Genomic DNA, 53,457 nt, shown 5'->3' with positions numbered 1-53,457 from the left:
CGCACGTGATGGGGATGCCGGTCAGCCTGGCCCTTCGCGGCCGGCACGCCGGGGACCTCGAGTCGGAGTCCGCGTGGGCGGAGGCGATGGCCACGCTGCGCGACGTCGACCGCGTGTTCAGCACCTATCGCCGCGACTCCTTCGTCTCCCGCCTCGACCGCGGCGAGCTCGACCTGCTCGACTGCCCGCACGAGGTGGCCGAGGTCCTCGCGCTGGGAGAGGGGGCGCGGCGGGAGAGCGGTGGCGCCTTCGACGTACGCCGGGCCGGGCGGCTCGACCCCAGCGGTGTGGTGAAGGGCTGGGCGGTCGAGCGGGCGGCCCGCCCGCTGCGGCACCTGGCCGACACCGACTTCTGCCTGTCGGCGGGCGGCGACATGGTCTGCCACGTCGCCGACCCGGCCCGGGCGCCCTGGCGCGTCGGCATCGAGGACCCGCACGACCCGACCCGGACGGTCGCGGTGGTGCCGGTCCGCGACGGTGCCGTCGCCACGTCGGGGCTGGCGCACCGCGGCGGCCACGTCGTCGACGCCCGCAGCGGTGAGGTGCCCCGTGAGGTCGCCTCGGTGACGGTCGTCGCCGCTGACCTGACCACGGCCGACATCGACGCCACCGCTGCCTTCGCGCTCGGTGCGGCGGGGGTGTCGTGGCTGGCGGGTCGCCCCGGCCGGACCGGCATCGTCGTCCACGCGGACGGCCGACTGCAGGTCGCCGGGGAGTGACTACAGCTCGCCGACCGCCTCGAGCGCCCGGCGTACGGACCCGAGCGGTGCCGGGTCGGTCGTCGACGTCGCCCAGTACAGGTAGCCGGTGAAGGCGGCGGCCGTGATCGCGGCTGCCTGCGCCTGGCTGGTGAGGTCGTCGACGCCGCGGTTGCGCAGGTAGGCGGCGCAGATCGCGACCTGCTCGTCGAGCCGCCCGAGCCCGATCGACATCAGCTCGCGATGCTCGGCGAGGATCCGCAGCCGGGTGCGGGTGAGCTCGAGCGCCGGCGTGCGCTCGACCATCGCGATCATCGCGGCGGCGACCGCGTCGGCCGGCGGGAGGTCCCCGCTGTCGAGGAGCGCCACGGAGAGCATCTCGAGCCCCTCGCGGAACCCGTGCCAGACCAGGTCGGCCTTGCTGGGGAAGTAGCGGAAGAGGCTGCGCCGGCTCACGCCCGCGGTCGCCGCCACCTCGGCCGCGCTGACCTCGTCGTACCCTCGCTCGGCGAAGAGCTCGACGGCGATCCGGGAGAGCCGGGCTGAGTCGATCTCGACGGGGCGCCCTCGGGTGCGTGGTCCGGCCATGGGCCGATTATCCGGACCACGCGGTCGCCAGGGGCGGAAAGCGGCAAGTCGGGCGAAGGTCGCGTCTCACCGCCGATGCCCCGAGGCATCACGCGGCGCCCCCGGCAGGACTCGAACCTGCAACCCACGGATTAGAAGGCCGTTGCGCTATCCGTTGCGCCACGGGGGCCGGAGACGATTGCGTCCCGGGAAAGTATGGCCCACTCGCTCCCGCGGCCGATCGGACCTCCCTCGCCGTCTCTCATACTGGTGCCGTGACTGCGTTCTCGGTCGTGCTGCTCGCCGTGGCTGTCCTCGTGCTGCTGCTGACCGCGACGCCCGTGCCGTTCCCCCGCTCGCCGGGCGATGCGGCGGGCCGCGCCGAAGCCGAGGCAAGGGGTGTCCCACTGATCTACTGGCGAACGGGATGCACCTTCTGCATCCGGTTGCGGCTGGCGCTCGGCCGGTCCGGACGTCGAGCGGTGTGGGTGAACGTGAGCCGAGACCCGGCCGCGTCCGCTCGGGTGCGCTCGGTCAACGACGGCAACGAGACGGTGCCGACCGTCTTCGTGGGCGAGGCGCATCGCACCAACCCCGCGCCGGCGTGGGTGCGGCAGCAGCTCGGTCACTAGTCGGTTCAGGCAGCGGAGGCCCTGGCGAACGGTGCGTCGCCGGCCAAGGCGACAAGCACGTAGACCCGAAGAGGGATCCGTCGGCTGGTGTACACCGCGCACGTCATCCCCGCCGTCGCCTGCCAGGCTTCCGAACGGTGACGTCAGGTTCACCAGGCGGCAGTGAGACCCGTGAGCGCATCGGTTTGAGCGCGGGTACTCATGCCGTCACCCACGCCTCCCGACACGATCAGGTCCCATGGACATCGAGAGCGACCCTGCCCCCGAACCGGACACGCGGAAGACCGCCCTCAGGGTGGCTTCCTGGGTGGTCCCGGTGCTCGTCGCGGTGCTGCACGGACTCGCTATCGCCGTCGGCGCCGGGCTCGCGAGCTGGGCCACGTCGGGCACGTGCGACGGCCCGGCATCCGTGAGCCAGCTCGCCGTGGGCCGTCGGGACCTCGCCGTCCTCACGGTCCTCGCGTTCGGTCCCTGGGTGGTCGCCGCCGTCGCGGCGGGGCTGATGCACCGTGGATGGGTCCGCTACCTCGTCCTCGGAGCGCTGGTGTCTGTCGTGCCCGCCGCCATCCTGGTCGACGCGCTCACGTCGGGACCGGCGGACTGGACCACGAGCTTCTGCTTCTGAGCGATCACGTCCGGGGCGAAGATGGGCCTATGAACGACGCGGCCCTCCCGCATCCTGCGACCGGTGAGCTGTTCCCCTCACCGGTCCCGCCGGGCACCGGCTGGCCGGGCGACCCGGCCACGGTGCAGACGCCCGTGGCGTGGACAGCGGAGGACGTACGCCGCCTCGCCGACCGGGCCGACCTCGACGAGCTCGATGCGCGGATCAGTGTCTGCCGGGCATGCCCGCGTCTGCTGCGCTGGCGGGAAGATGTCGCGCACGTCAAGCGGGCGGCGTACGCCGACCAGCCCTACTGGGGCCGGCCAATCCCGGGCTTCGGGTCGCCGACGCCGAGCATCCTCGTGGTCGGGCTGGCTCCGGCCGCGAACGGCGGGAACCGCACGGGCCGGGTGTTCACCGGCGATCGCAGTGGTGACTGGCTCTTCGCGTCGCTGCACCGTGTCGGCCTGGCGACGCAGGGTACGAGCGTGCACGCCGCCGACGGCCTGGAGCTGATCGACACCCGGATGGTCGCGACCGTCCGGTGCGCGCCGCCGCAGAACCGACCGACGACGGCCGAGCGCGACACCTGCTCGCCGTGGATCGAGGCTGAGCTGAGCCTGCTCGCCGAGCACGTCCGTGTCGTGGTGGCACTCGGCGGCTACGGCTGGGACGCGACCCTTCGGTCGTACGCCGCCCTCGGCTGGCAGGTCGCCCGGCCCAAGCCGCGCTTCGGCCACGGCGTCGAGGCGACGCTGGTGGGGGAGGGACGCTCGGTCACGCTGATCGGCTGCTACCACCCGAGCCAGCAGAACACCTTCACCGGCCGGCTCACCGAGCCGATGACCGACGACGTGTTCGCCCGGGCCGCTGCGCTCGGCAGGCTGACCGCCGACTGACCGCCGCCCGCAAGAGGCGCGCTGCTCAGGCGACGGCGGGCATCTCCAGCGTGTCGCCGGAGCCGTACCCGGCAGCGAGCCACTCGTCAGGCACGAACGACGGCGCCGGCTCGACCGACTCCACCGTCTGCTCGACCTGCGCGTCGCGACGTCCCCGCAGCGACCAGATCGCGAGGAGCGCGCCGCAGGGGATCGTGACGAGGCCGGGCGCGGCCACCAGCAGGTCGCCCGACGCGACGCCGTAGACGAGCCAGATGGTCGAGCCGGTCACGCCCATGACCCAGGCGACCGGCGAGCCGCCCGGCTGCTTGGTCCGCGTGGCGTGGCGGACATGAGGGAGGATGGTGATGGTCGAGACGAGGGTTCCCAGGGCTCCGAGAACGACGAGGGGCGACACGAGGACGAGCTGCTTTCCGGGGGTTGAGGGAGGGAGACCGCTTCCCATCGGACGGAGCCGCGCGAGCCTGAGCACAGCTGCTCGATCGTCGGTGTGACCTGCGCGTCAGCGCCGCAGCCGGTGGGGGCTCGACCGCCGGTGCGACAAGATGGCCGGCATGCGTCCGATGCTGGCCACCACCGGCGACCACGTGCCGACCGCTGACGGGTGGACCCACGAGGTGAAGTGGGACGGCGTACGGATCTTGGCTGACGTCGCGGCGGGCTCGACCGCGCTGACCACGCGCAACGAGAACGTAGCCACCACCGGCTGGCCCGACGTCACCGCCGTGGGGCCCGACCGCGACCTGCTGGTCGACGGCGAGATCATCGGGCTCAACGCGGAGGGGCTGCCGGACTTCCGGACCTTGGGGGAGCGCATCCACGTCCGCGGTGCCGCGGCCGCCCGGCTCGCGCAGCGGGTGCCCGCGACCTACATGGTCTTCGACCTGCTCCGGCTCGATGGGCGGACGCTGCTCGACCGGCCCCTCGCCGAGCGTCGCGAGCTGCTGGAGAAGGTCGACCTCGGCGGCTGGCAGCTGCCGGCGACGTACGACGACGGGCGGATGCTCTTCGACGCGACGCTCGAGCAGGGGCTCGAGGGGATCGTCAGCAAGCGGCTCGACTCGACCTACCGCCCCGGCGAGCGGACCAGCGCCTGGCGCAAGTTCGCGCACCGCTTCCGCGGCTCCTTCGTGGTCGGCGGCTGGCGGCCGCAGACGGGGACGACCGACCGGCTCGGGTCACTGCTGGTCGGCGAGGTGACCGCCGAGGGGCTCCTCTTCCGGGGGCGCGTCGGCAGCGGCATCGGCCCGCGGGAGAGCGCGCCGCTGAAGGCCCTTCTCACGTCTCGGAGCAGGAGCCCATTCGTCGACGAGGTGCCGCGCGCCGACGCGGTGGGTACCCACTGGGTCGAGCCGCTCGTGGTGGTCGACATCAACACGCACGGACGACCGCCGCGACCGGGCAGGGACGGGCGGCTCCGGCAGCCCTCCTACCAGGGCGTCCGCACCGACCTGAGCCCGGAGGACCTGTCCCCGTCCGCGGAGGAGCACTGATGCGCCGTCTCGTCGGCCTGCTGAGGGACCTGATGCCGGCCCTGCTCATCGGGCCGCTGCTCGCGCTGGTGCCGACGTCCGCCGACGCCGCGACCGTCCGGCTCGGTGGGATCACGGTCCGGCTCCGGCCGGGCACCAGCCAGGTCGTGACGGCCGACCGCACGACCGGCCACCATGCCCGGGTGCGGCTGTGGAGCCTGCGCGACGGCCGCTGGACCGTGGTGGCCGCGACCGCCGACGGCCGGATCGGCTACGGCGGGCTGAGCCGTCCTGCGCAGCGGCACCAGGGTGACGGCACGACGCCGACGGGGACGTTCGACCTGACCTTCGCGTTCGGGACGCATGCGCGCAAGCCCGGCTGGCGGATGCCCTTCCACCGGATCCGCACGGGTGACTACTGGGTCGGCGACAACTCCTCGGCCCACTACAACCGGCTGCGCACCAAGGCGCAGGGCGGGTTCCGATGGTGGCTGCCGCAGAGCGACGACGACGCCTCCGAGCACCTGATCCACTACCGCTCGCAGTACGAGTACGCGTTCGCGACGAGCTTCAACGCCCGCCAGGTGCGCGAGCGGGGCTTCGCGATCTTCCTCCACGTCAACGGGCGCGGTGCGACGGCCGGGTGCGTCAGCGCGCCCCGCTCGTTCCTGCGGCTCCTCTACCGCCGGCTCTCCGCCCAGCGCCGCCCCGTGATCGCGATCGGGTCATGAGCGAGCCGGAGAGCATGGACAGCGCCGAGGTCAGGGTCGCGGTCGACGGGCGCACCCTCAAGATCAGCAACCTCGGCAAGGTGCTCTACCCGCGCACGGGGACGACGAAGGGAGAGGTGCTCGACTACTACGCCCGCATCTCACCGCTGCTCCTGCCGCACCTGCACGGCCGCGCGGTGACCCGGATCCGCTGGCCGCACGGCGTCTCCGACGGCAGCTTCTTCGAGAAGAACACGCCGTCCGGCACCCCGGCCTGGGTCCGCACCGTGACCGTCCCGACGACCGGCTCGCGCACCGCGACGAAGCAGGAGGGCACCCTGACGTTCCCGGTCGTCGAGGACCTCGCCACGCTCACCTGGCTGGTCAACCTCGCCGCGCTCGAGCTGCACGTCCACCAGTGGACGGTCGACGACAGCGGCCGGCCGCAGGGCGCCAACAGAGTCGTGATCGACCTCGACCCCGGCGAGCCGGCCGGCCTGCACGAGTGCTGCACGGTCGCCCTGATGGTGCGTGAGCGGCTCGACGCACGTGGCCTGTCGTCGTACGCGGTGACGAGCGGGAGCAAGGGGCTGCACCTGTACGCCGGCCTGCCCGAGCCGCTGTCGAGCGACGAGACGACGGCGCTGGCCAAGGAGGTCGCCGAGGAGCTGCAGGCCGAGCACCCCCAGCTCGTGACCGCCACGATGACGAAGGCGCGCCGCGGCGGGAAGGTCTTCCTCGACTGGTCGCAGAACGCCGGCAGCAAGACGACCATCTCGCCCTACTCCCTGCGCGGCAAGGAGCGCCCGTACGCCGCCACGCCGGTCACCTGGGACGAGGTGGAGGAGGGCGCCGACGACCCGCTGGGCCTGGAGCAGATGACCTTCACCGAGGTGCTCGACCGCGTGGAGCGCCTCGGCGACGTCTTCGGGGTGCGATAGGCTCGCGCATTTTGCCGCGTGTGTCGGCACCCTCACTTACCATCCCTCCCATGGGGCATCGCGTACTGGTCATCGAGGACGAGGAGGACATCGCTCTTCCACTCGTCCGCACGCTGGAGCGTGAGGGGTACGAGGTGCACCACGTGGAGTCCGGCCAGGGTGCCCTCGAGCACCTCGCCGGCAACGAGGCCGACGTCGTGATCCTCGACCTCGGCCTGCCCGACATGGACGGCCTCGACGTGTGCCGCCGGGCCCGGGAGTCCGGCTACGAGGGAGCGATCCTCATCGTCACCGGCCGCGCCGGTGAGCTCGACCGCGTCGTGGGGCTCGACTACGGCGCCGACGACTACCTCGTCAAGCCGTTCGGCCTGGCCGAGCTGCAGGCGCGCGTCCGGGCGCTGCTGCGCCGCACCGTCGCCACGGCTCACGCGGCGGCGCTGCCGGACGACGCGCTGCGCATCGACCCGGCCGCCCGCCGGGTCTTCGCCGGCGACGTCGAGGTGGTGCTGACGGGCAAGGAGTTCGAGGTCCTCAGCGTCCTCGCCGCCCACCGCGACAAGGTCGTGCCGCGCGAGCGGCTGATGGCCGAGGCGTGGAACCAGAACTGGTACGGCTCGACCAAGACGCTCGACGTCACGATCGGCCGGCTCCGGCAGAAGCTCAAGGCCGCCGGCGTCACCGACAAGGTCGTCGCGGTCCGTGGTGTCGGCTTCCGGCTCGAGGGCGGCGACGGCGGCAGCTGAGCGCCGACGGGTACGGCAGGATGTGGCCATGACGCTGCGACCCGTGGAGACCTGGATGACCGACATGGACGGCGTCCTGGTCCACGAGGAGGTGCCGATCCCCGGCGCCACGGAGTTCATCGACAGGCTCAAGGCGTCCGGCCGGCGGTTCCTCGTGCTCACCAACAACTCGATCTTCACCCCCCGCGACCTGCGCGCCCGGTTGCTGGGGAGCGGCATCGACGTGCCCGAGAGCGCGATCTGGACGTCGGCGCTGGCCACCGCGCAGTTCCTCGGCGACCAGCGCCCGGGCGGCACGGCGTACGTCGTCGGAGAGGCGGGGCTGACCACCGCGCTGCACGACGTCGGCTACGTGATGACCGACCGCGACCCGGACTACGTCGTGCTTGGTGAGACCCGGACCTACTCGTTCGAGGCGATCACGAAGGCGATCCGGCTGGTCGCCGCCGGCGCCCGGTTCATCGCCACGAACCCCGACCCGTCGGGGCCGTCGCAGCAGGGGATGCTGCCCGCGACCGGCTCGGTGGCCGCGCTCATCTCGACGGCAACCGGGCGGTCGCCGTACTTCATCGGCAAGCCCAACCCGCTGATGATGCGCTCGGCGCTCAACCGCATCGAGGCGCACTCCGAGACCACCGCGATGGTCGGGGACCGGATGGACACCGACGTCGTGAGCGGTCTGGAGGCCGGGCTGCAGACGTGCCTGGTCCTCACCGGGTCGACCCGGCGCGAGGACGTCGAGCGGTTCCCCTACCGGCCGACGCGCGTCTTCGACTCGGTCGCCGACCTGGTCGACCTGGTCTGAGTCGCATCCCATCGCGGCAGTTCGGCCGCGTGACGCACGAGACCGGTGTGACCGGTGGTGCGGATGGGTGTGAGTCCGCCCACGGGTGGGCTGGTTTCCGGGCCGCCGACTTGGGACGACTGATCAAGTTTTCTACCGTCGAAGGGCATTGCAGCAAGCGAACCGGCCCCGGCACACGCCGAGTCCTGCCCCTGTCGGAGGGCCGGTCAACCCGAGACGAGTGACACCAAGCACCGAGGGGCAGGAGCGGGGGAACCACATCTTCACGCGGAGGCAGACGCCGCCGCTCGGGGTGAAGCCAGTGCGCTGACAGTCCATGTCGGCACGCGGCCGGGCACCTTCTCGCCCGAACCCGACAGCTCACCTCGCAGGCGTGGGAAGGAAACCCACGCATGTCCAACCTCAGTTCGCTGCGCCCTGCCCTCAGAGCGCTCCTGACCGTCCTGACCGTGTCGGTCGCAACCCTCTCGCTGCCCGCCGCGGCGGCGCCCGCGACCGTACCCGTGTCGTCGACCGTGGCCCCGGCCGCCGCCGAGACCGCGCCGCTCACCCCTGAGGCCGCCGCCCGGGCGGCCCGCCTCGAGCGGCGTCGAGCCGCCCGCGAGCGTCGCCACGCGGTGCGCGAGCGTCGCCACCAGCGCCGTCTGCACCGCGCCGCCGTGGTCGGCCGCAAGGAGCTGCGCGCCTTCGCTGTCGCCGTCGACCAGAAGGGCGACCCCTACGTCTGGGGCGCCACCGGTCCCGACGCGTTCGACTGCTCCGGCCTGACGTCCTACGCCTACAAGCGGGCAGGTCTGTCGCTGCCGCGGACGGCTGCGGCGCAGTCGGGGGCGGTTCGCCACATCCCACGCTCGCAGCTGCGCCGGGGCGACCTGGTCTTCTTCAGCGACGGCGGGCACGTCTACCACGTCGGGCTCTACGCCGGCCGGCACGGCGGCACCGACTACGTGCTGCACGCACCCCGGCCGGGCCAGGGTGTCCAGACCGTGCCGATCTGGACCGGCTCCTGGTTCGGCGGCACCCTGCGCTGAACAGCTTCTCCACAGGCCTCGTCCGGCTCTTCCGGACGCGGCCTGCGGCCTCTAGGTTCTCCCCCAGGACTCCAACTCGGGATCGGGGACCAGCATGGGCGTATTCGCCTCCGACGAGGCCGCGACGGTCGAGCGGCTCGACGGGCACGTGCGCGAGCGGGTACGCCGGGAGGGCGTCGACCCGCAGCGTGACGCGGCGCTGGTCAGACGCATCGCGGAGTCCGTCGTACGCGAGCACGACGAGCGCAGCCTGACCGGTGCCGTGCTCGCCGTGGCGGACCCGACGGCACTCGTCGGCGAGCTGGTCGCGCGGGTGTCCGGCTTCGGGCCGCTGCAGCCGCTCCTCGACGATCCCGAGGTCGAGGAGGTCTGGATCAACGACCCCAGCCGGGTCTTCGTCGCCCGCAACGGGCGACACGAGCTGACCAACCTCGTGCTGACCCGCGACCAGGTCACCGAGCTGGTCGAGCGGATGCTGAAGTCGTCGGGCCGGCGGATCGACCTCTCCCAGCCCTTCGTGGACGCCATGCTCCCCGAGGGACATCGCCTGCACGTCGTGCTGGAGGGCATCTCCCGCGGCTTCAGCGCGGTCAACGTGCGCAAGTTCGTGCTGCGCGCCGCCCGGCTCGCCGACCTCGTCGAGCTCGGCAGCCTCAGCGTGACCGCCGCGACCTTCCTGGACGCCAGCGTCCGTGCCGGGCTGAACGTCCTGGTCGCCGGGGGAACACAGGCCGGCAAGACCACCATGCTCAACTGCCTGGCCGCCGCCATCCCGGGCGGCGATCGCGTGGTCAGCGCCGAGGAGGTCTTCGAGCTGCGCTTCCCCCATCCGGACTGGGTCCCGCTGCAGACCCGGCAGGCAGGGCTCGAAGGCACCGGCGAGATCCGCCTGCGCGAGCTGGTCAAGGAGTCGCTGCGGATGCGGCCGAGCCGGATCATCGTCGGCGAGGTCCGGGCCGAGGAGTGCCTCGACCTGCTGCTCGCACTCAACGCAGGACTGCCCGGGATGTGCACCCTGCACGCCAACTCGGCCCGCGAGGCGCTGGTCAAGATGTGCACGCTGCCGCTCCTGGCCGGCGAGAACATCAGCGCGAAGTTCGTCGTCCCCACTGTCGCGGCCTCCGTCGACCTGGTGGTCCACCTCGGCATCGATGAGCAGGGCATACGCCGCGTCAACGAGATCGTCGGCGTCCCCGGCCGGGTCGAGGGCGACGTCATCGAGACCGCACCCATCTTCGAGCGGGCCGACGGCGAGCTCCGCCGGTGCGCGGGGATGCCGCCGCGACCTGAGCGGTTCGCGCGGCTCGGCATCGACGTCCACCGGTTGCTGGCGGGTGCCTAGTGGGCGCGCTGGTCGGGCTCGGCGTCGGAGTCGGCCTGCTGCTCGTCTGGTCGGCCTTCGCGATGCCGCGCGCGCCGCGACAGCCGGCCCGGCGCGAGTCGCGGACGGCCCAGCTGCTCGCCCGGTCGGGCCTGTCGCAGGTCAGCGTGAGCGCGTTCCTGACGCTCTGCCTGGCCAGCGGCCTGCTGGCCGGCCTCGTCGTGGAGCTGGTGTCCGCGACGCCACCGGTCGCGATCGCCTTCGCCGTGATGGTCGGCTACCTGCCCGTCACGGTGGTGTCCGGTCGGGCCAGGCGTCGGCAGCGCGAGTTCGCCGACGTCTGGCCGGAGGCGGTCGACAACCTCGCGTCCGCGGTCCGGGCCGGGCTCTCCCTGCCCGAGGGACTAGCGGCCCTGGCGGTGCGGGGGCCGGAGCCGCTGCGCGACGCGTTCGCGGCGTTCGCGCTCGACTACCAGGTGTCGGGGCGGTTCGGCGAGTGCCTCGACCGCCTCAAGGACCGGCTGGCCGACCCCGTCGGTGATCGCGTCGTCGAGGGTCTGCGGGTGGCCCGCGAGGTCGGCGGCGGCGAGCTCGGGCGGCTGCTCCGCAACCTGTCGGGCTACCTGCGCGACGACGCGCGCACCCGCTCCGAGCTCGAGAGCCGGCAGGCCTGGACCGTGAACGGTGCCAGGCTCGCGGTCGCCGCACCGTGGATCGTGCTGCTCTTCATGTCGCTGCAGTCCGACGTCATCCACCGCTACGCCTCGCCCGGAGGCGTCGTGGTCCTGACGATCGGCGCGAGCGCCTGCCTGGTGGCCTATCGCGCGATGGTGCGCATCGGGCGACTGCCGACCGAGCGGCGGCTGCTGTCGTGAGCGGCTGGGGAGCGCTGCTCGGCGCGCTCGCTGCCCTGGGCGTCCTGATCGTCGTCGTGCGGGTCCGGGCCATCCGCCGGCCCTCGCTCCAGACCCGCGTGGTGCCGTTCCTCCGCGACCTGCCGGAGGTCGCTCCGCGGACCCGCCCACCGACCTCGGCCGCTGCGGGGGTCTTCGGACCGGTGCTGCGTTCGGGCGCCGACGCCGTCGAGCGCGTGCTCGGCGGTTCCGCGTCGGTGCGACGGCGGCTGGAGCGGGCGGGATCGGACAGGTCGGTGCACGACTTCCGCATCGAGCAGGTGCAGTGGGGGCTCGCGGCCTTCGCTCTCGCCGCGGCCTACGGGCTGCTGCGCACGCTCGGAGATCCGCGCTCCGCGGTCTCGTCGGCGGTGGTCTGCGTCGCCGCCTTCGTCGTCGGCGTGCTGGCCCGTGACAACCGGCTCAGCAGCCAGGTGCGGACGCGCGAGCGCCGGATCATCGCCGAGTTCCCGACCCTCGCCGAGCTGCTGGCGCTGGCCGTCGGGGCGGGGGAGGGACCGGTGCTCGCCCTCGACCGGGTCGTGCGGCGCAGCGGCGGCGAGCTCTCCGCGGAGCTGGCCCGCGTGCTCGCTGAGGTCCGCACCGGTCAGCCCGTCGGGGCCGCCTTCGATGCCCTGGCCGCGCGGACCGGCGTCCCGCTGGTGGCGCGCTTCGCCGCAGGGATCGCCGTCGCGGTCGAGCGGGGCACTCCGTTGGCCGACGTACTCCATGCCCAGGCGGCCGACGTCCGCGAGGCGGGCCGTCGCGAGCTCATCGAGACGGCGGCGCGCAAGGAGATCCTGATGATGGTCCCGGTGGTGTTCCTCGTCCTCCCGGTCACTGTGCTCTTCGCCTTCTATCCAGGCGTCCTCGGCCTGCACCTCACGACGCCGTGAGGCGCCCCTCGAACCGCCCTGATCGACACGGGAAGGAACACCGATGAACCGACTGCAGCTCCTCATCACCCCTCGCCTGTCCAGACGTGACGAGCGCGGTGACGTGCCCGGCTGGGTCCTGGTCACGGTCATGACGGCCGGGTTGTGTGCCGCGCTCTACGGGCTGGCCAACGACCAGCTCACCCAGATGCTCAGCGACGCGCTCAACAAGGTGCGGTGACCCGCGGCTCCCGCGGCTCGCGCGGAGCCGCGGTCGTCGACTTCGTCCTCATCCTCGGCCTGCTGGTGCCGCTGGTCCTGGGCGTGCTCCAGGTCGCCCTGGTGCTCTTCGTCCGCAACACGCTGGCGAGCGCGGCATCCGAGGGCGCGCGCTACGCCGCGACGGCCGACCACGGGCCGGGCGACGGGATCGGCAAGGCGCGCGAGCAGCTGGAGGGCGTGCTGTTGTCGCGGTACGCCGACGGGATCCGGGCGCGGCCGACGACGATCGACGGGGCGCCCGCCATCGAGATCGTCATCCATGCCGAGATCCCGGCGCTGGGGCTCGGCGGACCGGCCTTCGCGCTCGACGTGACCGGCCACGCGGTCGAGGAGCAGCCGTGAGCCGAGCTGTGAGCAGGCTCCGGGACCAGCGCGGCAGCGCGCTGGTCGAGTTCAGCTGGCTGGCGATCCTGCTGCTCGTCCCGCTGATCTGGATCGTGCTCTCGGTCTTCGAGGTCCAGCGGGGCGCGTTCGCGATCAGCGCCGCCGCGCGCGCCGCGGGCCGTGCCTACGCGCTCGCCGACTCCGACGCCCTCGGGTCGGCCCGGGCCGAGCAGGCTGCGCGGCAGGCGCTCGCCGACCAGGGGCTCGAGGCGGCGCCCCTCGACCTGCGGGTCACCTGCAGGCCCTACCCGCACGCCTGCCACGCGGGCACCTCCGTGATCACGGTGCACGTGGCGACCAGGGTCGGCCTGCCCTGGCTGCCGGCCTCGTTCGGTCTCGGCAAGCCGGTCTTCGCGCTCGACTCCTCTCACACCGTCCCGATCGGGCAGTTCCAGGAGGTCGGCGATGCAGCGGCGCGGTGACCTCCTGGGCGAGCGCGGGTCGACGATCCCGCTCATCGTCGGGTTCGCCGGCCTGCTGCTCGTCGCCGGCGCCGTGGTCGTCGACGCCACCGCGGCCTACCTCCAGCGGCAGAGCCTCGACTCCGTCGCCGACGGCGCAGCACTGCGCGGGGCCGACCTGGGTGCTCAGGGCCTGGAGGTGTACGCCGGTGGCCTGGACGAGTCCCGGCTCAAGCTCACCGAGCAGGCCGCCCGCGACGCGGTCGCCGGCTACCTGGCCGACACGGATGCCTACCGGCGCTATCCGGGCCTGACCTTCGACGTCGTGGTGGGGCAGGAGCGCGTCATCGTGACCCTGCACGCGCCGGCGGACCTGCCGCTCCACGTGCCCGGGTCGCCCGACCGGCCGGTCGTCGGTGCGAGCGGCTCGGCGGTGGTCACGGTCGACGCGAGGTGACCGCTCGGCCTAGGTCGGGTACACCTACCAGTCATGACGACGTTGACCCGCACGTTCGTGTCGATCCTGATCGCCGTGTTCCTCGCCGCGACCACGGTCACCTTGCTCGGCCCGCCCGCGGACGCAACCACGGCCAGCGCCTACGGACGTGCGGCCGAGAGGGCGACCAACGCGGTCCGCCGGGCGCACGACCTGCACCGACTGCGCAGCGACGCCTGCCTGCAGCGCCACGCGGTCGCCCAGGCACGGCGGATGGCGGCCCAGCGTCGGATGTTCCACCAGGACATCGGCGCGACTCTCAGGGCGTGCGGCCTGACCAGCGTGGGGGAGAACGTCGCGGTCGGCTACCGGACCGGCCGGGGCGTCGTACGCCACGGGTGGATGCACTCCCCGCCGCACCGCGCCAACATCCTGCACCGCCAGTACCGCCTGATCGCGGTCGCGGCCCGCAAGGGCGCCGACGGGCGCTGGTACGCCTCGCAGGTCTTCGGCAGGCGCTAGGCGCCGTCGCGCTGAATCACGGACCCGACCGCGCGGCCGGTAGGGTTGACGATCGTGGCAGGCCCCGACTTCGACTCCGAGATCAAGCAGCTCCAGGCGACCATGCACACCGTCGAGCAGGTGCTCGACCTCGACACGATGAAGCGTGAGATCGCCCAGCTGAGCGAGCAGTCGGCCAACCCCGACTTCTGGAACGACCAGTCCAACGCGCAGAAGGTCAACAGCCGCCTCTCCATGCTGCAGAACGAGCTGGAGCGCTACGAGGTCCTCAACGGCCGCGTCGAGGACCTCGGCATCCTCGTCGAGCTCGCCAACGAGGAGGCCGACGCCGACACGCTCGCCGAGGCCGAGGCCGAGCTGACCCGGGTGAAGAAGGAGGTCGAGGCCCTCGAGGTCCGCACCCTCCTCTCCGGCGAGTACGACGAGCGCGAGGCCATCGTCACGATCCGCTCGGGCGCCGGTGGCGTCGACGCGGCCGACTTCGCCGAGACGCTGATGCGGATGTACACCCGCTGGGCCGAGCGCAACAAGTACCCCGTCGAGGTCTTCGACGTCTCCTACGCCGAGGAGGCCGGCATCAAGTCGGCCGAGTTCGCGATCCACGCGCCCTACGCCTACGGCACCCTCTCGGTCGAGGCGGGCACCCACCGACTGGTGCGAATCAGCCCCTTCGACAACCAGGGTCGTCGTCAGACGTCGTTCGCCGCCGTGGAGGTCGTGCCGCAGCTGGAGCAGACCGACGAGATCGAGGTCGACGAGAACGACATCCGCACCGACGTCTTCCGCTCGGGCGGCCCCGGCGGCCAGTCCGTCAACACGACCGACTCCGCCGTCCGGCTCACCCACATCCCGACCGGCATCGTGGTCAGCTGCCAGAACGAGAAGTCGCAGCTGCAGAACAAGGCGGCCGCGATGGTGGTCCTCAAGGCCAAGCTCCTCGCGAGGAAGAAGGCCGAGGAGGCCGCGCTCAAGAAGGACCTCAAGGGCGACGTGGCCGCCAGCTGGGGCGACCAGATGCGCAACTACGTGCTCAACCCCTACCAGATCGTCAAGGACCTGCGGACCGGCTACGAGACCGGCAACCCGACGGCCGTCTTCGACGGTGACCTGGACGGCTTCCTCGAGGCCGGCATCCGCTGGCGGCGCGGCACCGACAAGGCCGTCGAGAACTAGCCCGTCAGCGCCAGGCCGAAGGCGTCAGCCGGCTGCCCGCAGCACGCTCGCGCACCAGCGATCGGCCAGGTCGGGCTCGGACGCGGTCGCGCCCCCGAGCGTGCAGACCAGCCAGGCATCACCGAAGAGCCCGCGGTAGGACAGCGTCGTCGCGCCGTCCGCGGTGCAGGTCAGCGCGACCGCGGGAGACCCGAACGCGGCAGCGCCCGCGAGTGGCGAGCAGCCCGGCTGCGCCTGCGCGGAGGCGACCAGCTCGTCGGCGCGTGCGACGGTCACCGGCGGGGCGAAGACCCAGCCCGCCGCGGTCACGCCCGAAGCGCCCACCCACGAGCACCCGAACTCGTGCGCCACGTCGCGGCTCGCGCCCAGCGGGTCGCCGTTCGCCCACGACGACGCCTTCGGCGAGCTGTCGTCGACAGCGGCGTGCACGTCGGCCGCGGCCAGGTCGTCACACCAGGCCTCCCGGCGTACGACGGCCGTGGTGGTGTCGATCGAGGCGAGCCGCGTCGCCAGCGGATGGCTGGTCGGCGCCGGTTCGGGGGAGCGCAGGGCGACGCCCGCGGTGACCGCCCCACCGGTCGCCACCAGCGCGGCGACGAGCGCGAGGACGGCGCGGGACGGCGATGGCACGCCCAAACCTTAGATGTCAGCGATCGCCCACCGACCACCTATCCTCGATCGGGTGATTCGCTTCGAGAAGGTGACCAAGACCTACCCGGGTTCGGGCAAGCCTGCCCTCGAGCAGATGTCGGTCGACGTGGAGAAGGGCGAGTTCGTCTTCCTCGTGGGCCAGTCGGGCTCCGGCAAGTCGACGGCCCTCCGACTCATCCTCCGCGAGACCCGCCCGACCCAGGGCCGGGTCTACGTCGCGGGCAAGGAGATCAACCGGCTGGCCGGCTGGAAGGTGCCGCGGCTGCGCCGTCAGATCGGCACCGTCTTCCAGGACTTCCGCCTGCTGCAGAACAAGACGGTCTCCGAGAACGTCGCCTTCGCGATGCAGGTCACCGGTCACAACCGCGGCGAGATCGCCAAGCGCGTCCCGGAGACCCTCGAGCTGGTCGGCCTCGACGGCAAGGGCGACCGGATGCCGGACGAGCTCTCCGGCGGCGAGCAGCAGCGGGTCGCGATCGCCCGCGCCTTCGTCAACAAGCCGATGATCCTCATCGCCGACGAGCCCACCGGAAACCTCGACCCCGCGACCAGCGTCGGCATCATGAAGCTGCTCGACCGGATCAACCGCACGGGCACCACCGTCGTCATGGCCACCCACGACGCCGGCGTCGTCGACCAGATGCGCAAGCGCGTCATCGAGCTCGGTGGCGGGCGGGTGCTGCGCGACCAGGTCCAGGGCGGCTACGGCGCCCAGCTCTGACCCGCGCCCCTCGACCGCAGAGAACAGAAAGAGCCCCATGCAGCTTCGCTATGTCTTCTCCGAGCTCGGCCAGGGTCTGCGTCGCAACCTGTCGATGCACATCGCCGTCATCCTCACCCTCTTCGTCTCACTGACCCTCGTCGGGATGGGCGTGCTGCTCAACCAGCAGGCCCAGCGCGCCGCCGACCAGTGGGGCAACCAGCTCCAGATCACCGTCTACCTCTGCCGCCAGGGCGACAACGTGCCGTCCTGCGCCAGTGAGGTCACCGACGCGCAGAAGCAGGCCATCTCCAAGGTGATCGACGGCAACCCCAACGTCGACTCGTTCTACCTCGAGTCCAAGGCCGACGCGTTCGCGAAGGTCAAGGAGCTCTACGGCAGCGAGCGCTTCACCGGCCCCGACGCGGTGATCACCGAGGCCGACATGGCCGAGTCGTTCTGGATCACCCTGAAGGACCCGCACCAGGCGGAGGTCGTCAAGGAGGCGGTCGTCGGCCTCGACGGCGTGGCCCGCGTCCAGGACCTGCGCAACGTCGTCGGACCGATCCTCAGCTTCATCGACTACATGAAGTACGGCGCCGGACTGGTCGCGATCTTCCTCGGCATCGCCGCCCTGCTGCTCGTGGCCAACACCATCCGGCTGGCCGCGTTCGCCCGGCGCCGCGAGATCGCCATCATGCGACTGGTCGGCGCCTCGACGCTCTACATCGCCCTGCCGTTCCTGCTCGAGGCGGTGGTGACCGCCGTGGTCGGCGTGGCCCTCGCGACGGCGGCGCTCGCCGCGTTCATGCAGTTCGGCATCGTGGGCAAGCTCGCCGACTCGCTCGACTTCATCCTGTGGATCGACTGGTCGCAGTTCGGCTGGGCGGTCCTGGTCGTGGCGATCCTCGGCCCAGTGCTCACCCTGTTGCCGACGCTGCTGCTGACGAGGAAGTACCTCAAGGTCTGACGGTCGCTCGGCGGCCGCAAGCCGCCTGATGCCCCGGCGCGCCCGGGTTCGGAAATCCCCCGAACCCGGGCGCGCACCCTTTACCGTCGAGGCGTTCACTTCCCCGAACTGAAGGCTTCTACCGTGCGCTCCTTCCCCCGCACGCCCGGACGCCGACGCCTGGCGGCAACCGCACTCGCCGCCCTGACCGTCGCCGGTCTGGCTGTCCCGGTCCTCGACCCCGCGCTGTCCTGGGCCGCGTCCCCCGACGGCGACAAGCTGAAGCAGAAGAAGCAGCAGGTGCACCAGCAGGTGCAGCAGGCCGACGAGGAAGCAGAGGAGTCCAGCGCGCAGGCGGGGGCAGCGAGCAAGGCGCTTGCCGCCGCGAACCAGGCGCTGGCCGACGCCCAGGCCAAGCTGGCCACGGCGCGGACCAACCTCGCCCGGGCCGAGCAGGCGCTGGCCGCGGCCCAGGCGGAGGACCAGCGCATGCAGGCGGCGCTGGCGGCCGCGCAGGCCAGGCTTGCGCAGGCGCGCACGGACCTCGAGAACGGCCAGAAGGCCGTCGACGACCAGAAGCGGAAGGTCCGCAACTCCTTCGCCGACATGGTCGAGCAGGGCGACCCGCGGCTGCTCGCGTTCGCCGCACTGATGAACGCGGAGACCCCCGCCGACATCGCCCGGCAGCGCGAGCTCAACGACACCGTGCTCTCCGCGCAGTCGGCTCAGTACCAGGCCCTGCGGACCTCCGAGGTGCTGCTCACCGTGCGGGCCAAGGACGTCAAGAAGGCCACCGACGCCGTCGCGGTGCAACGTCAGCAGGCCGCCGATCACCTCGTGGTGGTCCAGGGGCTCGAGCAGGACGCCACCGACGCCCGCGACGCGGTCGCGGCGTCGGTCGCCCAGGCGGCCCAGGCGCAGTCCGCCGCGCAGAGCGCCCAGGCGGCCGCCGTACGGGCCAAGCGGCACGACCTGGCCGTCCTCAAGGCGCTCAAGGCGCAGGAGGAGAAGATCAAGCAGCAGATCCTCGCCGAGGCGCACAAGGACCGGAACCGCGCGGTCGGGCAGACCGACGGGATGTTCCTCAGCCCCGTCGCGAACACCTACGTCACGTCGTCGTACGGCTGGCGCAAGCACCCGATCTACGGCTACTGGGGCCTGCACGACGGCGACGACTTCCACGCGCCGTGCGGCGTGCCGGAGATCGCCGTCGACAGTGGCAAGGTGCTCAGCGAGTACTATTCGAGCGTCTGGGGCAACCGCCTCTACCTCAGCCTGGGCACCATCAACGGGCACAACTACACGGTCATCTACAACCACATCTCCAAGTACCGCGCCCACGTCGGCCAGATCGTCGGCCGTGGCGAGACGGTGGCGTACGCCGGCACGACCGGCTGGTCCACCGGGTGCCACCTGCACTTCACGGTGCTCAAGGACGGCAACCCGATCGACCCGCAGACGGTGCTCTGAGCCTGCCCGGCTCCGTGCGGGTCGAGCGCTCGGGAAGTACGCCGTCGCGGGTGGCCTCGAGCTCGCGATCTGGTGCGACCTCCGGGTCGCTGCCGCCGCCGACGGCGTCTCCGGAGCCGGCCGCTTCGCCGGGCGACTGACCCGCTGGCGCTCGCTGGTCGAGTAGCCCGCGAGGAACGAGCGGGCGTATCGAGACCACCGAGTCGAATCTCCTTGCGATCGCTTGCGACAATGGTGGGATGCCGAAGGAACAGGGGCGCAAGCTCGTCGCGCAGAACAAGAAGGCGCGGCACGACTACCACATCGATGACACCTACGAGGCCGGGCTGGTCCTCACGGGCACCGAGGTGAAGTCGCTGCGCCAGGGCCGCGCGTCCCTCGTCGACGGCTTCGTGGACATCGAGCACGGCGAGGCCTGGCTCCACGCGGTGCACATCCCGGAGTACTCCCAGGGCACCTGGACCAACCACTCAGCGCGCCGCAAGCGCAAGCTGCTGCTGCACCGGACCGAGATCACCAAGATCGAGCGCGAGGTGTCGACGAAGGGAGTGACGGTCATCCCGCTGTCGCTCTACTTCAACGACGGCCGGGCCAAGGTCGAGATCGCCCTGGCCCGAGGCAAGAAGGCGTGGGACAAGCGGCAGTCGATCGCCGAGCGCACCGCGAACCGCGAGAAGGAGCAGGCCGTCGGCCGCTACCTGAAGGGCCTCCGGGACTGATCGACTTCCGCTGGTTGAGGACCTCGCGCAGCGACCGCCTGGAAACCGGCGTGGGGAATGCGGGAGCGGCAGGTAGTGTTCTCCATCAGGTCGCCTCGGCGGCCCTTGACAAGTCAAGAGGGGCTGATCGGTTTCGACTTGGGACGTTAGTTCCAGGGGAAGCGGGTCGAGGAGCCAGCGTTATCTCGTTAACGATCGCTGGAAACCAATAACTGCCAACGCTAAGCGCAGTTCCTTCGCTCTCGCCGCCTGACGCGGTGATCGAAGCGTCCAACCGAGTATCCGTCTCCGACTCGGACTTGGGCGTCATCCAGGAGACTCACCCTCCCTCTCTCGCTAGTGGGGTTCGAGGGGACATCTAGCTAGCTGGGCCTGTCGGCGACGTGTCTGTGTCGAGCGCCGGGGCCGAGAAAACGACACCCACAGACTGCACCCGGAGAAGACCTGGATCGACGCTTGAGGACCGGGGTTCGATTCCCCGCAGCTCCACTCTCACCTTCCGAGGAGGCGTGTGCTCGCAGCTGCGAGCACACGCCTCCTCGGCGTCTTCCGACCTGGTCGGGTCCGTTCAGGACCCACTGCCGTCGAGGCGCCGCGACAGGTAGCTGCGTTCGGACGTGCCGAGGTGGCGCAGGCGCTTGCGCAGCACGAAGACGTCCACCCCCAGCTCCTCGGCGGCCTCGCTCAGGCACGGAGCCCAGGCCAGTGCCTCACCGATGGCTCGTACGTCGGGCAGCAGCTCGCGTGCCGTCTGCCGGCGTACGGCCTCCTCGTCCTTCGCGCGCAGCCCCGGAGGCTGCGGCCCTCGGTCGAGATGCAGCAGCTCGTGCAACAGCGTGCAGCGCCGCTCCGCCCAGGTCATACCCGCGCGCAGGCTCACCGTCTGCCTGACGTGGTCCGCCCACCCCATCGCGCCGCCCTCGTGCGAGACGAGCCGGACGTGCGGCTGCTCCTGCAGTCGGCGCCACGGGTCGCAGGGGCTCATGCGCGGCATGATAGGGGTCGGCTCCGACGCCGGTGGCCGGGTCAGTCGTCTCCCAGCCGGATGGTCTCGGTGTCCTCGGCGCGGGCAGCCGCGGCGAGCTCGCCGGAGCGTGTCATCCGCTCCTGCGCCGCCTGGATGAGACGGGTCGGCGTCGTCTGCAGCGCCAGGGCGAGGGCGTCGAGCACGTTGACGTCGATGTGTCGGTCGGCCGCCAGGTAGCGCTGGACCGACGCAACGGTGATGGACGACCGCTCGGCGAGCGTGCGGTTGGTCATCCCGACGGCCGCCTTCTCCGCCCGCAGCTCGGCGGCGACGGCGGCGTTGAGCCCACGTGAGCTCTCCTTCTCATAAGGACCCATGTGCCCAATCTATGCCGCTCGGCGATGCCGCGTTCCCGTTCGTTCTCCACAGATCCCCGTTTGGCTGTTGACGTGATCGCCACCTGGTCACCTAGTATCGCCATATGGCAATCTCACTGGCGTCGTCGACGACGCGGAAGCTCGGCGGAGTGCTCGCCGAACGGCAGGTAACGGTGGAGTCGCTGAGCGCTGGCTCAGGCATCCCGGCGTCCACCCTCCACGACAAGCTCGGCGGCTCGGCGCCGTTCGAGCTCAATGAGCTGGACGCGATCGCGGTCGCGCTCGGACTCCCGCTCCAGGAGTTCCTCCCGCGCTCCGGTCAGCGAGCCGGACGGAGGTCGCAGGCATGACGCGCGTCGGTCTCCGGTTGGTGGCTCGCCTCGTGGCCGAAGTGGTCCTGGTCAGCGCTGCACTCACGGTGATGGCTCCGGCGCAGGCCGCGGTGAGCACCCTGGACCAGGACTCTGCTGCAGCGCCGGGCGCGCTGTCCCCGACCGAGGTCGTCGACGCGATCGAGGATGCTGGCCAGAGGGTCTACGAGACCGCCGAGGTGACGACCGACGCGTCGGCGTCGGTGGGGCGAGCGGCCGGGGTGGCGGTGACGATCCCCCGTGATCCGGAGTCCTCCGTCGAGATCCGCCCTGAGGACGGCGCCGGCTCGCTGGGGATCGGCCTGCCCGGCGGCGGTGACAGCTCGAGTGCCGTCACTCGCGACGGCTTCAGCATCTTCGCCAACCTCGAGGACCAGACGGCCACCGCCGTCCACCCCCTGGCCGACGGCGGTGTGCAGTTCCTGCTGACGGTGGGGAGCGCGACCTCACCGACGCGATACGCCTTCCCCGTCTCCGTGCCGGAGGGGGCCGAGCTCGCACTCACCGAAGACGGCGGGGCCGACGTCGCCTTCCCTGACGGACGCCGCGTCGCCTCGATTCCCGCACCCTGGGCCGTCGACGCCGCAGAGCATCCCGTGCCGACACACTTCGAGATCCGGTCCGGCGCCCTGGTGCAGGTCGTCGACCACACCTCGGTTGCCGTCGCGTACCCGGTCCTCGCCGATCCGAGCGTCTTCAGCTGTGACTTCTACACGCACGTGTGTGTGAAGTTCACCAAGGGCGAGACGAGGTGGATCGCCGGCAAGACGAGCGTCGTCGGCAGCGGCGGCATCGCCGGTGTCAGTGCGCTCTGCAGCAAGGTGCCGGGCGGCCTCATCGGCATGGGCGCGTGCGCTGCGGCGATCGCCGCCGGCGGTGCCGCTCTGGCCCGCAGCTTCAACAGCGCCTCGGCCAAGGGGAAGTGCGTCGAGTTGCACTTCCTGTTCTTGCCCCCGATCGTGACGTTGACCCGCTGGAAGACGGAGGGATGCTGAGCCGTGAGCGAGACTGCGAAGGGCTGGGCAGCGCTGGTGGCCCTCGACGTCTTCCTGATCGTGCTCTGGGTCTGGATCTTCGACGACGAGGCCGCACGATCAGTGATCGCGGTCGTCGCGGGCGTCGCCAACGTGCAGATGCTCATCAGGCTCGTTGAGATGCGACGCGATCGGCGGCCGAAGTAGGGCTGCCGCCGGAGATCCCGCGGGCCGGTGCAGCCCGGGTCTCAGGCCAGCAGCCGCGAGCCACCCTCGACGTGGACGACCTCGCCGGTGACGTAGCGGGCGCCGAGCAGCCACACGGCGGCGTCGACGACGTCGTCGAGGTCGCCGTGTCGTCGTACCAGGGTGCGCTCGGCGGCCCGGGCGAGGAACTCCGGCTTGCCGGCGCCCAGCCGGTCCCACGCGCCGGAGTCGACCACGCCGGGGGAGACGGCGTTGACCCGCACCGGCGCCAGCTCCGCCGCGAGGTGCGTGACGGCGAAGGCGACGGCGCCGTTCGTGGTGCCCTTGACGACCGAGGACGGCGCGGGCCGCCAGCCGACCACGCCGGAGAACAGCAGCAGGGACCCGCCGGGGCGGAGCAGCGGCGCCGCGTGCTTGGCCACCAGCATCGGCCCGATCACCTTGGCGTCGAAGGCGCGGACGACGGCATCGCGGTCCAGCTCGGTGACAGGGGCGTCGTGGGGATCGGACCCGGTCATGACGACGTGGTCGAGCTCGCCGACCCGATCGAGGGCGGCGGCGATGCTCGCCTCGTCGCCCAGGTCCAGCCGCAGGCCGGTGCGCCCGTCGCGGGTCGAGACGTGGACGTCGGCGCCCTCGGCGCGGAGCCGTGCGGCGAGCGCCGCGCCGATCCCGCGGCCGCCGCCGATGACGAGGATCCTGCTGGAGGAGAAAGAGGTGCTCAGAGAGGTCATGTCCGGTACGGTATGGATTTGATACCGGTATCTTCAAAGGAACTGAGATGGGCAAGGCCTACAACGTCATGGCGGCGACCTGCCCCAGCCGCACGGTCCTGCACCGCATCGGCGCCCGCTGGACGGTCTTCGTGGTCAACGCGCTCGAGGACGGGCCCCGGCGGTTCACCGAGCTCAAGGCCCACATCCAGGGCATCACCCCGAAGGTGCTCACCGAGACGCTCCGGACCCTCGAGCAGGACGGCCTCGTCACCCGCACGTCGTACGACGAGCAGCCGCCGCGCGTCGACTACGAGCTGACCGGCCTGGGCCGGTCCCTGCTGCTGCCGCTCCGAGCCGTCCGGCAGTGGGCCGAGGAGCACGTGCCCGACATCGAGGCGGCCCGGGCGGCGTACGGTCCCGAGGACGCAAGCGCGGGCGCTACGGTCGGTCCATGACCGGCGCCGACTGCCTCTTCTGCGCGATCGTGGCCGGGGACGTCCCGGGCTCGACGGTGCTCGCCGACGACGACTTCGTCGCGTTCCTCGACCACCGCCCGGTGTTCAAGGGCCACACCCTGCTGGTGCCTCGCCGGCACGTCGTCACGCTCCCGGACCTGCCGGCCGAGCTCCGCGACGGCTTCCTCGCCCACGGTCAGCGCCTGGCCACGGCCGTGGTGGAGGGCCTCGGGGCGCAGGGCAGCTTCGTCGCCATCAACAACGTCGTCAGCCAGTCGGTCGCCCACCTGCACCTGCACGTCGTCCCGCGGACGAAGGGCGACGGGCTGCGCGGCTTCTTCTGGCCGCGCACGCGCTACGCCTCCGACGCCGAGCAGGAGGAGTACGCCGGCCGGCTGCGCACCGCCCTCGACGGGACCTGACCGCCGGTCATCTACAGTGGCCCGCGGTCCAACACCGGTAGCGAGAGGTTGAGTCATGGGGCGTTTCGACGGACGGGTCGCTGTCATCACCGGAGCGGCGCGAGGCATCGGCTTCGGTGCCGCGACGCGGTTCGCGGAGGAGGGCGCGTCCGTCGCGATCCTCGACCTCGACGAGTCCGCGGCCGCTGAGGCCGCCACGAAGCTGCCCGGGGAAGCCAAGCACATCGGCGTCGGCGCCAACGTCGGCAGGTCCGCCGACGTCGACGCAGCGGTCGGCCGTGTCGTCGAGGAGCTCGGCGGCCTCCACATCGTGATGAACAACGCGGGCGTCACCCGCGACAACCTGCTCTTCAAGATGACCGAGGACGACTGGGACGTCGTCATGAACGTCCACCTCAAGGGCGCCTTCCTGCTCAGCAAGGCCGCGCAGGCGCACTTCGTCGCGCAGAAGTACGGCAAGATCGTCAACGTCTCGTCGACCTCCGCGCTCGGCAACCGCGGCCAGGCCAACTACTCGGCCGCCAAGATGGGCATCCAGGGCTTCACCCGGACGCTCGCCATCGAGCTCGGCCCGTTCGGGGTGAACGTCAACGCCATCGCACCCGGCTTCATCGCGACCGAGATGACCGACGCGACGGCCGCGCGGCTCAAGCTCGACGTCGACGAGTTCCGCCGGCTCAGCGCCGAGCACAACGCCGTCAAGCGGGTCGGCCACCCCGAGGACATCGCCGCGGCGGCCGCCTTCCTGGCCAGCGACGAGGCGTCGTACATCACCGGACAGACCCTCTACGTCGACGGCGGCGCGACCCTGGGCTAAGACCCCGCGCGCCTGCGCCGATGGTCGCAGGGGCCACCGCACACTGGGGATGGCCCCAGAGACACACCCAGAACACGATCGGAGCCCTCGTGCGCACTCGCACCCTCGCTCGCACCCTCACGCCCCTCCTCGCGGCCGGCCTCGCGCTGAGCGCGTGCGGCGGCGGTGGCGACGACAAGACCAAGTCGGAGGACAAGCCGGCGGCGAGCACGTCGCCCACGACGCCGCCCCCGCCGCAGTACTGGCCGCTCACCGGCGTCCAGGCGCCCGAGGGCCAGTCGGTCGAGAAGGACCACCCGGTGCTCGTCGTCAAGATCGACAACACCGACAACAGCGCGCCCCAGCTCGGCCTCGGCTCGGCCGACATGGTCGTCGAGGAGCTCGTCGAGGGCGCCGCGACCCGCCTCGCCGCGTTCTTCTACTCCACGCTGCCCAAGACGGTCGGACCGGTGCGGTCCATGCGGGCCAGCGACATCGGTGTCGTCTCCCCGGTCGGCGCGACCGTGGTGACCAGCGGCATGGCGGCCCAGACCAAGGCGCGGGTCAACGACGCCGGCGTGAAGTTCATCGAGGAGGGCGCCAAGGGCTTCTTCCGCGACGACACGCGATCCACGCCCAGCTGGTACCACCTGCTCGACCACCTGGACCAGACCGTCACCCTGACGAAGACCGCGCCGGCCACGCCGAAGAACTACCTGACGTGGGGCACCGAGGCCGACTTCCCGGCCGCCACCGCCCAGCCCGCGACCCAGGTCGACGTCCCGTTCGGCGGCTTCCGCACGACGAAGTGGGTCTTCCAGGGCGGCCACTACGTCAACACGAACTCCTACGCCAAGAAGGGCGACGAGTTCGCCGCCGACAACCTCCTGGTGATCCGCGCCAACATCGGCGACGCCGGCTACCTCGACCCGGCCGGCAACCACGTCCCCGAGATCAAGCTCGACGGCAGGACCGGCAAGGCGCTGCTCTTCCACGGCGGCAAGATGGTCCGCGGCACGTGGTCGAAGAAGAGCGCCACGTCGGCGATCGAGCTGGCGACCGACACCGGCGCGCTCAAGGTCCCCGCCGGCCACACCTGGATCGAGCTGGTGCCGGACAACGGGCCACAGCTCGGCGTCAGGTAGCCGACGCCGCGTCCCGAGGTCAACGGGCGGCGTCGGCGACCGCCTCGACGAACGCGTCGACGTCGTCCTCGGTCAGGTCGAAGCTGCACATCCAGCGGGCGACCGGCCGGGCGGCGTCCGACTCGTCCCACAGGTAGAACGGGAAGCGCGGCTGCACCGCGTCGACGACGGCGCGGGGGAGCCGCACGAACACCGCGTTGGCGTCCACCGGCGCGGTGATCTCGACGCCGTCGATCCCCGCGACACCGGCCGCCAGCCGCTGCGCCATCGCGTTCGCGTGCGCGGCGCTGCGCAGCCACAGGTCGTCGGCGAGCATCGCCTCGAGCTGGGCGGAGACGAAGCGCGTCTTCGAGCTCAGCTGCGTCGCGAGCTTGCGCAGGTAGAGGATCCCGCGGACCCGCTCGGGGTTGAGCACGACGATCGCCTCGCCGAAGACCATGCCGTTCTTGGTGCCGCCGAAGGAGAGCACGTCGACGCCCACGTCGCGGGTGAACGCCCGCACCGGTACGTCGAGGGCGGCCGCGGCGTTGGCGATCCGCGCGCCGTCCATCTGCACGCTCATCCCGAGGCCGTGGGCGTAGTCGGCCAGCGCCTTCACCTCGTCGGGCGTGTAGACCGCGCCCAGCTCGGTGCTCTGCGTCAGCGACAGCACGGTCGGGCTCGCCCGGTGCTCGTCCTCGAAGCCGCGCGCCTCGCGCGCGACCAGCTCGGGCGTGAGCTTGCCGTGCTCGGTCGGCACCGGCATCAGCTTGAGCCCGCCGACCCGCTCCGGCGCCGCGCACTCGTCGGTGTTGATGTGCGCCACGTCGCTGCAGATCACGCCCGACCAGCGGTCGGTGAGCGACATCAGCCCGACCACGTTGGCGCCGGTGCCGTTCCAGACCGGGTAGACCTCGATGCCCTCGCCGAACAACGGCGCGAACAGCGCCGGCAGCGCCGCCGTGTAGGCGTCGGCGCCGTAGGCGCTCTGGTGGCCGCCGTTGGCCGTCGCGAGCGCGGCCAGCACCTCGGGGTGCGCGCCGGCGTAGTTGTCGCTCGCGAAGCTGATGCGGGAGGGGTCGTGGCGGACAGCGATCGTCATGCCGACATCTTGCCGGTGACCCCTCTGGTCGACTCGACCACCCCACCCAGCTTCTTGGCGAGCGTCTCGTAGAACATGCTCAGCGGGAACTCGTCGGGAAGCACCTCGTCGACCAGCTCGCGCGGCGGCAGGCTGAAGTCGAGCGTCTCGCGTGCCCGCGCCCACTTCGAGCCGGGGTGCGCCGACAGGTAACGCGACACCAGCTCGTGGCCGGCGATCCAGTGCACCACCTTGGGCCGGTCGATGCCGTCGCGGTAGAACCGCTGGATCTCCTCGCCGAGCCGGGCGGTGAGCTCACGCGCGCGGTCGAAGTCGATGCTCAGCCGGTTGTCGGTCCACCGCACCGCGCCGTTCTTGTGGAGGTAGGCGAAGAGCAGCTGGCCGCCGAGGCCGTCATAGTTGCGCACGCGGTTGCCCGTGACGGGGAAGCGGAAGAGCCGGTCGAACAGGACGGCGTACTGCACGTCCTCGGCCTGCGGCAGGCCCTCGTCGGCGAGCCGCACCGCCTCGCGGAACGCGGTGAGGTCGCAGCGCAGCTCCTCGAGGCCGTACATCCAGAAGGGCTGCCGCTGGCGGATCATGAACGGGTCGAACGGCAGGTCGCCGTGGCTGTGGGTCCGGTCGTGGATCAGGTCCCAGAGCACGAACGCCTCCTCGCACCGGGCCTGGTCGGAGAGCAGGGCGCGGGCCTGGTCGGGCAGGTCGAGCCGGAGGATGTCGGCGGCGGCGTTGGTGACCTGCCGGAAGCGGGCGGCCTCGCGGTCGCAGAAGATCGCTCCCCACGTGTAGGCCGACGGCGTCTCGCGCACGGACACCGTCTCGGGGAAGAGGACCGCCGAGTGGGTGTCGTAGCCGGCGGTGAAGTCGTCGAACCGGATCGGCACGAACATCGGGTTGTCGTAGCGGTCCGCCTCGAGCGCGGCCAGCCACTCCGGCCAGACCTCGTGGATGAGGAGGGCCTCGAGGTTGCGGTCCGGGTTGCCGTTCTGGGTGTACATCGCGAAGACGACCAGGTGCCCACGGCCGTCGGCCCTGCCCCGCGAGGGCTGGAACTGGGTGAGGGAGTCGAGGAAGTCCGGCACGCCGAAGCCGTCGTCGGCCCAGCGGGCGAGGTCCTTGTCGAGCGCCGTCAGGTAGTCGCCGTCGTGGGGGAAGGACGGTGCGAGCTCGGCCACTGCCGTGCGCACGGTGCCGAGGAGCGCCTCGGCGCGCTCCCGGCCGATGGATCCGAGGTCGACCGAGCCGTCCGTGCGCTGGTGGGCGCGGAGGTCACTGACCGTCTCACGCAGGCGCAACCAGGCGGGGTGCTGGCGAACATCTTCCGTCACAAGTCCTCCAAAGCCGAAGATTCTCCCGTCGATGGTAGGTCACGCGGCGGCACGTGCGTCAATGGACGCGCTATCGGGCGGTCCACGCGCAGGTGTCCGTCGTTCTGTGCGCCTGATCGATCTCCTCGCCGGGATCACCACCCTGAGTCATGATGGAGCCATGGGTGACGACGGCGCGGGAGAGGGTGCGGGAGAGGGTGCAGGCGAGCGGGCCGGTGGTGCGGGCCTCGCGGCCGGCATGCTCCTCGTCGCCACGCCGGCGCTGCTCGACCCGAACTTCGCCGACACCGTGGTCCTCCTCCTCGACGTCGACGGCGAGGGGGCCCTCGGGGTCGTCCTCAACCGCCCCTCGCCGGTCACCGTCGCCGAGGTGCTGGGTCAGTGGGGCACGGCGGTCGACGAGCCGAACGTCCTCTTCCACGGCGGCCCCGTCGGCACGGACGCCGCGCTGGCCGTCGCGCTGCTGCGCGACCCCGCCGACGTCCCGGTCGGCTTCCGCTCGGTGAACGGGTCGCTCGGCCTGCTCGACCTCGACACCCCCGCGGAGCTGCTCACGGGCAGCCTGGCCGGCCTGCGCATCTTCGCGGGGTACGCCGGCTGGGCGCCCGGGCAACTGGAGGGCGAGGTCGAGGAGGGCAGCTGGTACGTCGTCCCCGCCGAGGCGCCCGACGCGTTCCGCGGCGACACCACGGCGCTCTGGCGCGACGTCCTGCGCCGCCAGCCGGGGGAGCTGGCGTGGCACTCGACGCGGCCCGCGGACCCGGACCTGAACTGACCGGCTCCGCTGGTCGAGGAGGTCGCGCAGCGACCGTCGCGAGACCCGGCTGTCGACTCAGCTTGGCGGGCCCCTGCGGGTTAGGGTTGGCGCATGGGTTTCCTGGGCTTCGGCGACAAGGGCGGCACCGCCCTGGACGAGCGGGTGCGGGAGGACGAGCGGACCGTCCCGACCGACGAGGGCGACCACGACCGCTTCTCGCACTACGTCGAGAAGGACAAGCTGACCGAGGCCATGGTGATGGGCACGCCCGTCGTCGCGCTCTGCGGCAAGGTGTGGGTCCCGAGCCGGGACGGGACGAAGTTCCCGGTCTGCCCGGACTGCAAGGAGATCTGGGAGGGGCTGTCCGACGGCTCCGGTGACGGCAGCTCGGGCCCCGAGTGACGGGCGGGCGCCCGAACGACGCCGCCGCCCCCCACGCACTGCCTCCGGCCTGGCCGGAGCGGGCAGCGTGGGGCACGGCCACGAAGCTGCGTGCCTGGCAGCAGGCAGCGGTGTCGAGCTACTTCGCCGATCTCCCGCGCGACTACCTCGCCGTCGCGACGCCGGGCGCCGGCAAGACGACGTTCGCGCTCTCCGTCGCCAGCGAGCTGCTGGGCCGCCGGATGATCGACCGGATCATCGTCGTCGCGCCCACCGAGCACCTGAAGGTCCAGTGGGCGGAGGCGGCGAGCCGGGCCGGCATCCCGATCGACCCGAACTACTCGGCCGGCCAGGGCAGGACGTCCGCGGACTTCATCGGCATCGCGGTGACCTACGCGGGCGTGGCGGTGAACCCGCTCGCGATGCGCATCCGCACCGAGCGCTTCAAGACCCTGGTCATCCTGGACGAGGTGCACCACGCCGGTGACGCACTGTCGTGGGGTGAGGGCGTCCGCGAGGCGTTCGAGCCCGCCGCGCGACGTCTCGCGCTGACCGGTACGCCGTTCCGCTCCGACGTCAACCCGATCCCGTTCGTCACCTACGCGCCGGGCCCCGACGGCATCCCGCGTTCGGTGGCGGACTACACCTACGGCTACGCGGAGGCGCTGCGCGACCACGTCGTCCGCCCGGTGCTCTTCATGGCCTACTCCGGCCAGATGACCTGGCGGACCCGCGCCGGCGACGAGGTCGCCGCACAGCTGGGCGAGCCGCTGACCAAGGACATGATCCAGCAGGCCCTGCGCACGGCGCTCGACCCCAACGGCTCCTGGATGCCGGCCGTCCTCGCCGCCGCCGACAAGCGGCTCTCCGAGGTGCGTCGGCACGTCCCGGACGCGGGCGGGCTCGTCATCGCGACCGACCAGGACTCGGCTCGCGCCTACGCCAAGACCCTGCGCCGGATCACCGGCGAGTCGCCCACCGTCGTGCTGTCGGACGAGAAGGCGGCGTCGAAGAAGATCGCCGCGTTCAGCGCCGGCGACAGCCGGTGGATGGTCGCCGTCAGGATGGTGTCCGAGGGGGTCGACGTACCTCGTCTGGCTGTCGGCGTCTACGCCACCACGACCTCGACGCCGCTCTTCTTCGCCCAGGCCGTCGGCCGCTTCGTGCGATCCCGGTCCCGCGGGGAGACGGCGAGCGTCTTCCTGCCCTCCGTGCCCGGGCTCCTCGGCCTGGCCGCCGAGCTGGAGCTCGCCCGCGACCACGTCCTGGGCAGGAAGATCACCGACGAGGGCGACATCTTCGCCGCCGAGGACGCCCTGATGGCGCAGGCCAACGCCAGCGAGGCGGCCAGCGCGGAGGAGGGCGGGCTGCCGTTCGAGGCGCTCGGGTCGGAGGCCCGCTTCGACCGGGTGCTCTTCGACGGCGGCGAGTTCGGCCACGAGGGCGAGGTGCAGGTCGGCTCCGACGAGGAGATGGACTTCCTCGGCATCCCCGGCCTGCTCGACACCGACTCGATGAAGCAGCTGCTCCGCCAGCGCCAGTCCGACCGGGCCAAGCAGCACAAGGCGCGCGCGGCGTCCTCCGAGGAGGCCCGCGAGCGGGCCGCCGACTCGCTCGCCGACGTGTCGACGCACGAGCAGCTCGCCGTCCTACGGCGCGAGCTCAACGGACTGGTCGCCGCCTGGAACCACCGCACCGGCCAGCCGCACGGCGTCACCCACGCCGCCCTGCGCAAGGAGTGCGGCGGCCCGGCGGCGGCCGTCGCCAACGCCGACCAGCTGCGTGCCCGGATCGACCGGATCCGCGACTGGGCCGCCCGCAAGACCTCCTGAGCTCGGCGAGGGGGTCAGTCGGCGTCGCCGACGAGGACGCCCTCGGCCTCCTCGACGGACCCGTGCGTCGGAGCGGATGTGGTCACGACGAACCTGCGGAAGACCACGAGCAGCAACAGGGCGACGAGGACGATGCCCGTCCCGAGCCAGAAGGCGCCCTGGAAGGTGTGCTCGGCGACCTTGCCCGCGACGTAGGCGCCCACCGCGCCGCCGAAGAAGCGCACGAAGGAGTACGCCGCGGAGGCGACCGGCCGCGGGACCGGGGCGGCGCCCATCACCAGCGTGGTCAGCACGGTGTTGTTGATGCCCAGGAAGAAGCCCGCGACGATGACGCAGACGACGATGCCCCACGGGCGCCCGGTGCCGGTCGGGTCGGCGTTGTCGGGAGCGAAGACGCCCATGGCGGCCAGGCACGCGGCGAAGCCGAGCATCGCGATCACGATGGCGCCGAAGGTGCCGACGGCCCGATCGAGCCAGTTCGCACCCCAGATCGAGGTGAAGGCGAGCGCCAGGCCCCAGCCGAAGAACACCCATCCGGTGTCGGCGGCGTCGAAGTGGGTGCTCCCGAGCTGCAGCGGGTACGGCGCGACGGCCATGAGGGTGAAGAAGCCGAAGTTGTAGAACAGGGCGGCCACAGAGACGACGAGCAGGCCAGGGTGCCGCAACGCCCTGATCGGGTCGGCGACGGAGGTCTTGGTCTCCGGCTTCGGGGTCTGGGGCAGGAAGATCAGGGTGGCGACCAGGCCGATGGCCATCAGCACCGCGACGCCGAAGAACGGGCCGCGCCAGCCGATGTGCTCGCCGAGCTGACCGCCCACGATCGGGCCCAGCCCGATGCCGATGCCGAGGGCCGACTCGTAGAGCAGGATCGCCTGCTTCAGCGAGCCCTGGGTGAGCGTGACGATCGTCGCGAGCGAGGTGGCGATGAAGAGGGCGTTGCCGAGTCCCCAGACCGCGCGCGCGGCGACGATGCCGCCGACGCTGTTCATCAGGCCGCCGACGGCGGAGAACACCACGATGATGGCGAGGCCCGCGACGAGCGTCCACTTCACGCCGATCCGGCTGGAGACCCAACCGGTGATCAGCATCGCGACGGCGGTCACCACGAGGTAGGAGGTGAAGAGCAGGGAGACGTCACCCGCGGTGGCGTGCAGGTCGGCGGCGATCGAGGTGAGGATCGGGTCCACGAGGCCGAGCCCCATGAACGAGATCACGCAGGCGAACGCGACCGCCCAGACGGCGCGGGGCTGCTTGAGGATGGAGCCCTTGTCCTCGGCGGATGCGGGCGAGTGGCTGGCGCTGGCGGCGCTCATCAGGTCCTTTCGGGTCGGGTCCCCGTCTCCGCGCCATCGACAGGACCGGACTCCAGCAGGTCACGCAGGACCGCCACCGCGGTGGCGAGCTCCTCCTGGGTCCGGTCGTGTGCTCGCAGCCGCTCGATGACCGTCGACGCCCAGACCTCGCGGTTGGCGGCGAGCACGTCGCGACCGTCCTCGGTGAGGCTGACCACGCTGCCGCGGGCATCGAGCGGGTTCGGCTCCTTGGCGACGAGGCCGGCCTCGCCGAGCTGGGACACCGCGGCCGACATGGTCGGCTGGGAGCAGCGGTCGAGCTTGGCGAGCTGGGTGACCCCGAGGGGCCCGTGCTCGTCGAGCAGCGACAGCACCCGCGCCCCTGCCGGCACGTCGCTGCTGCGACGCAGTGCGCGGACGAACCGGGCCGCGTAGATGACCAGGTCCGTGCTGAGCGCGAGGGAGGCGTGAGTGACTTGCGAGTACATGTGTCGATTCTACGGAGTGCATAGGGAAACTATGTAGTCTGTACTCGCAATAGTACGCCGCCCGGGTCGTCCGGCCGAACCGAGGCCGTGCTCAGGCGGCCGAAGACGATGCCGGAGCCGGCGCCTGCCGGCCGAGCTCCCGGACCGGGCCGGCGGTGAGCGTCAGCAGCGCGATGCCGACGTACACGACCCCGGCGGCGGTGAGGACGTGGGCGATGCCGAGGGCGCCGGCCAGCGGGCCCATCGCGAGCTGCCCGATGGGGACGGTGGCCATCGAGCCGAGCTGGTCGTAGGAGTAGGCGCGCGAGAGCATGTGGTCGGGCACGTGCTCCTGGATCGCCAGGTGCCAGCCGAGGCTGAAGATCTGAACGCCCACTCCCGAGACCAGACCGCTGACGACGAGCGGCACCGTCGACGGCCAGACGCCGAGGGTGATCATCGGCAGCCCGAACAGCGCGACACCGAGCAGCGCCGAGACCAGCGGTCGCTCGAGCCGCCACCGCATCAGCGCCAGCGTGGCGACCAGCGCGCCGAGCGCCTGGGCCGACATGGCCAGGCCCCAGCCGTGCACGCCGATCGAGGTGGCGGCTGCGCGGACGGGGCCGAGGGAGGTGAGGCCGCCCTCGGCGAGGGCGTTCAGCAGGCCGCACGCCCCGACGACGAGCCAGAGCCAGGTGGTGGCGCGGAAGTAGCGCCAGCCCTCCTGCAGCTCGTCGACCATCGAGGTGCCGTTGGTGCCGGTGGCCGGGAGCGAGACGGGGAGCAGGAGGGCCGCGGCGAGCAGCCACGTGACCGCGTCGATGAGCAACGCCCAGCCGGCCCCGACACCGACCACGAACGCGGCCGCGACGCCGGGGCCGATCACCATCAGCGCGGCGCGGGTCAGCGAGAGCAGCGCGTTGGCCTCCTGCAGCTGCGTGCGGGGCACCAGCTGGGGGACGAGCCCGTTCATGGCCGGGATGCCGGGAGCGACGACGACGCCGTTGATCGCGGCGAGCGTGATCAGCGACCAGAGCTCGGCATGCCCGCTGAGGACGAGCACGGCGAGCGCCGCGCGGACCAGGCCGGCGAGGAGGTTCGACGCCTGGACGACACGCTGCCGGCCCCACCGGTCGGCGAGCACGCCACCGAGCAGGAGGAAGACGACCAGCGGGATCGTGTAGGCCGCCAGGACCAGGCCGAGGGAGGCGGTGCCGTCGTCGACGGCCAGCACGGCGAAGGCGAGCGCGACCGGTGACATCGCGTTGCCGGCGAGGTTGACCGACCGGGACAGGAAGTACCACCGGAAGGGTCGCGCGCGAAGGGGCGACATCGCCGAGATCGAGGTCACCTCGGGACCTTAACCCTGGCGCAGCCGCGCCGACAGGGGCAGCGGCGGGTCGGGGACGAAGGTCCGGGTCTTCTAGCCCAGCGTGACGCCTGCTGCGCGCATCTCGGCGAGGGCGGCCTCGGTCGAGTCGGCGTCGACGCCGACGGTCAGATGGCCGAGGAGCGTCACGGCGAACCCCTCGCGCACGGCGTCGAGGGCGGTCGCGCGCACGCAGTGGTCGGTGGCGATCCCGCACACGTCGACGGCGGTCACCGCGCGGTCGCGCAGCCACTCGGCGAGGGCGGTGCCGTCCGGCGTACAACCCTCGAAGCCGGAGTACGCCGCCGCGTGCTCGCCCTTGGTGAAGATCGCCTCGAAGGGCTCGGGGTCGAGGTTGGGGTGCAACGCCTCCCCGGCGGTGCCGACGACGCAGTGGGCCGGCCACGAGTCGCGGAAGTCCGGCTCGCGGGAGAAGTGCGCGCCCGGATCGATGTGGTGGTCCTTGGTCGCGACCACGTGGTCGTAGGTCGCCGCCTCCGGCAGCCCGGCCGTCCGCGCGTGCAGCAGGCCCGCGATGTCGCTGGCGACCCGCGCCCCGCCGGCCACGGGCAGCGACCCGCCCTCACAGAAGTCGTTCTGCACGTCCACGACGATCAGCGCGCTCTTCGCCATGCGCAAACACTAGGGATGTCCGGCGGCGGCTGCCACGGTCAGGCTCCGAGCCCGGCCCCGTCATTCGAAGACGGTCGGGATGACGGCCTCGCCCTTGGCCATCGACTGGGCCTCGAGGGGGAGCTCGGCGCGGGCGGCGGCGTGCCGGTCGCGTGCGGCGCTCAGCGGCTCCCGCCCGACGATCTCCCCGTCGCGGACCAGCGGGGTCAGCAGCATGCGGTCGTCTCCGTCGTCGACCGGCGCGGTGCCGATCCCGATCACCTCCGCCTGGGCGACGCCGCGCGTGGAGCGGCGGCGGAGGGCGTACTTGCGCCCGCCGATGGACACCTTGTCGACGCTCTTCTTCGCGACCGACATCAGCTCGCCGTCGGTCCCCTCGCGGGCGACCAGCTTGTAGACGAACCCGCACGTCGGGTGGCCGCTGCCGGTGACCAGCTCCGTGCCGACGCCGTAGCCGTCGACGGGTGCGGCGGCGAGCGCCGCGATCGCGTGCTCGTCGAGGTCGCTGGTGACGATGATCCGCGTCGTTCCCGCGCCGAGGGAGTCCAGCTGCTCGCGCACCTGGACCGCGAGCACGCCCAGGTCGCCGGAGTCGAGGCGGACGGCCCCGAGCGAGGTCCCGGCCACCTCGACCCCGAGCCGGACCGCCTCGGTGACGTCGTAGGTGTCGACCAGCAGGGTCGTCCCCTTGCCGAGCGACGCCACCTGGGCGCGGAACGCCTGCTCCTCGGTGTCGTGCAGCAGGGTGAACGAGTGCGCGCTGGTGCCGGTCGACGGGACGCCGTAGCGGTGGCGCGCCGCCAGGTTGGAGGTCGCCTCGAAGCCCGCGACGTACGCCGCCCGGGCGGCTGCGACGGCCGCCTCCTCATGCGTGCGGCGCGACCCCATCTCGATGCACGGCCGGCCCCCGGCGGCCAGTGTCATGCGGGAGGCCGCCGACGCGACCGCGGAGTCGTGGTTGTAGATCGAGAGCAGCACGGTCTCGAGCAGGACCGCCTCGGCGAAGGACGCCTCCACCACCAGCAGCGGGGAGTGCGGGAAGTAGAGCTCGCCCTCGGCGTAGCCCCACACGTCGCCGGAGAAACGGAAGTCCGCGAGCCAGCCGAGCGTCGGCTCGTCGACGACGCCGTCGAGTGCGGCGAGCGTGTCGGAGTCGAACCGGAAGGCGTCGATCGCCTCCAGCGCACGGCCCACACCGGCCACGACGCCGTACCGCCGACCCTCGGGCAGCCGGCGGGGGAACAGCTCGAAGACCGAGCGTCGGCCGGCGGTGCCGGCGGCCAGCGCGGCCTCCAGCATCGTGAGCTCGTAGTGGTCGGTCAGGAGGGCGGTGGAGTCCGCGGTCGAGTGCACAGTCGCCATCGTGGCACGATGGGCGCCATGTCCGCGCCGAGCCCGGTCGAGCTAGACGAGCCCGTCACCGACGACCTGACCATCCCCGCCACCCCCTGGATCACGGTGGTGTGGAACGACCCGGTCAACCTGATGTCCTACGTCACCTTCGTCTTCCAGAAGTACTTCGGCTACTCGAAGAAGAAGGCGGAGAAGCTGATGCTCGAGGTCCACGAGGACGGCCGCTCCGCGGTCAGCTCCGGGAGCCGCGAGGAGATGGAGCGCGACGTGCAGGCGATGCACGAGTACGGCTTGTGGGCGACCCTCGAGAAGCAGGAGTGACCAGGCGATGACGGGGTTCACCCGCCACCGGAGGAGCGGCAGCATCATCGCCAACTTCACCGGGTTCGAGGCCGACCTGCTCCGCTCGCTGGCGAGCCAGCTCGTCGAGCTGCTGCGCAACGAGTCGGCCGCACCCTTTGAGCGCGACTCCCTCGAGGCGATGCTCGACTTCTCCGGCCCGACCACCGAGCCCGAGGACCCGGTGCTGGCCCGGCTCTTCCCCAACGCCTACCGCGACGACGAGGAGGCGGCCGGCGACTTCCGGCGCTTCACCGAGTCGGCCCTGCGCGACGGCAAGGCGGCCGCGGCCGGGGCGATCATCGACGCGCTGGAGGAGGCCGGCCTGCCACCCGAGCTGGTCGAGGAGGGCCTGATGATCGACGTGGAGCTCGACGAGCCGTCCGCGGAGACCTGGATGCGCTCGTTCACCGACATCCGGCTCGCGCTGGCCACCCGACTCGAGGTCGAGGAGGGCGACGAGGCCTACTGGGAGTCGCTGCCCGACGACGACCCGCGCGGCCAGGCCCACGACATCTACGACTGGGTCGGCTACCTCCAGGAGACGCTCGTCGAGGCGCTCTCCGACGCATGACGCCGGTCACGTCCGCAGCGTGGGCCGCGGGGCACCCCTGCCGGTCGACGGCCTAGGGTTGTCTCTCGTGCTGACCATCACGCAGGCGACGTACGACGCCATCGTCGCCCACGCCAGGCGTGACCATCCCGACGAGGCCTGCGGCATCGTCGCGGGCCCGGAGGGCAGCGACCGGCCGGAGCGGGTGATCGAGATGATCAACGCGGCCGGCAGCCCGACCTTCTACGAGTTCGACAGCACCGAGCTGCTCGAGCTCTACAAGGAGATGTGGGCGCGTGACGAGGAGCCGGTGATCGTCTACCACTCCCACACCGCCACCGAGGCCTACCCGAGCGTCACCGACGTGAAGCTCGCCAGCGAGCCGGGCGCCCACTACGTGCTGGTCAGTACCCGCGAGCACGGCAACGACGAGGGTCCGGTCGAGTTCCGCTCCTACCGGATCGTGGACGGCGAGATCACCGAGGAAGAGATCCGGGTGGTCGAGACGTTGAGCAGCACCGAGTCCTGACAGTCACCGAGGAGAAGACATGGCCATCGAGGTCCGCATCCCGACCATCCTGCGCACCTACACCGCCGGCGAGAAGTCCGTCAGCGGGTCCGGCGGCACCCTTGCCGCGCTCATCGACGACCTCGAGGCGAACCACGCCGGCATCAAGGACCGTCTGATCGACAACGGCGACCTGCGTCGCTTCGTCAACGTGTACGTCAACGACGAGGACGTCCGCTTCCTGGGCGGCCTCGGGGCCGAGCTGAAGGACGGCGACCAGGTCGTCGTGCTGCCGGCCGTCGCCGGTGGGGCGAGCTGAGCGCGTCGCGATGACCGCCGAGCGCCGCACCTTCGTCCTCGTCGACGGAGAGAACATCGACGCGACGCTCGGCAACTCCCTCCTCGGGCGGCGGCCGCTGCCCGAGGAGCGGCCGCGCTGGGACCGCGTGACGGCGTACGCCGCCGAGCTGTGGGACCAGCCGGTCACCGGCCTCTTCTTCCTCAACGCCTCCAACGGCCAGCTCCCAAGCGCGTTCGTGCAGGCGCTGCTGGCGCTCGACTACCGGCCGGTGCCGCTGAGCGGCCGGGCCGACGAGAAGGTCGTCGACATCGGCATCCTGCGGACGCTCGACGCGCTCGCCGCCCATGACGACGACGTGCTGCTGGTCAGCCACGACGCGGACTTCGCCGACCGGCTCGCCGGGCTGGCGTCCGGCCGGCGCCGGGTCGGTGTGCTCGCGCTGCGGGAGTACGCCAGCAGCCAGTTCGACACGCTCGGCATCGAGCTGCACGACCTCGAGGACGAGGTCGGCGCGTTCAACGTCCCGCTGCCGCGGGTGCGGATCATCCCGCTCGACGAGTTCGACCCGGAGCGCTTCCTGCGCTGAGGGCTCGTCAGCCGAGGATGCCGAGCTGGTAGCCGCGCCACCGCTGCGGCCCGGTCGGTGACGCCGGCCCGGTCTCGCATGTCGGGCGTCCGGCGACGAACGCGATCATCCGATCGGTGGATGGGAGACTTGGACCATGCGCTTCGACAACCACCTCGCGTCGGTCGGGAACACGCCGCTGGTGGGTCTGCCGCGCCTCTCGGACCAGTTCAGCCGAGGCGGTGTCGAGGTCAGGCTGTGGGCGAAGCTGGAGGACCGCAACCCCACCGGCTCGATCAAGGACCGCCCGGCCCTGAAGATGATCGAGCAGGCCGAGAAGGACGGGCTGCTGCGCCCCGGCTGCACGATCCTCGAGCCGACGTCGGGCAACACGGGCATCTCGCTCGCCATGGCGGCCAAGCTCAGGGGCTACCGCATCGTCTGCGTGATGCCGGAGAACACCTCCGAGGAGCGTCGCCAGCTGCTGCGGATGTGGGGCGCCGAGATCGTCTCCTCGCCCGCGGCCGGCGGCTCCAACGAGGCCGTCCGGGTGGCCAAGCGGCACGCGGCCGAGCACCCGGACTGGGTGATGCTCTACCAGTACGGCAACGCTGCCAACGCCCTGGCGCACGAGGAGGGAACCGGCCCCGAGCTGCTGGCCGACCTCCCGTCGATCACCCACTTCGTGGCCGGCCTCGGCACCACCGGCACGCTGATGGGCGTCTCCCGCTTCTTCCGGTCGGCGAAGCCGGACGTGCGCATCGTCGCCGCCGAGCCGCGCTACGGCGAGCTCGTCTACGGCCTGCGCAACCTCGACGAGGGCTTCGTGCCCGAGCTGTACGACGCCTCGCTGATCGACACCCGCTTCTCGGTCGGCCCGCGCGACGCCGTGCGCCGCGTCCGCGAGCTGCTCGAGCTCGAGGGCATCTTCGCCGGCATCTCGACCGGCGCGATCCTGCACGCCGCGCTCGGCCAGGCCGCCAACGCGGCGCGCGACGGCGTGGCCGCGGACATCGCCTTCGTCGTGGCCGACGGCGGCTGGAAGTACCTCTCCACCGGTGCCTACGAGGGCACCATCGACTCGGCCGAGGAGTCGCTCGAGGGCCAGCTCTGGGCCTAGGACTGAGTTCCTAAGGAACGTCAAGCCACGTGGCGGCTCGTAGGCTTGGTGTTGGCGGGCTGGGATGTTGGAGCGCTTTGCGACTCCTGTGACTCCCGGCCCGCCGCCTGCCTGTGTCGCTGCTGCATGCGGCGACCGGCTGCGGCGACGCGGTTCTTCTGGTCGATGGCGTAGCGCTCCTTGACGATCGCGCGGCCCTCGGCCTCGGTGATCGGGGTGCCGTCGACGTCGCGGAGTGTGTACGGCTGGCCGTTGCGCATGCAGGCCACGATCCGGGTGACCATCAGGGTGGCTAGGTGGCAGATCGCGGAGTCGTGGTGCCGGTCGCCGGCCATCAGGCGCTGGTACTTGGCGGCGATCTGTGGGTCGACCTTGCGGGCCTGATCGGCCGCGTGGCAGAGCACCTCGCGCAGCAGCGGGTCACCGGCCTTGGTGATCGAGGACTCGACCTTGCTGACCCCGGACTGGCTGACCTTGGGCACCAGGCCGGTGGAGGCGCGGACCGCGGCCAAGGAGGTGAATCGGTGCGGGTCGCCGATCCGGCCGGCGATGACCGCGCTGGTCACCGGCCCGACACCGGGTGCGGAAGCGACGATGCCGTCGGGGTCGGCGTCGGCATAGAGGTTCGTGACCCGCTCGTCGATCTGCTTGATCTGACGGGTCAGGAACAGTGCCTGCTCGGCTTCGTGGGCGATGTCTTCGGCGAGTTCGGCGAAGTCCATCCCGTCAGCGCCCCACAGGGCGAGCGTCTCTCTTGCTGCCGCCACCAGTCCGGCGGCGTGGTCCTCACGCCAGGCGCCCCGTGAGCGGGCGATGAGCAACCGGCTCAGACGCGCCTGACCGAGCCGGATCACGGTGTTGGGGTCGGCGTAGCGAGCCAGGAACTCCAGCGCGGCAAGGCCGTAGTTCGAGCCCAGCATCGCGTACCAGGACGGTCCGAGTAGTTCGACGAGCGCGTCGAGTCGGGCGTAGACCGCGACCCGACGCTTGACCATGGTGGAGCGCTGCTTGACCAGCCGACGCAGTGCGTCAGCCGGGCCTTGGCCGGAGTACTCGCGCAGTCCGTCGGGGTGCAGCAGCGGCAGCCGGGCGAGGAGCTCGGAGTCGATCCGGTCGTTCTTCGTGTGCTTGGAGTAGTAGCGGCGCAGGTCAGCGGACTGCGTGGTGGGGACCATCACGACCCGTGCGCCGCGGCGGCGGAACCACTCCGCGACCACGATCCAGGCATTGCGGGTCGGCTCGATCACCACGGTCAGCTCACCGGGGTCGGCCACGTCGAGGTCCGTCCACAGCCGCTCGAGGTCGCTCGGTCTGGTCCAGAACTTCCGGCCGCGCCAGACCGTGGCGCCGTCGCGGGCAAGCGTGGCTTGATGCGCTGCCCGGACGGCGATGTCGATGCCCAACGTGAACGCCATCGCGTTGCTCCTGTCAGTCGGTTTCCCGTTCACCAGGTGACTGACCATCGCGGCCACGGCCCAGACATTCTCTAAGCAGGAGTCCACGCCCCATGACTGGCTCCAAGTTCCCGAACAAGGACACCGCTCGACCAGACACCAGGCCCGCGGACGACCACTCAGAACTCAGGGATCACCACGTGTCCCGGTCGGATGTTCGGCCCGCCCGCGGACCCACTCAAAAGGCTAAATGTCGGTGGTCACCCCTAGCGTGTGACGTGCGCCGGCCGCTCCGGGCCGGGCATCGACCGGCTGGAGGCCGTGGACATGACACAACTGGACTGGAAGATCGAGCTCATCCCGCTCGCCGTCTCGGACGTCGACCGGGCCAAGGCGTTCTACGGCGACCAGGTCGGCTGGAACGTCGACTTCGACAACACCGTGCACGAGGGGCTCCGCTTCGTGCAGGTGACACCCCAGGGGTCGGCCTGCTCCTTCTGCTTCGGGGTGGGCCTCGAGATGATGCCGGAGGGGTCGTCGCAGCTCATCCAGGTCGTGGTGCCGGACGCCGATGCCGCCCGCGCCTATCTGCGTGAGCGCGAGGTCGACTGCTCCGATGTCGACGAGCTGCCGTGGGGTCGGTTCGTCTACTTCCAGGACCCTGACGGCAACCGTTGGTCGTTGCAGCAGATCATCCGGGCGGGCTGATCCGCGGAGCCGCGTGACCGTCGTCTCGCGTGACGTGGGTCGCGGCCCCGTGCGTCAGGGGTGTCGAACGCCTAGCCTTTCGCCTTGTGCATGACCTGAGCCTCCCCGTCGACCCAGGAAACGTGGATGCGCCCATCGGGATCTTCGACTCGGGGTTCGGGGGGCTCACCGTCGCCCGGTCGGTCATCGACCAGCTCCCGCACGAGTCGGTGCTCTACGTCGGCGACACCGCGCGGGCGCCCTACGGGCCCAAGCCGATCGCGGAGGTCCGTGAATACGCGCTGGAGTGCCTCGACCACCTCGTCGAGCAGGGCGTGAAGGCGCTGGTCATCGCCTGCAACTCCGCCAGCGCCGCGATGCTGCGCGACGCCCGCGAGCGCTACGACGTGCCGGTGACCGAGGTGATCCTGCCGGCCACCCGACGCGCCGTCGCGGCCAGCCGCACCGGCCGGATCGGCGTGATCTGCACCCGCGCGACCGCCGAGTCGATGGCCTACGACGACGCCTTCGCCGCCGCGCCGCACGTCGAGCTGCACACCCGGGCCTGCCCGCGGTTCGTCCCGCTCGTCGAGGCCGGCATCACCAGCGGTGACGAGCTGCTCGACGCGGCGCACGACTACCTCGACCCGCTCACCAGCGTGGGCGTCGACACGCTGATCCTCGGCTGCACGCACTACCCGCTGCTGACCGGTGTCATCTCCTACGTCATGGGCGACAACGTGACGCTCGTCAGCAGCGCCGAGGAGTGTGCGAAGGACGTCTACCGGATGCTGGCGGGCACCGGCCTGATGCGCGAGTCCGGCGAGCCGACGTACCGCTTCCTGACCACCGGGGCGCCCGACCAGTTCGAGACCATCGGCCGGCGCTTCCTCGGCCCCGAGATGGTCGCCGCCTCGCAGTTCGCGGGAGGACTCGCATGACCGCCGCCCTCACGCTCACGATCGTCGGCTGCTCCGGCTCCTACCCGGGGCCCGAGTCGCCCGCGAGCTGTTATCTCGTCGAGGCGGTCGGAAGCGACGGCAACGGCGGGAGCCGGACCTGGCGGATCCTGCTCGACCTGGGCAACGGGGCGCTGGGCGCCCTGCAGCGGTACGCCGACCCGCTGGCCATCGACGCGGTGCTGCTCTCCCACCTGCACGCCGACCACTGCATCGACATGACGTCCTACTACGTGCTGCGGAAGTACCACCCCAGCGGTCAGCAGCCGCCGATCCCGGTGTGGGGTCCGCGCGGCACGGCGCGGCGGCTGGCCCGTGCCTACGACCTCCCCCGCAAGCCGGGCATGGAGGAGGAGTTCGAGTTCCACAAGTACCGCGCGACGTTCGAGGTCGGGCCCTTCCGGATCACCCCCGTCGAGGTGGATCACCCGGTGCCGGCGTACGCCTTCCGGATCGACGTGGCCGGGACGGTGCTCGCCTACACCGGGGACACCGGCCCCACCGAGCGGCTGCTCGAGCTCGCCACCGGCGCCGACCTGCTGCTGGCGGAGGCGTCGTTCCGGGCGGGCGACGACAACCCGGCGGGACTCCACCTGACCGGCGTCCAGGCCGGTGAGGTCGCCGCCAAGGCGGGCGCGAAGCGCCTCGTGCTGACCCACGTCCCGAAGGCCGTCACCGGCCCCACTCAGCAATCGGCAAGCAAGCACCCATCACCAGGTTGGACAACCTGGCTGGGCATCACTCCCACGTACCGCCATGGCACAGCGCCGACGGCATGCTCGCCGAGGCCGGCTCGGTCTACGACGGCCCGGCCGAGCTAGCGGTCGCCGGAGCGGTCTACTCCCTGCCCTGAGCCGGGCGGTCCAGCCCCGCGTCGTGGATGCAGAGCGCGATCTGGACCCGGTTGGCCGCGGCCAGCTTGTCGAGCAGGCGGGAGACGTGCGCCTTGACGGTGGGGACCGACAGGTAGAGCTCCGCCGCGATCTCCGCGTTCGAGAGCCCGCGCCCGACCGCTCGGGCGACCTCGCGCTCGCGCTCGGTCAGCACCGCCAGCCGTCGCTCAGCGGCCTCCGCCCGGCCGCGCGGGTCGTCGCGACGCAGCCGGTCGATCAGCGAGCGGGTGACCGAGGGGGACAGCATCGGGTCGCCGTCGGCGACCCGCCGGATCGCGTCGACGATCTCGGCCGGAGGGGTGTCCTTGAGCAGGAACCCGTCCGCGCCCGCTCCGAGGGCGCCCACGACCAGGTCGTCGGCGTCGAACGTCGTCAGCACGATGACGTGGGGCGGGTCCGCCCGCTCGTGCAGCCGCTGCGTCGCCTCGAGGCCGGTCATCCGCGGCATCCGGATGTCCATCAGCACCACGTCGGGCCGGAGGTCCTCGGTCAGCCGGACCGCCTCGGCGCCGTCGGCGGCCTCGCCGACGACCTTCACGTCGTCGGGACCGCCGAGCATCAGCGCCAGCGCGGAGCGGACGAGCGGGTCATCGTCGGCGAGCAGCACCCGGATCATGCCGGCCACGCTATCCAGGCGTGCAGCACGAAGTCGCGGCCCTCCACGCGGTGCTCCAGCCCGCCGCCGGCCAGCTCGGCCCGCTCGCTCATCCCGACCAGCCCGAGGCCGGCGCCGGGTGCGGCCGGCCGCAGCGGACCGGGGGCCGGGAGCGGGTTGCGCATGGTCACGTCGAGCCGCTCGCCGGCCGCACCGTGGAGGACGACCGAGAGCCGCTGCCCGGGTGCGTGCTTGCGGGCGTTCGTGACGCCCTCCTGGACGATGCGGTAGACCGTCCGGCCCAGCACGTCGGGGACCTCGTCGACGATCCGGTCGTCGACCTCCACGGCCGTGCCGGCGGCGCGTGCCTCCACGAGCAGGCCGGGCAGGTCGGCGTACGTCGGCTGGGGCGCGAGCTCGCCGCCGGACTCGCGCAGCACGCCGAGCACCGCACGCAGGTCGGCGAGCGCCTCGTGCGCCTTCTCCTGGATCACCGCGACGCTCGCGCGCATCCCGCCGGCGTCGAGGTCCTGGCGGAACCCGAGCGCGCCGGCGTGCATGGAGATCTGGGAGATCCGGTGGGCCAGGACGTCGTGCATCTCACGGGCGATGCGCTGGCGCTCGTTGGCCCGGGCCTGCTCGATCCGCAGCGCCTGCTCGGCCTCGGCCCGGTCGACCCGGTTGCGGAGCCCCCAGAGGAGCTCGCGGCGGGAGCCGAGGTAGAGCCCCCAGCCGACCGCAGCGCCGGTCGCGATCGCGTTGAGGACGAGGACGAGCCACACGGAGTCGTCCGGTCCGCGGGTGACCATGCCGTACTGCTGCGCGCACGCGAAGCCGACCGAGGCGACGATCCCGATCTCGCGTCCGCGTCGCCGGGTCGCGACCGAGACGAGCGCCAGCAGCGCCGGACCGCCGGCGATCCCCGAGACCGTGGTCGTCAGGCCGAGCACGATCGCCACCGCGACCGGCCGACGGCGGCGGAAGAAGACGAGCACGTAGGCGACCGCGCCCAGCACCACGTCGAGCACGACGAACCAGTCGCCGATCCGCTGCTCGGGGTCGATGGCCGGCCCCCACGTCACCCCCGACACGGCGAGCATCACCACGAGGCGCCAGACGTGGCTCCAGGTGCTCAGCCGCGGCTGGTACTCGGGCTCGGGGTGCTGCATGGGCCCACGCTAGGGCTGCGCGGCCTGCGCCACAGCGGTCCTCGGTCGTCCGGGACCCCCTACTTGTGGAGGGGTCGTGTCGATGCCGCGGAACGATGCCGGACCTGACGCCGATCTGACAGGGTGGTCGCATGATCAAGGTCGAAGGACTGACGCGGAAGTACGGCTCGTTCGTGGCCGTCGACGATGTGAGCTTCACCTGCCAACCTGGTCGGGTCACCGGCTTCCTGGGGCCCAACGGCGCCGGCAAGTCGACGACGATGCGGGTGATGGTGGGGCTCACGCCGCCGACGAAGGGCGAGGTGACGATCGGTGGGCTGCGCTACCACGACATCCCGAACCCCGGGCGGCACGTCGGCGTCCTGCTGGACGCCTCGGCGCAGCACGGCGGCCGGACCGGCCGGGAGGTGCTCACCCTCGGCGCGATGACGATGGGTCTGCCCGAGTCCCGCGTCGACGAGATGCTCGACCTCGTCTCGCTGACCAAGGCCGAGGCGAAGCGGCGCATCCGGAACTACTCGCTCGGCATGAAGCAGCGCCTCGGCATCGCCCACGCGCTGCTCGGTGACCCGCAGGTGCTGATCCTGGACGAGCCGGCCAACGGCCTCGACCCCGCCGGCATCCGCTGGATGCGCGGCCTCCTCAAGAACTACGCCGACCGCGGCGGCACGGTGCTGCTCTCGAGCCACCTGCTGCACGAGGTCGAGCAGATCGCCGACGAGATGATCCTCATCGGCAACGGCCGGATCGTGGCCCGGGGCGACCGCGAGACGCTGCTGGCCGGTGCCGGCCCCGCGCAGACGCTCGTCACGTCTTTGGACAACGCCGCGCTCGCCGCGGCGCTCCAGGCGGCCGGCCTGCCCGTCGAGCAGGCCGGACGCGGGCTGCGGGTCCAGGCGGCGGCGGCCGACGTCGGTCGCGCCGCCCTCTCCGCCCAGGTCGTGCTCACCGACCTGCGCGACGGCGGCGCCGGGCTCGAGGACCTGTTCCTGCAGCTCACCGCCGACACCCAGCGCGAGGCGCCCTCGTCGCTCCAGGCTCCGACACCCGAAGGGACCGTGGCATGACCTCCCCCTCCACCGGCTCCGTCAGCGGCTCCGTCACCGGCACGTCGCCGATCGTCCTCGACGTCACCGACACCGCGCCGATCCCGTTCGGCCGGCTGGTCGGCGTCGAGCTGCGCAAGGCCCGGGACACCCGGGCCAGCTTCTGGCTGCTCGCCATCATCGGCATCGTCGTCGTCCTGGCCGAGGCGATCGCGCTGATCGTCACCACCGTCAACGACGACAAGATCCAGTTCGGCGACTTCACCGCGGTCGCCGCGTTCCTGACCTCCGTGCTGCTGCCGGTGCTCGGCATCATGCTCGTCACGACGGAGTGGACGCAGCGCTCCGCGATGGTCACCTTCACGCTGGAGTCCCGGCGGTCGCGGGTCATCCTGGCCAAGCTCGCCGTCGGCGTGATCCTGACGCTGGCGACGATCGTGCTGGCGACCGCCATCGGCGCGATCTGCACCGCGCTGTACGGGCTCTTCAACGGCCACGCGGACTGGCACTACGGCTGGGACGGCTTCTTCGGTTTCATCATCGGCCAGAACCTCGCCATGCTCACGGGCTTCGCGCTCGCGGCGCTGCTGCTGAACACGGCCGCGGCCATCGTCATCTTCTTCATCTACACCTACGTCCTGCCCGGCCTGATCGCGCTCGGCGCGCACTACATGGACTGGTTCGACAAGCTTGCCCCGTGGATCGACTTCAGCTCGGCCCAGGGTGAGCTCTACGAGCTCTCCGACATGACGGGCAAGGAGTGGGGCCATCTGGTGGTCTCCGGGATCATCTGGCTGGTCGTCCCGCTCGTCATCGGCCTGCGGCGGATCCTCCGGGCCGAGGTGAAGTAGCGCAGCGCTCCCTCCACCGGGCGCCCGACCGGGCGCCCGGTGCGACTCCGTCGCTCGGTAGGGTCCTTCCTCGTGACGACACGTGCCGATGGGCGAGCAGACGACGAGCTGCGCCAAATCAAGATCACCCGCAACTGGCTCGACCACGCCGCCGGCTCGGTGCTCGTCGAGTTCGGCCGGACCCGCGTCCTGTGTGCGGCGTCGGCCTCCGAGGGCGTGCCGCGGTGGCGCAAGGGCTCGGGCCTCGGCTGGGTGACGGCCGAGTACGCCATGCTCCCGGCCTCGACCAACACCCGCTCCGAGCGCGAGTCGGTCAAGGGCCGCATCGGCGGGCGCACCCACGAGATCTCCCGGCTGATCGGCCGCTCGCTGCGCGCCGTGATCGACTACAAGGCGCTCGGCGAGAACACCATCCAGCTCGACTGCGACGTCCTCCAGGCCGACGGCGGCACCCGCACGGCCGCGATCACCGGCGCATACGTCGCCCTCGCCGACGCGGTCGCCCACCTGCGCTCCACCGGCGCGCTCACCGGTGAGCCACTCACCGGCTCGGTGGCCGCGGTCTCCGTCGGCATCATCGACGGGGTCCCGCGCCTCGACCTCCCCTACGAGGAGGACGTCCGCGCCGAGACCGACATGAACATCGTGATGACCGGCGACGGCAAGTTCGTCGAGGTGCAGGGCACCGCCGAGGGCGCCGCCTTCGACCGCGCCGAGCTGGACACCCTGCTCGCGCTCGGCGAGAAGGGCTGCGCCGACCTAACCCGCCTGCAGGTCGAGGCGCTCGCCGGATGACCCGGGTCTTCGTCGCCTCGCGCAACGCCAAGAAGATCCAGGAGATGGAGCGCATCCTGGGCCCTCTCGTGCCGGGCGTCTCCGTCATCGGGCTCGACGACGTCGCATTCTTCGAGGAGCCCGTCGAGGACGCGCCGACCTTCGAGGGCAACGCACTGATCAAGGCACGCGCAGGCTTCCTGGCCACCGGGCTGCCGTCCGTCGCCGACGACTCCGGCCTCTGCGTCGACGCGCTGAACGGCATGCCCGGCGTGCTCTCGGCCCGCTGGGGTGGCCGCCCGAAGTCCGACGAGCGCAACAACGCGCTGCTGCTCGACCAGCTGGCCGACGTACCCGATGCGGGCCGCACCGCCCACTTCACCTGCGCCGTCGCGTTCGTGCACGAAGGCGGCGAGGTGGTGGTCGAGGGCCGGATGGACGGTCGGGTGATCCGCGAGGTGCGGGGGAGCGGCGGGTTCGGCTACGACGTGCTCTTCGAGGCGTCCGACCGGCCGGGGCTCACCACCGCCGAGCTCTCCCGCGAGGACAAGGACGCGATCTCCCACCGCGGCAGGGCGCTGCGGGAGATCGGCCCCCGGATCGCCGAGGTCCTCGGGAGCTGATGGACGCCGCCCACCGGCAGCACGCCGCGCAGGTCCGGCTCGAGTAGGGACCGGCCGTCGCTGCCTGAGGACCTCAAGTGGTCGATGTCGCCGGAGCGCCCCCTGTGGCACCTCACCGGCTACGCGGCCCGCGTGCGTCACAAAGGGTCCTCGGACCGGCCCGAGACGCGTCAGGCGCCGTGCGGCTCCACCGCGCGCACGAAGCGCAGCTGGGCGAGCCCGTTCACCACGACGGAGAACACCAGCAGGGCGACGGCCCAGCCGGGCTGGCCGGCCAGCCACAGGCCCAGCGACACCAGCCCGAAGACGAGCACCTTGACGACGGGACGCACCACTGGGCCGCCGTACGGCGCCTTCGGTGAGGCGAAGGACCACCACACCGCGACGACGAGGGCCGGCAGCAGCCAGACGAGGAGCCACGGCGCCGGCAGCGCCCAGCCGACGACGGCGGCGCCGGCGCAGGCGAGCAGCTCGTCGAGGAACACCAGGCCCAGAACCAGCCACGCGAGACCCGTCACGGCAGGATGCTCCCATGACGCTCTTCCGGCAGGCGGCCCAGGCGGTCGCGAGCTATCACCGGGAACCGAAGATCTGGGAGACCCCGATCGACGAGCAGCGCGCCGCCGCCCGGCTGCAGGCGGCGCGAGAGCCGAAGGAGGAGGTCGCCGCGGTCGAGGACGTCGACGCGGACGGCGTGCCGTGCCGGCTCTACACCCCGGCCGGCGCGAGGGACGGCATCGTCGTCCACCTCCACGGCGGCGGCTTCGTCTTCAACGACGTCGAGGTGCACGACGCGGTCTCCCGTCGGTTCGCCGACCGCAGCGGCCTGGCCGTCCTGAGCGTCGACTACCGCCGACCGCCCGAGCACCGGTTCCCCGCCGCCGTCGAGGACGTCGACGCGGTGGTCGGGTGGCTCGGGCGGCAGGGCCGGCCGGGCCCGGCCTACGTCCACGGCGACAGCGCCGGCGGCAACCTGGCGCTCGGCGGCGCGCTGCGCCACCCCGGCACCTTCGACGCCGTGGTGCTCATCTACCCGTTCCTCGACCCGACCCAAGGGTTCGACTCCTACGACACCGCCGCGGAGGGCTTCGACCGGGAGGAGGCGGCCTGGTACTGGCAGCAGTACGTCGCCTCACCCGCCGACCTCACCGATCCCGATCTCGCCCCGCTGCTCAGCGACCGGCTGCACACGCTGCCGCCCACCCTCGTGGTCACCGCGGAACACGACCCGCTGCGCGACGAGGGCGAGGAGCTCGCGCGCCGGCTGGACGCGGCGGGCGTCGAGGTGACCGCCACCCGCTACCTAGGCCAGACGCACGGCTTCTGGCGCCACGACGCCTTCACGCCGGCGGAGCGGCTCGTCCGGCAGGTGGCCGGCTTCCTCGCGTCGTACGCCTGAGAGGATGAAGCCATGCGCGTGCACCTGGGCTGCGACCACGCCGGCCTCGACCTGAAGAGCCACCTGACCACCCGCCTCACCGAGCTCGGCCACGAGGTCGTTGACCACGGACCCTTCGTCTACGACGCCCTCGACGACTACCCCGTCTTCTGCATCCGGGCCGCCGAGGCGGTCGTCCGCGATCGCGAGCAGGGCCTCGACAGCCTCGGCGTCGTCATCGGCGGCAGCGGCAACGGCGAGCAGATGGCGGCCAACAAGGTGACCGGCATCCGCTGCGCGCTGGTCCACTCCGACGAGACCGCCAAGCTGGCCCGCGAGCACAACGACGCCCAGGTCGTCGCCGTCGGCGGACGGATGCACAGCATCGAGGACATGACGCGCTTCGTGGAGGTCTTCCTCGCCGAGCCCTTCAGCGACGAGGAGCGCCACGTCAGGCGGATCGAGCAGCTCGACGTCTACGACCGCACCGGCCGGCGCCCGCCGCTGCCCGAGTCGGCCCGGGGCCTCGGCCCGGCCGAGGACCAGGACTGAGCGAGGGATGCCCGAGGGGCACACCCTCCACCGGCTGGCGCACGACCTGACCGACGCCTTCGCCGGGCGGCCGGTCCGGGTCGGCAGCCCGCAGGGACGCTTCGACGCCGAGGCCCGTCAGCTCGACGGCCAGGTGCTCGACGGCGCCCAGGCGTGGGGCAAGCAGCTGTTCCTGGAGTTCCCGGGTGAGCGCTACATCCACATCCACCTCGGCCTGATCGGCAAGCTCCAGCTCACGCCGTACGACGACCAGCCGCCGCCGCCGATCGGGCAGGTGCGGCTACGGCTGGTGGGGGAGTCGACCGTCGCGGACCTGCGCGGCGCCACCGCCTGCGACCTGTGGACCCGCGAGCAGGTCGACGCCGGCATCGCCAAGCTCGGGCCGGACCCGCTCCGTCCGCCGGACGCGGGCGGCGACCCGCTGAAGGCCTGGGCCCGGATCGGGCGCAGCCAGCGCAGCATCGCCAGCCTGCTGATGGACCAGACCGTGCTCGCCGGCGTGGGCAACGTCTACCGCGCCGAGCTCCTCTTCCGGCACCGCGTCGACCCCTACCGCCGCGGTGACGCGCTCACCCGCAAGCAGTGGCTCGCGATGTGGGACGACCTCGTCGCGCTCATGCACGACGGCGTCGCCAAGAACCGCATCGACACCGTCCGCGTGGAGCACACGCCCGAGGCGATGGATCGGGACCCGCGCGTCGACGACCACGGCGGCGAGGTCTACGTCTACCGGCGCACCGGCCAGCCCTGCCACGTGTGCGGCGCCGTCGTACGCACCGCCGAGCTCGAGGGCCGCAACCTGTTCTGGTGCCCGCGCTGCCAGCGGGCGTCACGATCGCGTGCGACGAAGTGACGCCGACCGAACCGCGGCGGCCACTAGAGTGTGGCTTCCCCGACCACGAGGACCTGAGACATGAGTGCCCGAACTGAGTCGTCGCGCGTGGCCGCGGTCGGGCGCTCGCTCAGGTGGGGCGCCCGGGTCCGGACCCGCGGTCTCGACAGCCAGACGGGGATGCTCATCCTCCTCAGCCTGGTGGCCGTGGTCTGCTGCCTGGGCATCGTCTACCTCGACCGCTACTCACCGGTCACGCTGCTGGTGGTGCCGCTCCTCGTCGCGAGCCTGCTCCTGGGACCGCGCACGCTGCCCTGGTTCGTCGTCTTCGTCCTGACCCTGACCGTCCTGGCGGTCGTCGGCCGCCGGATGCGTGACGTCGACATCAGCCCCGCCTCGGTGACCGGCATCGCGATGGTCTTCCTGCTCGGCCTGGTCGTGCTGCTGATGTCCTTCCGCCGCTCGCGGCTGGGCGTGGCCGGCCTGCAGGGCGAGTCGATGTTCGTCGACCTGCGCGACCGCATCCTCAACCAGGGCGGGATCCCCATGTTGCCGCGCGACTGGCACGTCCAGTCGGAGCTCAGGTCGGCCGGCGGCACCCTCTTCGCGGGCGACTTCGTGGTCGCCAGCCGCCCCGCGGCGGACCGGCTCGAGGTCGTCGTCGTCGACGTCTCCGGGAAGGGCGAGCAGGCCGGGACCCGTGCGCTGCTCCTGTCGGGGGCGTTCAGCGGCATGCTCGGCGCGCTCCCGCCCGAGGCGTTCCTGCCGGCCGCCAACGAGTACCTCCTGCGCCAGGACTGGGAGGAGGGCTTCGCCACCGCCGTTCACCTCTCCGTCGACCTGGCCACCGGCTTCTTCGAGATCCGTACGGCGGGCCATCCGCCGGCCGTCTGGCGTGCTGCCGGCTCCGGCCGGTGGAGCGTCCTCGGCAGCGAGGGCCCGATCCTCGGCCTGATCCCCGGCGCCGAGTTCGCGGTCGCCACCGGCGTCTTCTCCCACGGCGACGCGGTGCTGCTCTACACCGACGGCATGGTCGAGCAGCCGCACCGCGACATCGACCTGGGCATCGACCGGCTCGTCGGCGAGGCGGAGTCACTGCTCCGCGGCGACTTCCAGGACGCGGCCAAGCGGCTCGTCGACGCCCTCGGCTCCCGCAACGACGACCGGGCGATGATCGTCGTCCATCGGCTCTAGCTGTACCCGGCCAGGACGTTGGTAGCGGCGAGCCTGGTTGAACGAACGAGAACCTCCGAATGGGATGTGGCTTGTCTAAGGCCCACTCCAACCCGGAGGTTCTCGTGTCCCACGGTAATGCCCGGCTGACCGTTCACGGTCGTCGACTGATCGTCCAGCGCCACCAGGCCGGCTGGCCCCAAGCTCACATCGCGGCCGCGATGGGTGTCTCCCGCAAGTGCGTGCGGACCTGGATCGACCGCTACGCCACCGAAGGCGAGGCCGGATTGGTGACGCGGTCCTCGCGGCCGCACACAATGCCCACCAGGACCAGCGATGAGGTC

The 53,457-nt window shown here is 71.7% G+C and carries 68 protein-coding genes, 1 tRNA gene, 1 other RNA gene and 1 riboswitch (1 of these 71 only partly in view); of the genes, 52 read left to right on the top strand and 18 right to left on the bottom strand.

Annotated elements, in window-relative coordinates; translation table 11 throughout:
- Positions 1–719: the 3' portion of an FAD:protein FMN transferase gene (locus tag BM236_RS15365; RefSeq protein WP_245750363.1), read on the top strand. It extends 49 nt beyond the left edge of the window; 719 of the gene's 768 nt are visible here — the last part of the coding sequence; its start codon lies off the left edge, out of view; the stop codon is at positions 717–719.
- Here BM236_RS15365 and BM236_RS15360 read toward each other — a convergent pair whose 3' ends face one another.
- Together BM236_RS15360 and BM236_RS15355 are read right to left on the bottom strand one after the other, a co-directional pair.
- Complete coding sequence (locus BM236_RS15360) at positions 720–1,286, bottom strand: TetR/AcrR family transcriptional regulator (protein WP_091125558.1); 567 nt, start codon at positions 1,284–1,286, stop codon at positions 720–722.
- A gap of 96 nt (positions 1,287–1,382) precedes the next feature.
- Positions 1,383–1,455 (bottom strand) — tRNA-Arg (locus tag BM236_RS15355).
- A gap of 85 nt (positions 1,456–1,540) precedes the next feature.
- On the opposite strand from BM236_RS15355, the gene BM236_RS15350 reads away from it, so the two are divergent.
- The 3 genes from BM236_RS15350 to BM236_RS15340 all read left to right on the top strand — a co-directional run bounded on the left by BM236_RS15350 (position 1,541) and on the right by BM236_RS15340 (position 3,400).
- Positions 1,541–1,897 carry a glutaredoxin domain-containing protein gene (locus BM236_RS15350; RefSeq protein ID WP_091125556.1) on the top strand — a complete coding sequence of 119 codons (357 nt, stop codon included), beginning with the start codon at positions 1,541–1,543 and terminating at the stop codon, positions 1,895–1,897.
- Positions 1,898–2,135: 238 nt separating this feature from the next.
- On the top strand, positions 2,136–2,522 hold the full coding sequence (locus BM236_RS15345) for a hypothetical protein (protein ID WP_091125551.1): 387 nt from the start codon (positions 2,136–2,138) through the stop codon (positions 2,520–2,522).
- Positions 2,523–2,551: 29 nt separating this feature from the next.
- A complete protein-coding gene (locus tag BM236_RS15340; RefSeq protein ID WP_091125549.1) occupies positions 2,552–3,400 on the top strand; it encodes a uracil-DNA glycosylase in 849 nt (282 codons plus the stop codon).
- Between the two features lie 25 nt (positions 3,401–3,425).
- On the opposite strand, the gene BM236_RS15335 is transcribed toward BM236_RS15340, so the two are convergent.
- Positions 3,426–3,797 (bottom strand): PQ-loop repeat-containing protein, encoded by a 372-nt coding sequence (locus BM236_RS15335; protein WP_091125547.1) that lies wholly within the window; start codon positions 3,795–3,797, stop codon positions 3,426–3,428.
- A gap of 157 nt (positions 3,798–3,954) precedes the next feature.
- Between BM236_RS15335 and BM236_RS15330 the strand changes: the two genes are divergently transcribed.
- The 15 genes from BM236_RS15330 (at position 3,955) to prfB (ending at position 15,389) form a co-directional block, all read left to right on the top strand.
- On the top strand, positions 3,955–4,893 hold the full coding sequence (locus tag BM236_RS15330) for an ATP-dependent DNA ligase (protein ID WP_091125709.1): 939 nt from the start codon (positions 3,955–3,957) through the stop codon (positions 4,891–4,893).
- Complete coding sequence (locus BM236_RS15325; RefSeq protein WP_091125545.1) at positions 4,893–5,603, top strand: L,D-transpeptidase family protein; 711 nt, start codon at positions 4,893–4,895, stop codon at positions 5,601–5,603. Before BM236_RS15330 ends, BM236_RS15325 begins: the two co-directional genes overlap by 1 nt.
- Positions 5,600–6,523 carry a non-homologous end-joining DNA ligase gene (ligD, locus tag BM236_RS15320; RefSeq protein WP_245750362.1) on the top strand — a complete coding sequence of 308 codons (924 nt, stop codon included), beginning with the start codon at positions 5,600–5,602 and terminating at the stop codon, positions 6,521–6,523. Before BM236_RS15325 ends, ligD begins: the two co-directional genes overlap by 4 nt.
- Before the next feature lie 50 nt (positions 6,524–6,573).
- A complete protein-coding gene (locus tag BM236_RS15315; protein ID WP_091125544.1) occupies positions 6,574–7,266 on the top strand; it encodes a response regulator transcription factor in 693 nt (230 codons plus the stop codon).
- A gap of 28 nt (positions 7,267–7,294) precedes the next feature.
- Positions 7,295–8,071: an HAD-IIA family hydrolase gene (locus tag BM236_RS15310; RefSeq protein WP_091125542.1), complete on the top strand. Its 777-nt coding sequence runs from the start codon at positions 7,295–7,297 to the stop codon at positions 8,069–8,071.
- 221 nt (positions 8,072–8,292) lie between these two features.
- Positions 8,293–8,460, top strand: a riboswitch (cyclic di-AMP (ydaO/yuaA leader).
- A gap of 3 nt (positions 8,461–8,463) precedes the next feature.
- Positions 8,464–9,102, top strand: coding sequence for a C40 family peptidase (locus BM236_RS15305; protein WP_091125540.1), 639 nt, complete (start codon positions 8,464–8,466; stop codon positions 9,100–9,102).
- A 94-nt stretch (positions 9,103–9,196) separates the two neighbouring features.
- Complete coding sequence (locus BM236_RS15300) at positions 9,197–10,444, top strand: TadA family conjugal transfer-associated ATPase (RefSeq protein WP_091125539.1); 1,248 nt, start codon at positions 9,197–9,199, stop codon at positions 10,442–10,444.
- Positions 10,444–11,298, top strand: a complete 855-nt coding sequence (locus BM236_RS15295; protein WP_091125537.1) for a type II secretion system F family protein — start codon at positions 10,444–10,446, stop codon at positions 11,296–11,298. The genes BM236_RS15300 and BM236_RS15295 overlap by 1 nt, the downstream gene beginning before the upstream one ends.
- The gene (locus BM236_RS15290) at positions 11,295–12,212 is read left to right on the top strand and encodes a type II secretion system F family protein (protein WP_091125534.1); all 918 of its coding nucleotides are present in this window, start codon (positions 11,295–11,297) and stop codon (positions 12,210–12,212) included. The genes BM236_RS15295 and BM236_RS15290 overlap by 4 nt, the downstream gene beginning before the upstream one ends.
- Before the next feature lie 43 nt (positions 12,213–12,255).
- Entirely contained in the window at positions 12,256–12,432 is a 177-nt protein-coding gene (locus BM236_RS19065; RefSeq protein WP_175507704.1) for a hypothetical protein, read from the top strand.
- Positions 12,429–12,815, top strand: a complete 387-nt coding sequence (locus BM236_RS15285; RefSeq protein ID WP_091125531.1) for a TadE/TadG family type IV pilus assembly protein — start codon at positions 12,429–12,431, stop codon at positions 12,813–12,815. The genes BM236_RS19065 and BM236_RS15285 overlap by 4 nt, the downstream gene beginning before the upstream one ends.
- The gene (locus BM236_RS15280; RefSeq protein ID WP_091125528.1) at positions 12,812–13,279 is read left to right on the top strand and encodes a hypothetical protein; all 468 of its coding nucleotides are present in this window, start codon (positions 12,812–12,814) and stop codon (positions 13,277–13,279) included. The genes BM236_RS15285 and BM236_RS15280 overlap by 4 nt, the downstream gene beginning before the upstream one ends.
- Positions 13,263–13,715 (top strand): pilus assembly protein TadG-related protein, encoded by a 453-nt coding sequence (locus BM236_RS15275; RefSeq protein ID WP_091125525.1) that lies wholly within the window; start codon positions 13,263–13,265, stop codon positions 13,713–13,715. Before BM236_RS15280 ends, BM236_RS15275 begins: the two co-directional genes overlap by 17 nt.
- 33 nt (positions 13,716–13,748) lie before the next feature.
- Positions 13,749–14,216 carry a CAP domain-containing protein gene (locus BM236_RS15270; RefSeq protein ID WP_091125524.1) on the top strand — a complete coding sequence of 156 codons (468 nt, stop codon included), beginning with the start codon at positions 13,749–13,751 and terminating at the stop codon, positions 14,214–14,216.
- Positions 14,217–14,270: 54 nt separating this feature from the next.
- The gene (gene prfB / locus BM236_RS15265) at positions 14,271–15,389 is read left to right on the top strand and encodes a peptide chain release factor 2 (RefSeq protein WP_091125705.1); all 1,119 of its coding nucleotides are present in this window, start codon (positions 14,271–14,273) and stop codon (positions 15,387–15,389) included.
- Positions 15,390–15,413: 24 nt separating this feature from the next.
- On the opposite strand, the gene BM236_RS15260 is transcribed toward prfB, so the two are convergent.
- A complete protein-coding gene (locus BM236_RS15260; protein WP_139230123.1) occupies positions 15,414–16,019 on the bottom strand; it encodes a hypothetical protein in 606 nt (201 codons plus the stop codon).
- 52 nt (positions 16,020–16,071) lie between these two features.
- Between BM236_RS15260 and ftsE the strand changes: the two genes are divergently transcribed.
- The 5 genes from ftsE (at position 16,072) to ssrA (ending at position 20,370) form a co-directional block, all read left to right on the top strand.
- Positions 16,072–16,761 (top strand): cell division ATP-binding protein FtsE, encoded by a 690-nt coding sequence (ftsE, locus tag BM236_RS15255; protein ID WP_091125519.1) that lies wholly within the window; start codon positions 16,072–16,074, stop codon positions 16,759–16,761.
- A gap of 37 nt (positions 16,762–16,798) precedes the next feature.
- Complete coding sequence (gene ftsX / locus BM236_RS15250; RefSeq protein WP_091125516.1) at positions 16,799–17,710, top strand: permease-like cell division protein FtsX; 912 nt, start codon at positions 16,799–16,801, stop codon at positions 17,708–17,710.
- A 123-nt stretch (positions 17,711–17,833) separates the two neighbouring features.
- Positions 17,834–19,159 (top strand): M23 family metallopeptidase, encoded by a 1,326-nt coding sequence (locus tag BM236_RS15245; RefSeq protein ID WP_091125514.1) that lies wholly within the window; start codon positions 17,834–17,836, stop codon positions 19,157–19,159.
- Positions 19,160–19,398: 239 nt separating this feature from the next.
- Positions 19,399–19,878, top strand: a complete 480-nt coding sequence (smpB, locus tag BM236_RS15240) for an SsrA-binding protein SmpB (RefSeq protein ID WP_091125512.1) — start codon at positions 19,399–19,401, stop codon at positions 19,876–19,878.
- 119 nt (positions 19,879–19,997) lie between these two features.
- Positions 19,998–20,370, top strand: a transfer-messenger RNA (tmRNA) gene (ssrA, locus tag BM236_RS15235).
- A 76-nt stretch (positions 20,371–20,446) separates the two neighbouring features.
- Here ssrA and BM236_RS15230 read toward each other — a convergent pair.
- Positions 20,447–20,863, bottom strand: coding sequence for a hypothetical protein (locus BM236_RS15230; protein ID WP_091125510.1), 417 nt, complete (start codon positions 20,861–20,863; stop codon positions 20,447–20,449).
- Between the two features lie 41 nt (positions 20,864–20,904).
- A complete protein-coding gene (locus tag BM236_RS15225) occupies positions 20,905–21,222 on the bottom strand; it encodes a helix-turn-helix domain-containing protein (protein ID WP_091125507.1) in 318 nt (105 codons plus the stop codon).
- Positions 21,223–21,326: 104 nt separating this feature from the next.
- On the opposite strand from BM236_RS15225, the gene BM236_RS15220 reads away from it, so the two are divergent.
- From BM236_RS15220 to BM236_RS15210, 3 genes are read left to right on the top strand one after another with little or no spacing between them, the layout of a single operon-like run.
- Positions 21,327–21,572: a helix-turn-helix domain-containing protein gene (locus BM236_RS15220; protein WP_091125506.1), complete on the top strand. Its 246-nt coding sequence runs from the start codon at positions 21,327–21,329 to the stop codon at positions 21,570–21,572.
- A 32-nt stretch (positions 21,573–21,604) separates the two neighbouring features.
- Positions 21,605–22,588: a hypothetical protein gene (locus BM236_RS15215; protein ID WP_139230122.1), complete on the top strand. Its 984-nt coding sequence runs from the start codon at positions 21,605–21,607 to the stop codon at positions 22,586–22,588.
- 3 nt (positions 22,589–22,591) lie between these two features.
- Positions 22,592–22,774, top strand: a complete 183-nt coding sequence (locus BM236_RS15210; protein WP_091125502.1) for a hypothetical protein — start codon at positions 22,592–22,594, stop codon at positions 22,772–22,774.
- Between the two features lie 41 nt (positions 22,775–22,815).
- On the opposite strand, the gene BM236_RS15205 is transcribed toward BM236_RS15210, so the two are convergent.
- Entirely contained in the window at positions 22,816–23,508 is a 693-nt protein-coding gene (locus BM236_RS15205) for an SDR family oxidoreductase (RefSeq protein ID WP_091125500.1), read from the bottom strand.
- Positions 23,509–23,555: 47 nt separating this feature from the next.
- Here BM236_RS15205 and BM236_RS15200 point away from each other — a divergent pair, with 47 nt between their 5' ends.
- The 4 genes from BM236_RS15200 (at position 23,556) to BM236_RS15185 (ending at position 26,308) form a co-directional block, all read left to right on the top strand.
- Entirely contained in the window at positions 23,556–23,945 is a 390-nt protein-coding gene (locus BM236_RS15200; RefSeq protein WP_091125498.1) for a winged helix-turn-helix transcriptional regulator, read from the top strand.
- Entirely contained in the window at positions 23,942–24,367 is a 426-nt protein-coding gene (locus BM236_RS15195; protein WP_091125496.1) for an HIT family protein, read from the top strand. The genes BM236_RS15200 and BM236_RS15195 overlap by 4 nt, the downstream gene beginning before the upstream one ends.
- A gap of 55 nt (positions 24,368–24,422) precedes the next feature.
- On the top strand, positions 24,423–25,184 hold the full coding sequence (locus tag BM236_RS15190; RefSeq protein WP_091125494.1) for an SDR family NAD(P)-dependent oxidoreductase: 762 nt from the start codon (positions 24,423–24,425) through the stop codon (positions 25,182–25,184).
- 89 nt (positions 25,185–25,273) lie between these two features.
- Positions 25,274–26,308 (top strand): DUF3048 domain-containing protein, encoded by a 1,035-nt coding sequence (locus BM236_RS15185; RefSeq protein ID WP_175507703.1) that lies wholly within the window; start codon positions 25,274–25,276, stop codon positions 26,306–26,308.
- Positions 26,309–26,327: 19 nt separating this feature from the next.
- Here BM236_RS15185 and BM236_RS15180 read toward each other — a convergent pair whose 3' ends face one another.
- Together BM236_RS15180 and BM236_RS15175 are read right to left on the bottom strand one after the other, a co-directional pair.
- The gene (locus BM236_RS15180) at positions 26,328–27,389 is read right to left on the bottom strand and encodes a threonine aldolase family protein (protein ID WP_091125489.1); all 1,062 of its coding nucleotides are present in this window, start codon (positions 27,387–27,389) and stop codon (positions 26,328–26,330) included.
- Entirely contained in the window at positions 27,386–28,717 is a 1,332-nt protein-coding gene (locus BM236_RS15175) for a DUF6421 family protein (RefSeq protein ID WP_217645362.1), read from the bottom strand. The genes BM236_RS15180 and BM236_RS15175 overlap by 4 nt, the downstream gene beginning before the upstream one ends.
- Positions 28,718–28,877: 160 nt before the next feature.
- Here BM236_RS15175 and BM236_RS15170 point away from each other — a divergent pair, with 160 nt between their 5' ends.
- The 3 genes from BM236_RS15170 (at position 28,878) to BM236_RS15160 (ending at position 31,687) form a co-directional block, all read left to right on the top strand.
- Complete coding sequence (locus BM236_RS15170; protein WP_091125484.1) at positions 28,878–29,492, top strand: YqgE/AlgH family protein; 615 nt, start codon at positions 28,878–28,880, stop codon at positions 29,490–29,492.
- A 93-nt stretch (positions 29,493–29,585) separates the two neighbouring features.
- Positions 29,586–29,876: a DUF3039 domain-containing protein gene (locus BM236_RS15165; RefSeq protein ID WP_091125482.1), complete on the top strand. Its 291-nt coding sequence runs from the start codon at positions 29,586–29,588 to the stop codon at positions 29,874–29,876.
- Between the two features lie 38 nt (positions 29,877–29,914).
- A complete protein-coding gene (locus BM236_RS15160) occupies positions 29,915–31,687 on the top strand; it encodes a DEAD/DEAH box helicase (protein ID WP_217645372.1) in 1,773 nt (590 codons plus the stop codon).
- A gap of 14 nt (positions 31,688–31,701) precedes the next feature.
- Here the strand turns inward: BM236_RS15160 and BM236_RS15155 are convergent, their stop codons facing one another.
- The 5 genes from BM236_RS15155 to BM236_RS15135 form a co-directional block, all read right to left on the bottom strand.
- Entirely contained in the window at positions 31,702–33,000 is a 1,299-nt protein-coding gene (locus tag BM236_RS15155) for an MFS transporter (protein WP_091125478.1), read from the bottom strand.
- The gene (locus BM236_RS15150; RefSeq protein ID WP_091125476.1) at positions 33,000–33,467 is read right to left on the bottom strand and encodes a MarR family winged helix-turn-helix transcriptional regulator; all 468 of its coding nucleotides are present in this window, start codon (positions 33,465–33,467) and stop codon (positions 33,000–33,002) included. Before BM236_RS15150 ends, BM236_RS15155 begins: the two co-directional genes overlap by 1 nt.
- A 91-nt stretch (positions 33,468–33,558) precedes the next feature.
- Entirely contained in the window at positions 33,559–34,797 is a 1,239-nt protein-coding gene (locus BM236_RS15145) for an MFS transporter (protein WP_091125474.1), read from the bottom strand.
- Between the two features lie 72 nt (positions 34,798–34,869).
- Positions 34,870–35,448: an isochorismatase family protein gene (locus BM236_RS15140; RefSeq protein ID WP_091125472.1), complete on the bottom strand. Its 579-nt coding sequence runs from the start codon at positions 35,446–35,448 to the stop codon at positions 34,870–34,872.
- 60 nt (positions 35,449–35,508) lie between these two features.
- A complete protein-coding gene (locus BM236_RS15135) occupies positions 35,509–36,810 on the bottom strand; it encodes a nicotinate phosphoribosyltransferase (protein WP_091125469.1) in 1,302 nt (433 codons plus the stop codon).
- Positions 36,811–36,828: 18 nt separating this feature from the next.
- Between BM236_RS15135 and clpS the strand changes: the two genes are divergently transcribed.
- The 6 genes from clpS to BM236_RS15105 all read left to right on the top strand — a co-directional run bounded on the left by clpS (position 36,829) and on the right by BM236_RS15105 (position 40,187).
- Entirely contained in the window at positions 36,829–37,122 is a 294-nt protein-coding gene (gene clpS / locus BM236_RS15130; protein WP_217645361.1) for an ATP-dependent Clp protease adapter ClpS, read from the top strand.
- 7 nt (positions 37,123–37,129) lie between these two features.
- The gene (locus BM236_RS15125) at positions 37,130–37,714 is read left to right on the top strand and encodes a DUF2017 domain-containing protein (protein WP_091125465.1); all 585 of its coding nucleotides are present in this window, start codon (positions 37,130–37,132) and stop codon (positions 37,712–37,714) included.
- Between the two features lie 67 nt (positions 37,715–37,781).
- Positions 37,782–38,222 carry a M67 family metallopeptidase gene (locus BM236_RS15120; RefSeq protein ID WP_091125463.1) on the top strand — a complete coding sequence of 147 codons (441 nt, stop codon included), beginning with the start codon at positions 37,782–37,784 and terminating at the stop codon, positions 38,220–38,222.
- Between the two features lie 19 nt (positions 38,223–38,241).
- Positions 38,242–38,520, top strand: coding sequence for a MoaD/ThiS family protein (locus tag BM236_RS15115; protein ID WP_091125460.1), 279 nt, complete (start codon positions 38,242–38,244; stop codon positions 38,518–38,520).
- 10 nt (positions 38,521–38,530) lie between these two features.
- Entirely contained in the window at positions 38,531–39,088 is a 558-nt protein-coding gene (locus tag BM236_RS15110; protein ID WP_091125702.1) for an NYN domain-containing protein, read from the top strand.
- Positions 39,089–39,224: 136 nt separating this feature from the next.
- Positions 39,225–40,187, top strand: coding sequence for a PLP-dependent cysteine synthase family protein (locus BM236_RS15105; RefSeq protein ID WP_091125458.1), 963 nt, complete (start codon positions 39,225–39,227; stop codon positions 40,185–40,187).
- A 20-nt stretch (positions 40,188–40,207) separates the two neighbouring features.
- On the opposite strand, the gene BM236_RS15100 is transcribed toward BM236_RS15105, so the two are convergent.
- Positions 40,208–41,602, bottom strand: coding sequence for an IS110 family RNA-guided transposase (locus BM236_RS15100; protein WP_091125456.1), 1,395 nt, complete (start codon positions 41,600–41,602; stop codon positions 40,208–40,210).
- 306 nt (positions 41,603–41,908) lie between these two features.
- Here BM236_RS15100 and BM236_RS15095 point away from each other — a divergent pair, with 306 nt between their 5' ends.
- From BM236_RS15095 to BM236_RS15085, 3 genes are all read left to right on the top strand, one after another.
- Positions 41,909–42,289, top strand: coding sequence for a VOC family protein (locus tag BM236_RS15095; RefSeq protein ID WP_091125700.1), 381 nt, complete (start codon positions 41,909–41,911; stop codon positions 42,287–42,289).
- Between the two features lie 122 nt (positions 42,290–42,411).
- Entirely contained in the window at positions 42,412–43,209 is a 798-nt protein-coding gene (gene murI / locus BM236_RS15090; RefSeq protein ID WP_245750361.1) for a glutamate racemase, read from the top strand.
- On the top strand, positions 43,206–44,048 hold the full coding sequence (locus BM236_RS15085) for an MBL fold metallo-hydrolase (RefSeq protein ID WP_245750360.1): 843 nt from the start codon (positions 43,206–43,208) through the stop codon (positions 44,046–44,048). Before murI ends, BM236_RS15085 begins: the two co-directional genes overlap by 4 nt.
- Before the next feature lie 16 nt (positions 44,049–44,064).
- Here the strand turns inward: BM236_RS15085 and BM236_RS15080 are convergent, their stop codons facing one another.
- Together BM236_RS15080 and BM236_RS15075 are read right to left on the bottom strand one after the other, a co-directional pair.
- Complete coding sequence (locus tag BM236_RS15080) at positions 44,065–44,736, bottom strand: response regulator (RefSeq protein ID WP_091125697.1); 672 nt, start codon at positions 44,734–44,736, stop codon at positions 44,065–44,067.
- Positions 44,733–45,884 (bottom strand): histidine kinase, encoded by a 1,152-nt coding sequence (locus BM236_RS15075; protein WP_091125451.1) that lies wholly within the window; start codon positions 45,882–45,884, stop codon positions 44,733–44,735. The genes BM236_RS15080 and BM236_RS15075 overlap by 4 nt, the downstream gene beginning before the upstream one ends.
- 131 nt (positions 45,885–46,015) lie before the next feature.
- Here BM236_RS15075 and BM236_RS15070 point away from each other — a divergent pair, with 131 nt between their 5' ends.
- The 4 genes from BM236_RS15070 to rdgB all read left to right on the top strand — a co-directional run bounded on the left by BM236_RS15070 (position 46,016) and on the right by rdgB (position 49,178).
- Positions 46,016–46,951: an ABC transporter ATP-binding protein gene (locus tag BM236_RS15070; RefSeq protein WP_091125449.1), complete on the top strand. Its 936-nt coding sequence runs from the start codon at positions 46,016–46,018 to the stop codon at positions 46,949–46,951.
- Positions 46,948–47,781, top strand: coding sequence for an ABC transporter permease (locus tag BM236_RS15065; protein ID WP_091125447.1), 834 nt, complete (start codon positions 46,948–46,950; stop codon positions 47,779–47,781). Before BM236_RS15070 ends, BM236_RS15065 begins: the two co-directional genes overlap by 4 nt.
- A 72-nt stretch (positions 47,782–47,853) precedes the next feature.
- Positions 47,854–48,576, top strand: a complete 723-nt coding sequence (gene rph / locus BM236_RS15060) for a ribonuclease PH (RefSeq protein WP_091125444.1) — start codon at positions 47,854–47,856, stop codon at positions 48,574–48,576.
- Complete coding sequence (rdgB, locus tag BM236_RS15055; protein ID WP_091125443.1) at positions 48,573–49,178, top strand: RdgB/HAM1 family non-canonical purine NTP pyrophosphatase; 606 nt, start codon at positions 48,573–48,575, stop codon at positions 49,176–49,178. Before rph ends, rdgB begins: the two co-directional genes overlap by 4 nt.
- Positions 49,179–49,348: 170 nt before the next feature.
- Here the strand turns inward: rdgB and BM236_RS15050 are convergent, their stop codons facing one another.
- Positions 49,349–49,696 carry a DUF2568 domain-containing protein gene (locus tag BM236_RS15050; protein WP_091125440.1) on the bottom strand — a complete coding sequence of 116 codons (348 nt, stop codon included), beginning with the start codon at positions 49,694–49,696 and terminating at the stop codon, positions 49,349–49,351.
- Positions 49,697–49,710: 14 nt separating this feature from the next.
- On the opposite strand from BM236_RS15050, the gene BM236_RS15045 reads away from it, so the two are divergent.
- From BM236_RS15045 to BM236_RS15025, 5 genes are all read left to right on the top strand, one after another.
- Positions 49,711–50,577 carry an alpha/beta hydrolase gene (locus BM236_RS15045; RefSeq protein WP_091125439.1) on the top strand — a complete coding sequence of 289 codons (867 nt, stop codon included), beginning with the start codon at positions 49,711–49,713 and terminating at the stop codon, positions 50,575–50,577.
- A gap of 12 nt (positions 50,578–50,589) precedes the next feature.
- Positions 50,590–51,108: a ribose-5-phosphate isomerase gene (locus tag BM236_RS15040; protein WP_091125436.1), complete on the top strand. Its 519-nt coding sequence runs from the start codon at positions 50,590–50,592 to the stop codon at positions 51,106–51,108.
- A 7-nt stretch (positions 51,109–51,115) separates the two neighbouring features.
- Positions 51,116–51,961, top strand: a complete 846-nt coding sequence (locus BM236_RS15035; protein WP_091125435.1) for an Fpg/Nei family DNA glycosylase — start codon at positions 51,116–51,118, stop codon at positions 51,959–51,961.
- A 60-nt stretch (positions 51,962–52,021) separates the two neighbouring features.
- Positions 52,022–53,134, top strand: a complete 1,113-nt coding sequence (locus BM236_RS15030) for a PP2C family protein-serine/threonine phosphatase (protein WP_091125433.1) — start codon at positions 52,022–52,024, stop codon at positions 53,132–53,134.
- Between the two features lie 104 nt (positions 53,135–53,238).
- The coding region (locus BM236_RS15025) for a helix-turn-helix domain-containing protein (protein ID WP_139230121.1) at positions 53,239–53,457 on the top strand (219 nt) is incomplete at its 3' end.

Source organism: Nocardioides terrae, from assembly GCF_900112345.1.
In the GTDB taxonomy this organism is placed as follows: Bacteria; Actinomycetota; Actinomycetes; order Propionibacteriales; family Nocardioidaceae; genus Nocardioides; species Nocardioides terrae.
Note: the sequence above shows the minus strand (reverse complement) of the source record. Positions and strands in the feature narration are given on the sequence as shown.

Coding starts and splice junctions, on each gene's coding strand:
- BM236_RS15360 (WP_091125558.1), bottom strand. CDS start 1,286: ATGGCCGGACCACGCACCCGAGGGCGCCCCGTCGAGATCGACTCAGCC.
- BM236_RS15345 (WP_091125551.1), top strand. CDS start 2,136: ATGGACATCGAGAGCGACCCTGCCCCCGAACCGGACACGCGGAAGACC.
- BM236_RS15340 (WP_091125549.1), top strand. CDS start 2,552: ATGAACGACGCGGCCCTCCCGCATCCTGCGACCGGTGAGCTGTTCCCC.
- BM236_RS15330 (WP_091125709.1), top strand. CDS start 3,955: ATGCGTCCGATGCTGGCCACCACCGGCGACCACGTGCCGACCGCTGAC.
- BM236_RS15325 (WP_091125545.1), top strand. CDS start 4,893: ATGCGCCGTCTCGTCGGCCTGCTGAGGGACCTGATGCCGGCCCTGCTC.
- ligD (WP_245750362.1), top strand. CDS start 5,600: ATGAGCGAGCCGGAGAGCATGGACAGCGCCGAGGTCAGGGTCGCGGTC.
- BM236_RS15315 (WP_091125544.1), top strand. CDS start 6,574: ATGGGGCATCGCGTACTGGTCATCGAGGACGAGGAGGACATCGCTCTT.
- BM236_RS15310 (WP_091125542.1), top strand. CDS start 7,295: ATGACGCTGCGACCCGTGGAGACCTGGATGACCGACATGGACGGCGTC.
- BM236_RS15305 (WP_091125540.1), top strand. CDS start 8,464: ATGTCCAACCTCAGTTCGCTGCGCCCTGCCCTCAGAGCGCTCCTGACC.
- BM236_RS15300 (WP_091125539.1), top strand. CDS start 9,197: ATGGGCGTATTCGCCTCCGACGAGGCCGCGACGGTCGAGCGGCTCGAC.
- BM236_RS19065 (WP_175507704.1), top strand. CDS start 12,256: ATGAACCGACTGCAGCTCCTCATCACCCCTCGCCTGTCCAGACGTGAC.
- BM236_RS15275 (WP_091125525.1), top strand. CDS start 13,263: ATGCAGCGGCGCGGTGACCTCCTGGGCGAGCGCGGGTCGACGATCCCG.
- BM236_RS15270 (WP_091125524.1), top strand. CDS start 13,749: ATGACGACGTTGACCCGCACGTTCGTGTCGATCCTGATCGCCGTGTTC.
- ftsX (WP_091125516.1), top strand. CDS start 16,799: ATGCAGCTTCGCTATGTCTTCTCCGAGCTCGGCCAGGGTCTGCGTCGC.
- smpB (WP_091125512.1), top strand. CDS start 19,399: ATGCCGAAGGAACAGGGGCGCAAGCTCGTCGCGCAGAACAAGAAGGCG.
- BM236_RS15230 (WP_091125510.1), bottom strand. CDS start 20,863: ATGAGCCCCTGCGACCCGTGGCGCCGACTGCAGGAGCAGCCGCACGTC.
- BM236_RS15225 (WP_091125507.1), bottom strand. CDS start 21,222: ATGGGTCCTTATGAGAAGGAGAGCTCACGTGGGCTCAACGCCGCCGTC.
- BM236_RS15220 (WP_091125506.1), top strand. CDS start 21,327: ATGGCAATCTCACTGGCGTCGTCGACGACGCGGAAGCTCGGCGGAGTG.
- BM236_RS15205 (WP_091125500.1), bottom strand. CDS start 23,508: ATGACCTCTCTGAGCACCTCTTTCTCCTCCAGCAGGATCCTCGTCATC.
- BM236_RS15200 (WP_091125498.1), top strand. CDS start 23,556: ATGGGCAAGGCCTACAACGTCATGGCGGCGACCTGCCCCAGCCGCACG.
- BM236_RS15195 (WP_091125496.1), top strand. CDS start 23,942: ATGACCGGCGCCGACTGCCTCTTCTGCGCGATCGTGGCCGGGGACGTC.
- BM236_RS15190 (WP_091125494.1), top strand. CDS start 24,423: ATGGGGCGTTTCGACGGACGGGTCGCTGTCATCACCGGAGCGGCGCGA.
- BM236_RS15180 (WP_091125489.1), bottom strand. CDS start 27,389: ATGACGATCGCTGTCCGCCACGACCCCTCCCGCATCAGCTTCGCGAGC.
- BM236_RS15170 (WP_091125484.1), top strand. CDS start 28,878: ATGGGTGACGACGGCGCGGGAGAGGGTGCGGGAGAGGGTGCAGGCGAG.
- BM236_RS15165 (WP_091125482.1), top strand. CDS start 29,586: ATGGGTTTCCTGGGCTTCGGCGACAAGGGCGGCACCGCCCTGGACGAG.
- BM236_RS15155 (WP_091125478.1), bottom strand. CDS start 33,000: ATGAGCGCCGCCAGCGCCAGCCACTCGCCCGCATCCGCCGAGGACAAG.
- BM236_RS15150 (WP_091125476.1), bottom strand. CDS start 33,467: ATGTACTCGCAAGTCACTCACGCCTCCCTCGCGCTCAGCACGGACCTG.
- BM236_RS15140 (WP_091125472.1), bottom strand. CDS start 35,448: ATGGCGAAGAGCGCGCTGATCGTCGTGGACGTGCAGAACGACTTCTGT.
- BM236_RS15135 (WP_091125469.1), bottom strand. CDS start 36,810: ATGGCGACTGTGCACTCGACCGCGGACTCCACCGCCCTCCTGACCGAC.
- clpS (WP_217645361.1), top strand. CDS start 36,829: ATGTCCGCGCCGAGCCCGGTCGAGCTAGACGAGCCCGTCACCGACGAC.
- BM236_RS15125 (WP_091125465.1), top strand. CDS start 37,130: ATGACGGGGTTCACCCGCCACCGGAGGAGCGGCAGCATCATCGCCAAC.
- BM236_RS15115 (WP_091125460.1), top strand. CDS start 38,242: ATGGCCATCGAGGTCCGCATCCCGACCATCCTGCGCACCTACACCGCC.
- BM236_RS15110 (WP_091125702.1), top strand. CDS start 38,531: ATGACCGCCGAGCGCCGCACCTTCGTCCTCGTCGACGGAGAGAACATC.
- BM236_RS15105 (WP_091125458.1), top strand. CDS start 39,225: ATGCGCTTCGACAACCACCTCGCGTCGGTCGGGAACACGCCGCTGGTG.
- BM236_RS15100 (WP_091125456.1), bottom strand. CDS start 41,602: ATGGCGTTCACGTTGGGCATCGACATCGCCGTCCGGGCAGCGCATCAA.
- BM236_RS15095 (WP_091125700.1), top strand. CDS start 41,909: ATGACACAACTGGACTGGAAGATCGAGCTCATCCCGCTCGCCGTCTCG.
- BM236_RS15085 (WP_245750360.1), top strand. CDS start 43,206: ATGACCGCCGCCCTCACGCTCACGATCGTCGGCTGCTCCGGCTCCTAC.
- BM236_RS15080 (WP_091125697.1), bottom strand. CDS start 44,736: ATGATCCGGGTGCTGCTCGCCGACGATGACCCGCTCGTCCGCTCCGCG.
- BM236_RS15075 (WP_091125451.1), bottom strand. CDS start 45,884: ATGCAGCACCCCGAGCCCGAGTACCAGCCGCGGCTGAGCACCTGGAGC.
- BM236_RS15070 (WP_091125449.1), top strand. CDS start 46,016: ATGATCAAGGTCGAAGGACTGACGCGGAAGTACGGCTCGTTCGTGGCC.
- BM236_RS15065 (WP_091125447.1), top strand. CDS start 46,948: ATGACCTCCCCCTCCACCGGCTCCGTCAGCGGCTCCGTCACCGGCACG.
- rdgB (WP_091125443.1), top strand. CDS start 48,573: ATGACCCGGGTCTTCGTCGCCTCGCGCAACGCCAAGAAGATCCAGGAG.
- BM236_RS15045 (WP_091125439.1), top strand. CDS start 49,711: ATGACGCTCTTCCGGCAGGCGGCCCAGGCGGTCGCGAGCTATCACCGG.
- BM236_RS15040 (WP_091125436.1), top strand. CDS start 50,590: ATGCGCGTGCACCTGGGCTGCGACCACGCCGGCCTCGACCTGAAGAGC.
- BM236_RS15035 (WP_091125435.1), top strand. CDS start 51,116: ATGCCCGAGGGGCACACCCTCCACCGGCTGGCGCACGACCTGACCGAC.
- BM236_RS15030 (WP_091125433.1), top strand. CDS start 52,022: ATGAGTGCCCGAACTGAGTCGTCGCGCGTGGCCGCGGTCGGGCGCTCG.